At 59.0% G+C, this 57,505-nt stretch carries 53 protein-coding genes (2 of these 53 only partly in view); 18 read left to right on the forward strand and 35 right to left on the reverse strand.

Annotated features, from left to right (window positions below):
• On the reverse strand, nt 1-54 hold the 5' portion of the coding sequence (gene rpsI, locus I5P96_RS12710) for a 30S ribosomal protein S9 (RefSeq protein ID WP_097791584.1). It extends 345 nt beyond the left edge of the window; the window shows 54 of its 399 coding nt (coding positions 1-54); its start codon is at nt 52-54; its stop codon lies off the left edge, out of view.
• Between the two features lie 17 nt (nt 55-71).
• A complete protein-coding gene (gene rplM, locus I5P96_RS12715; protein WP_097791583.1) occupies nt 72-500 on the reverse strand; it encodes a 50S ribosomal protein L13 in 429 nt (142 codons plus the stop codon).
• Between the two features lie 287 nt (nt 501-787).
• On the opposite strand from rplM, the gene I5P96_RS12720 reads away from it, so the two are divergent.
• Genes I5P96_RS12720 through lepA form a run of 3 tightly spaced genes read left to right on the forward strand, consistent with a single transcriptional unit; the run spans nt 788 to nt 4,434 of the window.
• Nucleotides 788-1,357 carry a hypothetical protein gene (locus tag I5P96_RS12720; protein ID WP_207685813.1) on the forward strand — a complete coding sequence of 190 codons (570 nt, stop codon included), beginning with the start codon at nt 788-790 and terminating at the stop codon, nt 1,355-1,357.
• Nucleotides 1,358-1,388: 31 nt separating this feature from the next.
• Complete coding sequence (gene alr, locus I5P96_RS12725; RefSeq protein WP_223382459.1) at nt 1,389-2,585, forward strand: alanine racemase; 1,197 nt, start codon at nt 1,389-1,391, stop codon at nt 2,583-2,585.
• Nucleotides 2,586-2,622: 37 nt separating this feature from the next.
• Entirely contained in the window at nt 2,623-4,434 is a 1,812-nt protein-coding gene (lepA, locus tag I5P96_RS12730; RefSeq protein WP_207685815.1) for a translation elongation factor 4, read from the forward strand.
• An 81-nt stretch (nt 4,435-4,515) separates the two neighbouring features.
• Here the strand turns inward: lepA and I5P96_RS12735 are convergent, their stop codons facing one another.
• Genes I5P96_RS12735 through glmM form a run of 3 tightly spaced genes read right to left on the reverse strand, consistent with a single transcriptional unit; the run spans nt 4,516 to nt 6,670 of the window.
• Nucleotides 4,516-4,791, reverse strand: coding sequence for a hypothetical protein (locus I5P96_RS12735; RefSeq protein ID WP_118552354.1), 276 nt, complete (start codon nt 4,789-4,791; stop codon nt 4,516-4,518).
• Between the two features lie 11 nt (nt 4,792-4,802).
• Complete coding sequence (locus tag I5P96_RS12740) at nt 4,803-5,258, reverse strand: InlB B-repeat-containing protein (protein WP_118552352.1); 456 nt, start codon at nt 5,256-5,258, stop codon at nt 4,803-4,805.
• 26 nt (nt 5,259-5,284) lie between these two features.
• Nucleotides 5,285-6,670, reverse strand: coding sequence for a phosphoglucosamine mutase (gene glmM, locus I5P96_RS12745; RefSeq protein ID WP_223382461.1), 1,386 nt, complete (start codon nt 6,668-6,670; stop codon nt 5,285-5,287).
• 301 nt (nt 6,671-6,971) lie between these two features.
• On the opposite strand from glmM, the gene I5P96_RS12750 reads away from it, so the two are divergent.
• On the forward strand, nt 6,972-8,093 hold the full coding sequence (locus I5P96_RS12750; RefSeq protein WP_223382463.1) for a glycosyltransferase family 4 protein: 1,122 nt from the start codon (nt 6,972-6,974) through the stop codon (nt 8,091-8,093).
• Nucleotides 8,094-8,138: 45 nt separating this feature from the next.
• Here the strand turns inward: I5P96_RS12750 and I5P96_RS12755 are convergent, their stop codons facing one another.
• The gene (locus I5P96_RS12755) at nt 8,139-9,722 is read right to left on the reverse strand and encodes a RecQ family ATP-dependent DNA helicase (RefSeq protein ID WP_223382465.1); all 1,584 of its coding nucleotides are present in this window, start codon (nt 9,720-9,722) and stop codon (nt 8,139-8,141) included.
• Between the two features lie 231 nt (nt 9,723-9,953).
• Here I5P96_RS12755 and I5P96_RS12760 point away from each other — a divergent pair, with 231 nt between their 5' ends.
• Both I5P96_RS12760 and I5P96_RS12765 read left to right on the forward strand, forming a co-directional pair.
• Nucleotides 9,954-10,979: a glycosyltransferase family 2 protein gene (locus I5P96_RS12760; protein WP_223382467.1), complete on the forward strand. Its 1,026-nt coding sequence runs from the start codon at nt 9,954-9,956 to the stop codon at nt 10,977-10,979.
• Nucleotides 10,980-11,223: 244 nt separating this feature from the next.
• Nucleotides 11,224-12,546 (forward strand): cation:proton antiporter, encoded by a 1,323-nt coding sequence (locus I5P96_RS12765; RefSeq protein ID WP_223382469.1) that lies wholly within the window; start codon nt 11,224-11,226, stop codon nt 12,544-12,546.
• 52 nt (nt 12,547-12,598) lie between these two features.
• Here I5P96_RS12765 and I5P96_RS12770 read toward each other — a convergent pair whose 3' ends face one another.
• From I5P96_RS12770 to I5P96_RS12840, 15 genes are all read right to left on the reverse strand, one after another.
• Complete coding sequence (locus I5P96_RS12770; RefSeq protein ID WP_097791573.1) at nt 12,599-13,135, reverse strand: DUF5662 family protein; 537 nt, start codon at nt 13,133-13,135, stop codon at nt 12,599-12,601.
• Nucleotides 13,132-15,018, reverse strand: a complete 1,887-nt coding sequence (locus I5P96_RS12775; protein ID WP_223382471.1) for a glycosyltransferase family 2 protein — start codon at nt 15,016-15,018, stop codon at nt 13,132-13,134. The genes I5P96_RS12770 and I5P96_RS12775 overlap by 4 nt, the downstream gene beginning before the upstream one ends.
• Before the next feature lie 3 nt (nt 15,019-15,021).
• Entirely contained in the window at nt 15,022-15,765 is a 744-nt protein-coding gene (locus tag I5P96_RS12780) for an ABC transporter ATP-binding protein (protein ID WP_097791571.1), read from the reverse strand.
• Nucleotides 15,766-15,777: 12 nt separating this feature from the next.
• Nucleotides 15,778-16,587 (reverse strand): ABC transporter permease, encoded by an 810-nt coding sequence (locus tag I5P96_RS12785; protein ID WP_223382473.1) that lies wholly within the window; start codon nt 16,585-16,587, stop codon nt 15,778-15,780.
• Nucleotides 16,588-16,593: 6 nt separating this feature from the next.
• Nucleotides 16,594-17,160 (reverse strand): dTDP-4-dehydrorhamnose 3,5-epimerase, encoded by a 567-nt coding sequence (gene rfbC, locus I5P96_RS12790; protein ID WP_097791569.1) that lies wholly within the window; start codon nt 17,158-17,160, stop codon nt 16,594-16,596.
• Nucleotides 17,161-17,240: 80 nt separating this feature from the next.
• Nucleotides 17,241-18,554, reverse strand: coding sequence for a D-alanyl-D-alanine carboxypeptidase family protein (locus I5P96_RS12795; protein WP_223382475.1), 1,314 nt, complete (start codon nt 18,552-18,554; stop codon nt 17,241-17,243).
• A gap of 76 nt (nt 18,555-18,630) precedes the next feature.
• Nucleotides 18,631-19,218: a dipicolinate synthase subunit B gene (locus I5P96_RS12800; protein WP_223382478.1), complete on the reverse strand. Its 588-nt coding sequence runs from the start codon at nt 19,216-19,218 to the stop codon at nt 18,631-18,633.
• Nucleotides 19,215-20,009: a dipicolinate synthase subunit DpsA gene (locus I5P96_RS12805; RefSeq protein ID WP_223382480.1), complete on the reverse strand. Its 795-nt coding sequence runs from the start codon at nt 20,007-20,009 to the stop codon at nt 19,215-19,217. The genes I5P96_RS12800 and I5P96_RS12805 overlap by 4 nt, the downstream gene beginning before the upstream one ends.
• A 195-nt stretch (nt 20,010-20,204) precedes the next feature.
• Entirely contained in the window at nt 20,205-20,762 is a 558-nt protein-coding gene (locus I5P96_RS12810; RefSeq protein ID WP_223382481.1) for a hypothetical protein, read from the reverse strand.
• A gap of 277 nt (nt 20,763-21,039) precedes the next feature.
• Nucleotides 21,040-22,380: a TRAP transporter large permease gene (locus tag I5P96_RS12815; protein ID WP_118552330.1), complete on the reverse strand. Its 1,341-nt coding sequence runs from the start codon at nt 22,378-22,380 to the stop codon at nt 21,040-21,042.
• A gap of 1 nt (nt 22,381) precedes the next feature.
• Entirely contained in the window at nt 22,382-22,903 is a 522-nt protein-coding gene (locus I5P96_RS12820; protein WP_223382483.1) for a TRAP transporter small permease, read from the reverse strand.
• 102 nt (nt 22,904-23,005) lie between these two features.
• Nucleotides 23,006-24,088: a TRAP transporter substrate-binding protein gene (locus I5P96_RS12825; RefSeq protein WP_097791562.1), complete on the reverse strand. Its 1,083-nt coding sequence runs from the start codon at nt 24,086-24,088 to the stop codon at nt 23,006-23,008.
• Between the two features lie 241 nt (nt 24,089-24,329).
• Nucleotides 24,330-25,340, reverse strand: coding sequence for a TRAP transporter substrate-binding protein (locus I5P96_RS12830; protein ID WP_223382484.1), 1,011 nt, complete (start codon nt 25,338-25,340; stop codon nt 24,330-24,332).
• Complete coding sequence (locus tag I5P96_RS12835) at nt 25,337-26,170, reverse strand: response regulator (protein WP_223382485.1); 834 nt, start codon at nt 26,168-26,170, stop codon at nt 25,337-25,339. The genes I5P96_RS12830 and I5P96_RS12835 overlap by 4 nt, the downstream gene beginning before the upstream one ends.
• Nucleotides 26,142-27,674: a sensor histidine kinase gene (locus I5P96_RS12840; protein ID WP_223382486.1), complete on the reverse strand. Its 1,533-nt coding sequence runs from the start codon at nt 27,672-27,674 to the stop codon at nt 26,142-26,144. Before I5P96_RS12840 ends, I5P96_RS12835 begins: the two co-directional genes overlap by 29 nt.
• 135 nt (nt 27,675-27,809) lie before the next feature.
• On the opposite strand from I5P96_RS12840, the gene I5P96_RS12845 reads away from it, so the two are divergent.
• Complete coding sequence (locus I5P96_RS12845; protein ID WP_223382487.1) at nt 27,810-28,340, forward strand: YcxB family protein; 531 nt, start codon at nt 27,810-27,812, stop codon at nt 28,338-28,340.
• 273 nt (nt 28,341-28,613) lie between these two features.
• Here I5P96_RS12845 and I5P96_RS12850 read toward each other — a convergent pair whose 3' ends face one another.
• The 9 genes from I5P96_RS12850 to I5P96_RS12890 all read right to left on the reverse strand — a co-directional run bounded on the left by I5P96_RS12850 (nt 28,614) and on the right by I5P96_RS12890 (nt 37,720).
• Nucleotides 28,614-28,838: a hypothetical protein gene (locus I5P96_RS12850; protein WP_143405634.1), complete on the reverse strand. Its 225-nt coding sequence runs from the start codon at nt 28,836-28,838 to the stop codon at nt 28,614-28,616.
• 10 nt (nt 28,839-28,848) lie between these two features.
• On the reverse strand, nt 28,849-29,367 hold the full coding sequence (locus I5P96_RS12855) for a hypothetical protein (protein WP_223382488.1): 519 nt from the start codon (nt 29,365-29,367) through the stop codon (nt 28,849-28,851).
• A gap of 449 nt (nt 29,368-29,816) precedes the next feature.
• Nucleotides 29,817-31,400 carry a C69 family dipeptidase gene (locus I5P96_RS12860; protein ID WP_223382489.1) on the reverse strand — a complete coding sequence of 528 codons (1,584 nt, stop codon included), beginning with the start codon at nt 31,398-31,400 and terminating at the stop codon, nt 29,817-29,819.
• 307 nt (nt 31,401-31,707) lie between these two features.
• Nucleotides 31,708-32,133 (reverse strand): plasmid pRiA4b ORF-3 family protein, encoded by a 426-nt coding sequence (locus tag I5P96_RS12865; RefSeq protein WP_223382490.1) that lies wholly within the window; start codon nt 32,131-32,133, stop codon nt 31,708-31,710.
• A gap of 23 nt (nt 32,134-32,156) precedes the next feature.
• On the reverse strand, nt 32,157-33,119 hold the full coding sequence (locus I5P96_RS12870) for a translation initiation factor 2 (RefSeq protein ID WP_223382491.1): 963 nt from the start codon (nt 33,117-33,119) through the stop codon (nt 32,157-32,159).
• 14 nt (nt 33,120-33,133) lie between these two features.
• Nucleotides 33,134-33,571, reverse strand: coding sequence for a DUF4869 domain-containing protein (locus I5P96_RS12875; protein WP_223382492.1), 438 nt, complete (start codon nt 33,569-33,571; stop codon nt 33,134-33,136).
• 284 nt (nt 33,572-33,855) lie between these two features.
• A complete protein-coding gene (locus I5P96_RS12880) occupies nt 33,856-35,262 on the reverse strand; it encodes an MATE family efflux transporter (protein WP_223382493.1) in 1,407 nt (468 codons plus the stop codon).
• 111 nt (nt 35,263-35,373) lie between these two features.
• Nucleotides 35,374-36,348, reverse strand: coding sequence for a mannonate dehydratase (locus tag I5P96_RS12885; RefSeq protein WP_223382494.1), 975 nt, complete (start codon nt 36,346-36,348; stop codon nt 35,374-35,376).
• A gap of 76 nt (nt 36,349-36,424) precedes the next feature.
• Nucleotides 36,425-37,720 (reverse strand): SLC13 family permease, encoded by a 1,296-nt coding sequence (locus I5P96_RS12890; RefSeq protein ID WP_223382495.1) that lies wholly within the window; start codon nt 37,718-37,720, stop codon nt 36,425-36,427.
• A gap of 663 nt (nt 37,721-38,383) precedes the next feature.
• On the opposite strand from I5P96_RS12890, the gene I5P96_RS12895 reads away from it, so the two are divergent.
• The 5 genes from I5P96_RS12895 (at nt 38,384) to I5P96_RS12915 (ending at nt 44,982) form a co-directional block, all read left to right on the forward strand.
• Nucleotides 38,384-39,670 (forward strand): SLC13 family permease, encoded by a 1,287-nt coding sequence (locus tag I5P96_RS12895; RefSeq protein ID WP_223382496.1) that lies wholly within the window; start codon nt 38,384-38,386, stop codon nt 39,668-39,670.
• A 32-nt stretch (nt 39,671-39,702) separates the two neighbouring features.
• Entirely contained in the window at nt 39,703-40,584 is an 882-nt protein-coding gene (locus I5P96_RS12900; RefSeq protein WP_223382497.1) for an MBL fold metallo-hydrolase, read from the forward strand.
• Nucleotides 40,585-40,674: 90 nt separating this feature from the next.
• Nucleotides 40,675-42,195 carry a galactarate dehydratase gene (gene garD / locus I5P96_RS12905; protein ID WP_223382498.1) on the forward strand — a complete coding sequence of 507 codons (1,521 nt, stop codon included), beginning with the start codon at nt 40,675-40,677 and terminating at the stop codon, nt 42,193-42,195.
• Between the two features lie 35 nt (nt 42,196-42,230).
• The gene (locus tag I5P96_RS12910; protein WP_223382499.1) at nt 42,231-43,559 is read left to right on the forward strand and encodes an enolase C-terminal domain-like protein; all 1,329 of its coding nucleotides are present in this window, start codon (nt 42,231-42,233) and stop codon (nt 43,557-43,559) included.
• A 76-nt stretch (nt 43,560-43,635) separates the two neighbouring features.
• A complete protein-coding gene (locus I5P96_RS12915; RefSeq protein WP_223382500.1) occupies nt 43,636-44,982 on the forward strand; it encodes an enolase C-terminal domain-like protein in 1,347 nt (448 codons plus the stop codon).
• A 275-nt stretch (nt 44,983-45,257) separates the two neighbouring features.
• Here I5P96_RS12915 and I5P96_RS12920 read toward each other — a convergent pair whose 3' ends face one another.
• On the reverse strand, nt 45,258-46,136 hold the full coding sequence (locus I5P96_RS12920; protein ID WP_223382501.1) for a LysR family transcriptional regulator: 879 nt from the start codon (nt 46,134-46,136) through the stop codon (nt 45,258-45,260).
• Nucleotides 46,137-46,151: 15 nt separating this feature from the next.
• A complete protein-coding gene (locus tag I5P96_RS12925) occupies nt 46,152-47,048 on the reverse strand; it encodes a LysR family transcriptional regulator (RefSeq protein WP_223382502.1) in 897 nt (298 codons plus the stop codon).
• A gap of 184 nt (nt 47,049-47,232) precedes the next feature.
• On the opposite strand from I5P96_RS12925, the gene I5P96_RS12930 reads away from it, so the two are divergent.
• Both I5P96_RS12930 and I5P96_RS12935 read left to right on the forward strand, forming a co-directional pair.
• Complete coding sequence (locus I5P96_RS12930) at nt 47,233-48,513, forward strand: SLC13 family permease (RefSeq protein WP_158577511.1); 1,281 nt, start codon at nt 47,233-47,235, stop codon at nt 48,511-48,513.
• A 33-nt stretch (nt 48,514-48,546) separates the two neighbouring features.
• Complete coding sequence (locus I5P96_RS12935; protein ID WP_118552288.1) at nt 48,547-49,698, forward strand: mandelate racemase/muconate lactonizing enzyme family protein; 1,152 nt, start codon at nt 48,547-48,549, stop codon at nt 49,696-49,698.
• A gap of 109 nt (nt 49,699-49,807) precedes the next feature.
• On the opposite strand, the gene I5P96_RS12940 is transcribed toward I5P96_RS12935, so the two are convergent.
• Nucleotides 49,808-51,712, reverse strand: coding sequence for a sigma 54-interacting transcriptional regulator (locus I5P96_RS12940; RefSeq protein WP_118552286.1), 1,905 nt, complete (start codon nt 51,710-51,712; stop codon nt 49,808-49,810).
• Between the two features lie 147 nt (nt 51,713-51,859).
• Nucleotides 51,860-52,747: a 2-hydroxy-3-oxopropionate reductase gene (garR, locus tag I5P96_RS12945; RefSeq protein ID WP_223382503.1), complete on the reverse strand. Its 888-nt coding sequence runs from the start codon at nt 52,745-52,747 to the stop codon at nt 51,860-51,862.
• A 296-nt stretch (nt 52,748-53,043) separates the two neighbouring features.
• Here garR and I5P96_RS12950 point away from each other — a divergent pair, with 296 nt between their 5' ends.
• From I5P96_RS12950 to I5P96_RS12965, 4 genes are all read left to right on the forward strand, one after another.
• Nucleotides 53,044-53,892, forward strand: coding sequence for an aldo/keto reductase (locus tag I5P96_RS12950; protein WP_223382504.1), 849 nt, complete (start codon nt 53,044-53,046; stop codon nt 53,890-53,892).
• Between the two features lie 16 nt (nt 53,893-53,908).
• Nucleotides 53,909-54,337, forward strand: a complete 429-nt coding sequence (locus I5P96_RS12955) for a PPC domain-containing DNA-binding protein (protein WP_118552280.1) — start codon at nt 53,909-53,911, stop codon at nt 54,335-54,337.
• A gap of 216 nt (nt 54,338-54,553) precedes the next feature.
• A complete protein-coding gene (locus I5P96_RS12960) occupies nt 54,554-55,471 on the forward strand; it encodes a dihydrodipicolinate synthase family protein (RefSeq protein WP_118552278.1) in 918 nt (305 codons plus the stop codon).
• Nucleotides 55,472-55,569: 98 nt separating this feature from the next.
• On the forward strand, nt 55,570-56,814 hold the full coding sequence (locus I5P96_RS12965) for a glycerate kinase (protein WP_223382505.1): 1,245 nt from the start codon (nt 55,570-55,572) through the stop codon (nt 56,812-56,814).
• 533 nt (nt 56,815-57,347) lie between these two features.
• On the opposite strand, the gene I5P96_RS12970 is transcribed toward I5P96_RS12965, so the two are convergent.
• Nucleotides 57,348-57,505 carry the end of a PTS sugar transporter subunit IIA gene (locus tag I5P96_RS12970; protein WP_005936609.1) on the reverse strand. It continues 250 nt past the right edge of the window, so only the last 158 of its 408 coding nucleotides appear in the window; its start codon lies beyond the right edge, outside the window; it ends in the stop codon at nt 57,348-57,350.

Consider the following 57,505-nt stretch of genomic DNA (forward strand, 5'->3'; position numbering starts at 1 on the left):
AACGGAATTCTTACGACGACCAGTGCCGTAGAAATAAGGTTTGGTTTCGTACATATTCGATTGCCTCCTTCTTAGAACTCGATCTTTTCGGGCTTCTGAGCTGCCTGAGCATGCTCAGCACCCTTGTAGCAGTGCAGGCGGGTCAGAGCCTTGGCACCGATGGTGTTGGAAGGGATCATGCCCTTGACAGCGTAGGTCATAGCCAGATCGCTGTTTTCAGCCATCAGCTTGCTGTACTGGACCTTCTTCAGGCCGCCGATGAACTTGCTGTGGGTGATGTGGAACTTCTGCTCGGCCTTCTTGCCGGTCAGGACAGCCTCGTCACAGTTGATGACGACGACGTAATCGCCGCAATCGACGTTGGGGGTGTAGTTGACTTTCTGCTTGCCGCGCAGCAGAACAGCAGCCTCAGCAGCGACGTGACCCAGGCTCTTGCCGGATGCGTCGAGCAGATACCACTTGCGCTCGACTTCAGCGGGCTTTACGAGAGTAGTGCTCATATCTATTTCCTCCTGATAAGTGTTTTAACGGTTCAGGCACCCTTTTGGGGCGCGAGTGTCAGTATACATCACAAAAACGCGCCTGTCAACAGATTTTTTTGATTTTTTCGGTGCAAACTTTTCATTCTCTCGTTTTCGCTTGAAATCTCTTGAAATCTCGCGATTTCAGATTTCGGATTTTTCAACTGATTTTTTACCGCTGCGGGCGGATTTCTGGGGCGGGGCGCTACAATTTTGCCCGGAGATGTGCTATACTATATTCGATATTGTAAAAAGGAGACTATTCCATGCCGAAGAACATTCACACGCAGGACTCTTCCCAGCAGCGGGCATCCCGGCTATTGCTCGCCATGGGCGTGATCGTGCTGGTCGGTGCGCTGGCTTACTTTGTGCTGACGCTGGTCGTCAACCGCCGCACCCCGGCAGCCCCCGACACCCACTACACCGCCGACAACGGCATCGTGCTGGACTACGAAAGCGCCGTCTGGCCCGTGTGCGAGATGACCGAGGACGACACCCTCGGCCACGCCCTCAAGCTGGCCTCCGGCACCGACAGCGACAACGCGAACTATCAGATCGTGCTGTTTCAGCGGGGAGACGCCTCGACCTACGAGGATTACATCGGCCAGTCGGAATCCGACCTGAAGAGCGCCTACGGCGTCATCAGCCCGCGCAAGGTCAAGATCCAGATCGAGGGGGCCACCGTCACCGCCGTGCGCTGTGACATCCAGGCCTATTATGCGGTCCTTGCCACCGTGGAATACGACAGCGGCGATGTGGTCTATGTTTCGGGCCTGACCAAGCTGGCCTCCATCAGTGATATCGTGAATCTTGTAGAGAGCGTTTCCCTGACCTGAGGGCCGCTCACAGAAAAGGAAGGGATCTTCCATGCCGACAACCACCTTTGAAAAACACGTCTGGGCCGAGATCGACCTCGACGCCCTGCGGTCCAACTTCCGGGCCGTGAAGGAGCGGGCGGGCAGCCTGCCGCTCTGTGCCGTCGTCAAGGCCGACAGCTACGGCCATGGGGCCGTCCAGTGCTCCCGCGTCTTCGCCGAGGAGGGCGCGGCCTGGCTGGCCGTCAGCTGCCTGGCCGAGGCCTTGCAGCTGCGCAATGCCGGGCGGACGCTGCCCATCCTCATTCTGGGCCATGTGGAGCCGGAGTACGCCTCCGCCCTCATCGAGAAGCACATCACCGCCGCCTGCTACTCGCTGCCGCAGGCCAGGGCCCTGAGCGCGGCCGCCGAACGGGCGGGCGGGACCGTGGACATCCACCTCAAGGCCGACACCGGCATGGGCCGCATCGGCTTTGCCCTGCGCACCGATTTTGACCGGGCCGTCGCCGAGATGCTGGAGGTCTGCACCCTGCCCGGCCTGCGGATGACCGGCCTGTTCCAGCACTTCGCTGTGGCCGACGACACCGATGCCGGGAATGTCGCCTACACCGAGGAGCAGTACCAGCTCTTTCTCCGCGCCTACCGCGCCTTAAAGGCTGCCGGGCAGGAGCCGCCGCTCGTCCACTGCGACAACTCCGCCGGGGTCATGCTCCATCCCGACTGGCCCAGCAGCGCGGTCTCCGTGCCCTGCATGGCCCGCCCCGGCATCATTTTGTACGGCTTCGACCCCAGCGACGAAGTCCGCTTCGGGAAGTTCCGCCCGGTCATGAAACTCAAGACCGTGGTCAGCATGGTCAAGGAGCTGCAGCCGGGCCAATCCACCAGCTATGGCCGGCGCTTCACCGCCGAAACCCCCACCAGAGTGGCCACCCTCTGCACCGGCTATGCCGACGGCTACCCCCGCCTGCTGAGCTGCGGCAAGGGCATTGTGGAAGTCCACGGCGTCCCCTGCCCGGTGCTGGGCCGGGTCTGCATGGACCAGCTCATGGTGGATGTCACCGCCGTGCCCGATGTGCAGGAGGGCGACGAGGCCATCCTCTGGGGCGGCACCGTCAGCGACAGCGCCGAGGACATCGCCCGCAAGACCGATACGATCTCCTACGAGGTGCTCTGCGGGGTCTCCCGCCGGGTGCCCCGCGTCTACCTCGAACACGGCCGGATCATCGCCGTGGAGGACTGGATCTTATAATCAATCGAACACCCACTATTTTCCGTTGGAGGAACAGATGGCAAGAGACAACATCCGCAATTTCTGCATCATCGCACACATCGACCACGGCAAATCCACCCTGTCGGACCGCATTCTGGAGCTGACCAAGAGCGTGGACGAGCGCACCATGGAGGACCAGATCCTTGACAACATGGACATCGAGCGCGAGCGCGGCATCACCATCAAGGCCCGCGCCGTGACCATGAACTACACCGCCAAAGACGGCAAGGTCTACGAGTTCAACCTCATCGACACGCCGGGCCACGTAGACTTTGCCTATGAAGTCAGCCGCAGCCTGGCCGCCTGCGAGGGCGCGATCCTGGTGGTGGACGCTACCCAGGGCGTCGAGGCCCAGACGCTGGCCAACACCTACATGGCGCTGGAACACGATCTGGAGCTGGTGCCCATCCTGAACAAAATCGACCTGCCCAGCGCCCACCCGGACGAGGTGGCGCAGGAAGTGGAAGACGTCATCGGTCTGCCCTGCTTGGATGCACCCCGCGTCTCGGCCAAGACCGGCCTGAACATCGACCAGGTGCTGGAACGGGTGGTCAGCGACATCCCCGCCCCCACCGGCGACCCGGACGCTCCCCTCAAGGCCCTGATCTTTGACAGCATCTACGACAGCTACAAGGGCGTCATCGTCTACATCCGCGTCTTCGAGGGCACCGTCAAGCCCGGCGACACCATCCGCCTGATGGCCACCGGTGCCCAGTTCACGCTGGTGGAGGTCGGCCACATGGGCGCGACCAGCCTGACCCCCTGCGACCAGCTGCAGGCCGGTGAGGTCGGCTACCTGACCGCCAGCATCAAGACCGTGCAGGACACCCGCGTGGGCGACACCGTCACGCTGGCCAACCGCCCCACCGCCGAAGCCCTGCCCGGCTACCGTCAGGTCAAGCCCATGGTCTTCTGCGGCATCTACCCCGCCGACGGTGCCAAGTACCCCGACTTAAAGGATGCGCTGGAAAAGCTGCAGCTGAACGACGCCTCCCTGACCTTTGAGATGGAGACCAGTGCAGCCCTGGGCTTCGGCTTCCGCTGCGGCTTCCTCGGCCTGCTCCACATGGAGATCATCACTGAGCGTCTGGAGCGCGAGTTCGACCTCGACATCATCACCACCACCCCCAGCGTCCGCTACCGCCTGACCCTGAACGACGGCACGGTCGAGATGATCGACAATCCGTCCAGCTATCCGGACCCGTCCACCATCGTCAAGCAGGAGGAGCCGTTCGTGGACGTCCACCTCTACACCCCCAACGAATACGTGGGCAGCCTAATGGACCTCTGCCAGCAGAAGCGTGGCGTTCTGGCCGACATGAAGTATCTCGACGACGTCCGGGTGGACCTGCACTATGCACTTCCGCTGGGCGAGATCGTCTATGACTTCTTCGACGCCATCAAGAGCCGCAGCCGCGGCTATGCCAGCTATGACTATGAGTTCAAGGAGTACCGCGAGAGCGACCTCGTGAAGCTGGACTTCCTGCTGAACGGCGACCCCGTGGACGCTTTGTCCATGATCGTCTTCCGCGACAACGCCTACGGCAAGGGCCGCCGCATCTGCGAAAAGCTGCGGGACAACATCCCCCGCACCCTGTTCGAGATCCCGGTCCAGGCTGCCATTGGCGGCAAGATCATCGCCCGCGAGACCGTCAAGGCCATGCGCAAGGACGTTCTGGCCAAGTGCTACGGCGGCGACATCACCCGCAAGAAGAAGCTGCTCGAAAAGCAGAAGGAAGGCAAAAAGAAGATGCGCCAGCTCGGCAGCGTCTCCCTCCCCAGCGAGGCCTTCACAGCCGTGCTGAAGCTCGACAGCGATGACGATTAAACATTCCCATCGCATCCTATAAACAGCAAAGACCCCCTGTGCAGCATCCCATCCTGCACAGGGGGTCTTATCGTTTGTCCGTTACTGTCCAAACTCCTTCAGGCACTTCTTGATGCCTTTCAGAGAAGAGATGACGATCATGCCATAGCCGTATGCCTGATACAGCTCATTGATGCAGGCCATCGTGACCATGAGCACCTCCCAGGCGGCCTTGAGGTAGGGCTTGGCCGGGCGGAGGGTATTTTTGACTGCGGTGACGGTGTTTTCGAACCAGGCGGGGGCACCGCCGCAGATGGATTCCAGCTCCTCCTGCGGAATCGCTGCGCACTGGGCGGGCAGTTTCAGTTTTTGTTCCATTCCAGTCCCTTTCACATTGCAAGGCCTACCGCGACCAGCACCAGCATGCCGCCCACGATCAAAATCGTGCCCTTATGGCGCTCCAGAATGCCCGCAACGGTGTCAGCCGGAGCCGTCGGCTCGGTGGGCACCTGGTCGATGGGGCTCCACTGCGCGTAGACGGTGGCCTCTTCGCCGGAGAACACGGTCTCACCCGCGACGATGGCGCTGCCGCCCACGATGTCGGTGAACCAGCCGTTGAAGGTGTAGCCCTCCATGGTGGGGGTGGGCAGGCTGGACAGCTTGCCGTCGGCATTGGTACGCTCCACCACCGAGATGCCGGTGCCGCCGCAGGCGTCAAAATAGATGATGACCTTTCCGTCGTTCTCGCTCTCGTCCAGCGGCTGGGCAGCCAGCGCCGCCGGGGCCAGCACACACAGTGCTGCGATGCACAGCAGCACGGCGAACATCTGTTTTGCTCGTTTCATTGCACTTCCTCTTTTTGAGGCGTCGTTCAGACGCCATACCCTTGCGCCTCGATGACCTCCACGACCTGCGACACGTACTTCTGGCAGGTGTCGTGGTCGGGGGCTTCCACCATAACGCGGACAAGCGGCTCCGTGCCGGACTCACGAACCAGAATGCGGCCGGTGTCGCCCAGTGCCTCAGCCACCGCCTTGACGGCGGCCTGCACCGCAGCATCGTCCTGCGCCGCCTTCTTGTCGGTCACGCGGACATTTTCCAGCACCTGCGGATAGATGGTCAGCGGCTCGGCCAGCTTGCTCATGGGCAGCTTTTTGGCCAGCATGACTTCCATCATCTTCAGGCTGGTCAGGATGCCGTCGCCGGTGCTGGCATACTGGCTGAAGATGATGTGGCCGCTCTGCTCACCACCGATGCGGCAGCCGTTCTTGGCCATGTACTCGTAAACATACTTGTCGCCCACAGCGGTCTTGGCGTAGCCGATGCCCTTTTCATCAAAGGCCTTGTACAGACCGAAGTTGGACATCACGGTCGTGACGACGGTATTGTTCATCAGCTCGCCATGTTCCTGCAGGTAGCAGCCATAGATGTACAGGATGTGGTCGCCGGTGATGACATTGCCCTTCTCGTCCACGCACAGGCAGCGGTCGGCGTCGCCATCGTAGGCAAAGCCGACGTCGAGATGATTCTCGACCACGAACTTCTGCAGGCCCTCGATGTGGGTGGAACCGGCATTGTTGTTGATGTTCAGACCGTTCGGCTTGTTGTTGATGACGTAGGTGTCGGCACCCAGTGCATCGAACACAGACTTCGCGATGTTCCAGCTGGAACCGTTGGCACAGTCCAGGCCGACCTTGATTCCCTTGAAGGAGTAGATGCCCAGGCTGATGAGGTAGCCCATGTAGCGGTTGCGGCCTGCCACATAGTCCACGGTGCAGCCGATGTGCTCGCGGTGGGCAAAGGGCAGCTCCGGCCAGTCCTGATCGAAGACGTGGAGCTTGCCGTCGATGTAGTCCTCGACCAGCAGCAGGGTCTCTTCGGGCATCTTCTCGCCGTAGCAGTCGATGAGCTTGATGCCGTTGTCGTAGAACGGGTTGTGGCTGGCCGAGATCATGATGCCACAGTCGAAGTCGTCCACGCGGGCGATGTAGGCCACAGAGGGCGTCGTGGTGACGTGCAGCAGATAGGCGTCTGCGCCGGAGGCCGTCAGACCGGCACAAAGGCTGTACTCAAACATGTAGGAGCTGCGGCGGGTGTCCTTGCCGATGACGATGCGGGCAGGCTCATTGTTGCCGTTGCGCTCGCGGAGCTTGTTGTAATACCAGCCGAGGAAGCGACCCACCTTGTAGGCATGGTCGGCGGTCAGCGTGATCCCGGCTTCGCCGCGGAAGCCATCGGTCCCAAAATACTTTCCCATAAAGATCCTTCCCTTTTCGTTCTATATAAAATAAGGATTCGTTCAGCAAGATCGTTCTGCACCTTATATCATAGCATATTGACGCAGAAGTTTCCATCCTGAATTTGGATTTTCCCAAAAGCAGTGGAAACCTTCCAGAATATTCCATAAATTTCATCTTTTCGACATGATTTTTGCAAATTTTCGCAAGTTTCCTATTTTTTCTTGACCTGAACCGCAAAACTGTGTAGAATGAAAGATATATCAGAGCATCGCAGGGCTTGCCGATGCTCCTCTACAACAGACAAAGGAATGGTCAATCATGCGGATCGCAATGCTCGGCCACAAGCGCATCCCCTCCCACGAGGGCGGCATCGAGGTCGTTGTTGAAGAGCTGGCCGCGCGGATGGTCGAAAAGGGGCATCAGGTCACCTGTTTCAACCGTACCGGCCAGCACGTCAGCGGAAAAGAATATGAAGTGCAAAAGCTGGACGAATACCGCGGCATTCGCATCCGCCATGTGCCCACACTGGACAAAAAAGGGCTTGCAGCCGTTACATCCAGCTTTTTTGCCAGCCTCGCGGCGGCGCTTGGCCCTTACGATGTCGTGCATGTCCACGCCGAAGGCCCGGCCGCTTTCTGCTGGCTGCCCCGGCTGTTCGGCAAGCGGGTCGTCCTGACGGTCCATGGGCTGGACTGGGCGCGGGACAAGTGGAAGGGCAGCTTCGGCTCCTGGTACATCCACTTCGGCGAGAAGGTCGGTGCCCGGTTCGCACACGAGATCATCGTGCTCAACCACAGCACCCAGACCTATTTCCGCGACATCTATCACCGCGAGACTCACTACATCCCCAACGGCGTCAACCGCCCGGCGTATGCCCCGCCGGAGCTCATCCGGAAACGGTTTGGGCTGGAATACGGTTCCTACCTGCTGTTTCTGGGCCGTCTGGTGCCGGAAAAAGGCTGTCACCATCTGTGCGAAGCCTTCAAGCGGCTCAAGACCAACAAAAAGCTGGTCATTGCGGGCGGCGTGTCCGACTCCGGCGATTACATAAACACCCTGAAGGCTCTGGCCGCCGGCGATGACCGCATCCTCTTCACCGACTTCGTGGACGGCGCGCTGCGGGATGAGCTGTACAGCAACGCCTATCTGTTCGTTCTGCCCAGCGACCTGGAGGGAATGCCCCTCTCCCTGCTGGAGGCCATGAGCTACGGCAACTGTGTGCTGGTATCGGACATTGAGGAATGCACCAATGTCATCCATGACCGGGGGATCACCTTCCGCAAGGGAGACGTGAACGATCTGGAAGCCAAGCTGCGCTATGCCATCGAGCACCCCAACGCAGTCCGGATGTTCAAATGGCTCTCCTCGGATTACATCTGCGACCGCTTCCAGTGGGACAAGGTCGTGGATGCGACCCTGAAGCTCTATCAGACCCCCTGAACCATCTCAGGCCCACCGGCAACGCCGGTGGGCCTGTTCGTTTTTTCAGCCCCGGCTCTCCACCATCTCCTCGATGACACGGAGGAAGTCGCGGCCATAGTGGGCGGCTTTCTTTTCGCCCACGCCGGTGATGTTCAGCAGCTCGTCCAGGCTGAGCGGCTTTTTCCGGGCCATCTCGCGCAGGGTGGCATCGTTGAAGATCATGTAGGCGGGCACCTTCTGCTTTGCCGCCAGCCGCTTGCGCAGAGCGTACAGCGCGCCCAGCAGCGCTTCGTCCGCTTCGCTCAGAGGCACATCGTCTGCATTGCGGCGGCGGCCGCCCGCCAGACGTCTGGTGCTGGCAGCGGCCCGCTCTCTGGCCTGCGCCGCCTGCTGCTCCACCTGTTCTGCCGCCTGTTCGGCCAGCAGGCAGTTGGAGCAATTGCCGCACTTCTGCGGTGCGGCCTCGCCGAAGTAGCTCAGCAGAAAGCCCCGCAGGCAGCGCGGTGTGGTGGAATAAAAGGTCATATACTTGAGCCGCTCTTCGGCCTTGCGGGCGGCCTCGGCCTTGACATCGGCGGGCAGGCCGTTGTCGGCCTCCATCTCCTTTTCGATGAAGAACCGGATCGTCCGCACATCGGTACCGGAGTAGAGCAGGGTGCACCGGGCCGGTTCGCCGTCGCGGCCGGCCCGCCCGGCCTCCTGATAGTAGCTCTCCAGATCCTTGGGCATGTTGTAGTGGATGACGAACCGGACATTGGGCTTGTCGATGCCCATGCCGAACGCATTGGTCGCCACCATGATCTGGATGCGGTCGTACAGAAAATCGTCCTGATTCTGCCGCCGGGCATCGGGGTCGAGCTTGGCGTGGTACGCCGCCGCCCGGATGCCCCGGCTCTGCAGCAGGCGGGTGGTCTCGTCCACCTGCCGGGTGGTGCTGCAATAAATGATGCCCGCATGGTCCCGCTCCCTGAGCACCAGTTCCAGCAGAACGCGGGGCTTCTCGCTGGGCAGGGCGCGGCGGGTCTCGAAGTAAAGGTTCGGGCGGTCGAAGCTGGCCGTGACCTCGTAGGGGTCTTTCAGTTCGAGGCAGCTCCGGATATCGTCCCGGACGTGGGCCGTGGCCGTCGCTGTGAACGCCCCGATGACCGGGCGCCTGGGCAGGCCGTCCACGAACGCCTTGATGCGGAGGTAGCTGGGGCGGAAGTCCTGCCCCCACTGGCTGATGCAGTGGGCCTCGTCCACCGTCACCATGCTGATCTCCCGCTCCTGCGCGAACCGCTGGAAACCCGGCATCTCCAGCCGCTCCGGGGCCACGTAGATGATCTTATACCAGCCCTCCCGCGCACGGCGGAGCATCAGGGCTTTCTGGTTGTCGGTCAGGCTGTTGTTCAGGAACGCCGCCGCCACACCGGCCTGCACCAGCGCCCCCACCTGATCTTTCATCAGGCTGACCAGCGGCGAGACCACGATGGTGATGCCCGGCAGCAGCAGCGCGGGCACCTGGTAGCAGATGGACTTGCCCGCACCGGTGGGCATCACGGCCAGAACGTCCTGCCCGGCCAGCAGCCGGGAGACGATCTCCTCCTGACCGGGGCGGAAGCCATCATAGCCGAACACTTTTTTTAGAATCGAATGCGGGTTTTCCATGCGTTCCTCCGTTATACTCTATGAGAGCTGCCTTCGCAGCCCTCTCAGTATACCACAAAACTGCCGGTTTCGCAGGGGGATGGCCTCGTTTTTTGCCGGAATGCGCGAAATAACAAACGGATTTTTTCCAATGGATAGCTTTTCAGGCGCGAAAATGATATAATAAGAACACATATCTCCATCCCGGCCAATGCTGTGCCGGATCTGATGAAAAAAGGAGTATTTCAACCTATGCAGAAATTGATCACCTTTGCCGTCCCGTGCTACAACTCGGCGGCCTATATGCGCCACTGCATCGAGACCCTGCTCTCCGCCGGGGAGCAGGCCGAGATCATCCTGGTGGACGATGGTTCCGTCAAGGACGAGACCCCGGCCATCTGCGATGAATACGCCGCCCAATACCCCACCATCGTCAAGGCCATCCATCAGGAGAACGGCGGCCACGGCGAGGGCGTGAATCAGGGCATCCGGAACGCCACCGGCCTGTATTACAAGGTCGTGGACAGCGACGACTGGCTGGACACCGCCGCCCTGAAGACCGTGCTGGCCAAGCTGCAGACTCTTGTGGCCCGCGGCACCGCCCCCGACCTGATGATCTGCAACTACGTCTACGAGCATGTGGAGGACAACACCACCCACACCGTGCGCTACACCAACGTCTTCCCGGAGAACCGCCTGTTCAGCTGGATGCACGTGGGCCACTTCCGCCCGGACCAGAACCTGCTCATGCACTCGGTCATCTACCGCACCCAGGTCCTGCGGGACTGCGGCATGGTGCTGCCCAAGCACACCTTCTATGTGGACAACATCTTCGTCTACCAGCCGCTGCCCTACGTCAAGAGCATGTACTACATGGATCTTGACCTCTACCGCTACTTCATCGGCCGCTCGGACCAGAGCGTGAACGAGAGCGTCATGGTCAAGCGGGTGGACCAGCAGCTGCGCGTGACCCGACACATGATCGACTGCCAGGACCTCGACGCCCTCAGGAACGAAAAGCGCCTGCGCGCCTATATGCTGCACTACCTTTCCACGATGATGGCCGTCAGCGACATCTTCCTGCTGCTGGACGGCAGCGCCGAGGCGCAGGCCAAGAAGGCAGACCTGTGGAAGTATCTCAAGGAGAATACCAAACCCGATGTCTACCGTGCCATCCGCTACGGTTTCGGCGGCATCACCAACCTGAACTTCCCCAAGGGCGACGCCATCGTGGTGGGCGGTTACCGCATCGCACAGAAGATCTTCAAATTCAATTGAGACCATTCTTGTTGCTTTTTTTGCACAAATGTTTCCAAAACCGGGCTGCTGTCGTTTTCAGCAGCCCGGTTTTTGCTTGTATCCCAGCATGTTAAGAAAACTTCAGATTTGAAGCAGATGAACTGTTGTTGCTTTTTTGCTTACAATAGGGTATAATTTTTAGGCATCATTTCAACGCGCAGCGCCCGGCGGCCCGGCATCCGCCCCGCTTGCAGCACATTCAAAGGGAGGATCGGGGAGCCGAATGGTAAAACGCGCTCCTGCAATGAACATGGAACAATTACTCATCTGTCTGTCCCTCGCACTGATCGCAGGGCTTCTGATGTCCCGGCTGGCCAAGGCCGCCCACCTGCCCGCCGTGACGTCGTATCTGGTGGCGGGCCTGCTGCTGGGGCCCTTCTTTCTGGGGCGACTCGGCCTGAGCAGCTGGGGCATCGGCTTCGGGAGCCTGGCCCAGGTGGAGAGCTACGGCCTCATCACCCAGGTGGCGCTGGGTTTCATTGCCTTCGTCATCGGCAACGAATTTCGTCTGACCACGCTGGAAAGCATGGGCCGGCAGGCCATCACAGTCGGCATCCTGCAGGCCGTCGTCACCACCGCACTGGTGGATCTCGCGCTGGTCGTCCTGCATCTGCTCCGCCCGGATGTCATCTCCATGGCCTCGGCCATCACGCTGGGTGCGATCGCAGCGGCCACGGCCCCGGCCGCGACCCTGATGGTCGTCAAGCAGTACAAGGCCAACGGCCCGCTGACCCACCTGCTGCTGATGGTGGTCGCCATCGACGACGCCGTCGGCCTCGTCCTCTTCTCTGCCTCTTTCGGCGTGGCGAACGCGCTGGAGCAGGGCCGCATCGACCCTCTCGGCGTCATCGTGGAGCCGCTGGTGGAGATTGTCCTCTCGCTGGGTCTGGGTGCGCTGGCCGGTTTTGTGCTCAACCAGCTGGAGATCTACTTCCACTCCCGCTCCAAGCGCATGAGCCTTTCGGTGGCTTTCGTCCTGCTGACGGTCGGCCTCTCCATGGTCACCTTCCAGATCGGGCCGGTGCACTGCGGCTTTTCGCTGCTGCTGGTCTGCATGATGACCGGCACCGTCTTCTGCAACATCTGCCCCACGTCCGATGAACTGATGGACCGTCTGGACCGCTGGGTCTCGCCGGTCAACATCCTGTTCTTCGTGCTCAGCGGTGCCGAGCTGGATCTGAACATCCTCTCGAACCCGCTGGTGCTCCTCATCGGCGTGGTGTACATCGCATCCCGTTCGCTGGGCAAGATCTCCGGCTCTTACTTCAGCTGCCGCGCTACCCACTGCAGCGACAACATCCAGAAGTATCTCGGCATCACCCTGCTGCCCCAGGCCGGCGTTGCACTGGGCATGGCGGCCGAAGCCGCCGAGCTCTCCGACGGCCACATGGTGCGGAACGTCGTGCTCTTCTCGGTGCTCGTATATGAGCTGGTCGGCCCGACCCTGACCAAGATCAGCCTGACCGCGGCGGGTGAGATCGAACCGGAAGGCCGCACCAGCGCCCGCACGGCCAACAAACCCGAAGCTCCGGTCACACTGGACTGACAAACTGGACAAACAAAAAGACCTCTCCGAACACAGCCGGAGAGGTCTTTTTTCAGTAATCCGTTTGACAGCCGAGCAGGAACTTCATGTACGCGAAGGTCCGCTCCTGGCCGAGGTCGCGCACCATTTTCAGCAGCTTTTCGAGCAGGGCGCGGGTCTCCGGGTGGAGCATATAGTGGCCCTTGCTGCGGTCGTAATATTCCCACGGCGAGGCGTCGGTGTACCGGTCGCCCAGATAGATCCGGCTGGCCGCGACCCGGTCGCAGACCATCTCGCAGACATAGCGCAGGGGCATCTTCATACCCGCCATGCCGGATTTGTTGGTGCTGTAGTCGATCCAGTATTCCAGATGGTGCTTGTTGCGGCCCTTGTGGTGGAGCCACGCCGAGGAGTAGCCTCTGGCCTCCCGCTCGGCCTCGTTGGGGCTGTGGTCGCCCTGATAGTAGATGCAGCCGGGGATGAACTCCGTGGGGCTGTATTTGCTCAGGTCATGGGCCAGGCCCTGTTCGTACAGACCGCATTCAAAGCAGTATTTCATCACCAGCAGCTTGTGCCGGGTGATGGTCTCAAAATGGCCTTTGATGTTCATGCTTCGCCTCCGCGAAAACGTACGGTCACCGTTCCCTCTTTCAGCCGCCGCAGATCGTCGCTCTCCGAGAAATCCTCCCGGTCGCGGGTCAGATTGGGGTTGTAGTAGGGGTCGTCCAGGATATCCTCTTTGCCGTGGATGGCATAGAGCCGCTGCTGTTCCGCCGCGAACCGCGCCGCCTTGGCCGGGTCTTTCTCGTCACCGCCGCGGCTCTTGCTCTCGTAGTGGACCAGCTGTGCATAGGGCGTCCAGGCGATGCGGTAGCCCGCATCCCGCACCCGCAGGCAGAAGTCCACATCGTTGAACGCCACCGCGAACTGCTCATCCAGCCCGCCCACTTCGTCGTAGACGCTGGCCCGGACCAGCAGGCAGGCCCCCGTCACGGCGGAGAAGTCCTGCACGGTGGCGGTGCGGAACAGGTAGCCGCTGCCGCCCTTCTGCTTATACTTGTGGCTGTGGCCCGCATAGCCGCCCAGGCCCGTGATGACGCCCGCATGCTGCAGCGTATCGTCCGGATAATAGAGCATGGCACCGCAGATGGCGGCACCACCCTTGTGGGCGCACTGCCGCAGCAGTTCGGTGAGCCAGTCTCCGTTCAGGACTTCCACGTCGTTGTTGAGCAGCAGCAGGTACTCGCCCGCAGCCGCTTTCCGGCCGAAGTTGTTGATGCCGGAGAAGTTGAAGCCCTGTTCCGGGTAGGTAACGACCCGCAGGCCGTCGTACCGCTGCTTTGCCGCTTCGTAGTAGGCAAAGGTCGCCGGGTCGGTGGAGTTGTTCTCGATGACGATGACCTCGTAATTGTCCCACGTCGTCTTCTTCCAGATGCTTTGCAGGCACTTTTCCAGATCGGTGGTGTGGTCTTTGTTGGGGATGAGGATGCTGACCTTCGGGTCGCCCTCGATGTCCCACTTCACGCGGTAGGTGCTGGGGAAAAGACCGTCCTCCACGGTGCCGGTCCGGCCGGTGCGGGCCAGATGGTCGGCCAGCGCCTTTTTCGCGGCTTCGGCCACGTAGGGTTTGGCCTCGGTGCCGCCGGACGTAGACCCGGCGTGGACCCGCCAGTAATAGAGCACCTGGGGCACATGGGCCGCGCCGCCCACCAGCTCGATGAGCCGGAGGAAGAGGTCGTGGTCCTGGCTGCCGTCGCAGGCCGGGCGCTCACCGCCCACGGCCTCCCACAGCGTTTTCCGGAAGACGGCCAGATGGCAGATGTAGTTGCAGCAGAGCAGGTAGTCCGGGGCATAATCCGGCTTGAAATGCGCCACGATGGGCCGCTGGATGGTTTTGGAGAAGAGCGCTTCGTCGCTGTAAAGGAAGCCGTCCGGCTTTCCCTGCGCCCGCAGCTGCAAAATGGCCTTGCCCATGGTGTACAGCGCATGGGGGGCCAGAATGTCGTCGTGGTCGGCCAGCGCAAGATATTCGCCCGAAGCAAGGGCTGCTGCCGCGTTCGTGTTGGCCGCAATGCCCCTGTTTTCGATCTTTTTGTATACGATGCGTTGATTCTTTGCCTGATATTCCTTCACGACCTGCTGCACCCCGGCGTGTTCCGCATCGGACGCATCGGCCAGGCAAAGCTCCCCATTGGGGGCCGTCTGCCCAAGGAAGGAATCCAGAAATTCCCGCAGGTATCGTTCCGGCGTATTGTACAGCGGCGTCAGGATGGAGATGGTCGGCAGGCCGCAGGTGTCTGCCGTCTTCCCGGTCCGTTCGGCGCGCTGGGCTTCCAGCACCTTTTTGGCGGGCAGATAGCGGGCCTTTTTGCCAAAGCAGCGGCGCCGGACGAAGCCCGCGCCCCGCACCAGCATGGTGCCCAGGCCCTCGTCCTTCGTCAGCTGGACGGCATAGCCCGCCAGCTCTCTGGCGCGTTTCAGTCGTACATTCATCGCTTATGCCTCGCCGCGCTGCGTTGCCTTGTAGGCGTTGCAGACCGTCTCGGTGTCGCCGTTCATCTTCAGGCGGCCATGGCTCAGCCAGGCGACCTTCGAGCACATCCGCTCGATCTGCTCGATGGAGTGGGACACCAGAATGACCGTGGTGCCGCCCGCCATCAGCTCCTGCATCCGCTTCTCGCATTTCTGCTGGAAGAGGAAGTCGCCCACCGACAGCACCTCATCGGCGATGAGGATGTCGGGCTTGGTGATGGTGGCGATGGCAAAGCCGATGCGGGCCACCATGCCGGAGGAGTAGTTCTTGAGCGGGACGTCCAGAAAGTTCTGCAACTCACTGAACTCCACGATCTCGTCGAATTTCTCGTCGAGGTACTTGGGCGAGAAGCCCAGCACCGTGCCGTTGAGGTAGATGTTTTCGCGGGCGGTCAGGTCCATGTCAAAGCCCGCGCCCAGCTCGATGAGGGGCGCAATGGTGCCGTTGACGGTCACTTTGCCTTTGGTGGGCTTGTACACGCCCGCAATGGTCTTGAGCAGGGTGGACTTGCCCGAACCGTTCAGGCCCACCAGACCATAAAAATCGCCGGGCATGATGTCGAGGCTCACGTCCCGCAGGGCGTAAAACTCATCGTATTGCAGCCGCCCCTGCACCATGGCCAGCAGATATTCCTTCAGACTCTCGTGCTTTTCGGTGGAGAGGTTGAAGCACATGGAAACATTGTCCACTTTGATGATCGGTTCCATTTTCTCCCCTCCTTAAATGTGCAGCACAAAGCGGTCCTGCGTTTTGCGGAACATCCAGACGCCCACCACCATGGACAGCACAGCACACAGGCCGCAGACGGCGAACATGTTGAAGTCCAGCGAGATGCCCCACATCAACGTGCGGCGGAAGCCCGTGATATACCAGTACATCGGGTTCAGCTTGATGATCTGCTGCATGTTGAAGCCGCCGATGGAGAAGGTCATCTGGGTGGGGTCGTAGAAGATGGCGGAGAAATAGAGCAGCGCCGTGATGAAGACGCTCCAGATGTGCATGATGTCGCGGAAGAACACCGTGGCCGCTGCCAGAAAAAGCCCCACGCCCAGGCTGAAGAAGAAGAGGGTCACCAGCGGATAGACGGCCTCGATGAGGGTCAGGTGGAACGGTGCCCCGGTGAAGATCATCACCAGCAGCAGCGCCACGAAACTGAACACGCAGTTCACCATGGCAAAGCAGCACTTTTCCAGCGGGAAGATATACTTTGGGATATACACCTTTTTGAGCAGCGGGGCCGCACTGAGCACACTGGACATGCTGGCCGAGGTGGCCTCGTTGAAGAAGTTGAAGAGCAGCTGGCCGCACATCAGGAAGACCGGGAAGTTGTCGATGCCGCTGCCCCGCATATCCATCAGGCTGCTGAACACGGCCCAGTACACCAGACACATCAGCAGCGGGTTCAGCACGCTCCACAGCACGCCCAGCACACTGCGGCGGTATTTGAGCTTGAAGTCACGGCTGACGAGGTTCCACAGCAGATAGCGGTACCGCCAGAAGCCGTTGAGCATTCCTTTCCATTTTGCCACAGGCGATCACCACTTTTCAAAGAACTCGAACTTCTGGGAAGCAAAGGATTCATGCAGCTTGTCCTTGGCGCTGGTCTTGTGCTCGCAGCCGCAGTCCGGCCACTGCACATTGACGGTGGGGTCGTCGTAGGGGATGCCGCCCTCGCTGGTGGGGTCGTAGACGTCGGTGCACTTGTAGCAGAACTCTGCCACGTCGCTCAGCACCAGGAAGCCGTGTGCGAAGCCCTCCGGGATATAGAACATCTTCTTGTTCTCCTCGCTCAGGGTCACACCCACCCACTTGCCGAAGGTGGCGCTGTGGGGGCGGCAGTCCACGGCGACGTCATACACTTCGCCCTTCGTCACGCGCACCAGCTTGCCCTGGGTGTGGTTTTTCTGGAAATGCAGGCCGCGCAGCACACCGCGGGTGGAGCGGCTCTGGTTGTCCTGCACGAACTCCTTGTCGATGCCGGCTGCCGCGAACTGGTCCTTCTGATAGGTCTCCATGAAATAGCCGCGGTCATCGCCGAACACCTGCGGCTCAATGACGACGACACCGGGGATCTCGGTCTGCGTAAATGTGAACTTGCCCATAATTGTTTCCTCTCTGTTTTCTTTTTTGAAAAATATCGTTTTTGTTTTATTTGGAAAAGCCTTGGCGGCTTTTGCGCATATTAATGCTTACTTCCTGGCTTTCGCTTTTTCTTTTTTGCCTGCATGCGGATGACTGCAAACACCACCACGGCGGCCAGCACAGTGCTGCCCAGCGAGATGGCGATGAGCCCGCCTGCGGTCTTTTTCAGGCTGCGGGAAGCCGGGAGCGAAACGTCTGCGTTGGCCGCCACGACCTCTTCCAGCCCTTCGATCTTCGCCTTGACACGGACACTGGCCGACTCCTGCGATCCGCTGCCCTGAATGGTATACACCGCATACGCCTCCGGGTCAACCCCCAAAATATAGCGTTCGGGCAATTCCAGACTCACCGAGACGTTTTCGGCGGTCAGGCCATTGGCCAGCAGCAGCCGGATGCCGGGGTCACTGACGGTCACGGTGCCCATGGTATCGCCGCCGCCCACGACCTCCAGCTGGGCCGTCACGCCCTGCGCCGGGATCTCGGTGTAGCCGGTAAAGGTGGAAAACGCATGGTCCAGCAGGGTGCGGACATCGTTGTATTTATCGGTCTTCATGTTGCTCTGCATGGTCACGCAGATGAGCCGGACGCCGTTCTGCTCGGCCAGGCAGACGTAGCTGTACCGGGCGATGTTGGTGTAGCCGATCTTTGAACCCAGGATGGCCGGGATATAGAACCGGCTGGACGCCACCCGCATTTTATCCTGCTGGTGGAAGTACCGGGTCACCGGCTGGACGTTGGTGGGGGCCATGGTGTACATCTCGTTTCGGGTGAAGAGGGTCTCGAACCCCGGCTGGGTCAGCGCCCAGCGCAGGATCTGCGCCATGTCGTAACAGCTGGTGTAGTGGTCTTCATCGCTGATGCCGTGCGGGTTGGCGAAATGGGTGTGCTGCAAACCCAGCTCCTTCACCTGTGCGTTCATCGCGGCCACGCCGTCGGCGATGGTGCCGCCGCCAAAGTATTCGGCCAGCAGGTTCGCACCGTCGTTGGCGCTGGCCATCATCGTGGCATAGAGGGCGTCCGTCAGCGGAACTTCTTCCTCCTCCTGCAGGGCAATGTGGCTGGAATCCGTGCCCGCCAGCGAGTAGACATCCTCGTGGCTGACGGTCAGCTTGACGTCCTCCCATTGGCCCTGCGCCTTTTCACAGGCAAGGCCCAGCGTCATCACCTTGGTGATGGACGCCGGGTGCAGTTCTTCGTCCATATTCTGCTGTTCCAGCACCAGACCGGTGTCCGCATCAATGATGCAGTAGGCTTCGGTGGTGGTCAGTGCCGGGGCAGCGGCCGCCGCGCCGGGCACAAAGGCCGTCAGCAGGCAGAGCAGCACCGCACACAGCACGGCGATCTGTTTTTTCATCTGGTATACTCCATCGTCACTTTAATCTTTTTTAGTATACCACACTTTTTCCCCGCTGAAAAGAGAAATGCAACGCTCAGAACATCCGCAGCATCGGCTGGAGCTGCCGCCCCTGCAGCGCCGCTTCCAGCGCGGCGGGCAGCAGCGAAAGATCAGCTTTCAGGCTCTGCGGCTTTTCCAACGGGTCATCCTGCCCGTAGGGCACGAAGTAATAGTGCTTGCGCTGGCGCAGTCGGGCGATGTTCTCCCCCGATGCGCCCAGGCCGTCGTTGGTGGAGACGGCCACCACCACCGGGCACCCCACCCGCAGCAGGCTTTTTGCCGCCAGCGTGACCGGCGTGTCGGACAGGCCCGCCGCTAGCCGGGCCAGCGTGGTGCCGGTGCAGGGCGCGATGACCAGCGCCTCAGCCAGATGCTTCGGCCCCAGAGGTTCCACCGCCTGCAGGCTGTCCAGCACCGGATGCCCGGTCAGCTGCTCCAGCCGCTCTTTCCATTCCGACGCCCGCCCAAAGCGGGTGTCCAGCCGGGATGCTGCAAAGCTCATGACCGGCAGCAGCTCCCAGCCCTGCCGCACCAGCTGCTCTGCCTGCGCGGCTGCCGCGCCCAGCGTACAGAAGCTCCCGCAGACCGCAAATGCGGCTCTGCCCCGATGTTGCGTGTTCATGCACTCCCCTCCCGTTCCCGCAGGATCTCACAGACCGTCTGCGCCACAAATTCGCCCGCCGTCTCCGGTGCGCAGGCCGCTGGCAGGCTCAGCGCATGGAGCGCCGTCAGTCCCAGCCGCCGGGCGGCCGCAAAATCGGTGCCGCCGGGGCGGGATGCCAGATCCACGATGAGGCTTCCCGGCCGCAGCGCCGCCAGCACCGGCTCGGTGAGCACCACCGCCGGGATGGTGTTCACCACCGTATCAAACGCCGGGGACACCCCGGCCAGTGCCGCCAGCGGGACGCTGCGCAGCCCCAGACTTTCGGCCAGCGCCCGCTGTGCCGGGCGGCGGGCCGCAATGGTCACGTCGGCCCCCAGCGCCGCCAGACGCGGCCCCAGCGCCTGCCCCACCGGTCCGAAGCCGGTCACCAGCACCCCGCTGCCCCAGAGCGTCCGCTTCCGCTGACGGAGCAGGATGGCGAGACAGCCCTCTGCCGTCGGGATGGCGTTCCGGATGGTCAGCTCCTCCCGCGCAAAGTAATCCACCAGCTCGACCCCGGCCTCCTGCGCGATCTGCTTTGCCTGCGCCGAGAGCCTGCCGCCCAGCGCCAGTGCCCCCGGCTTTGCCGCCCGCAGCAGCTCCGCCAGCGGTGTGCGGGTCTCATCCAGCGGCAGCGGCAGCAAAATATAATCCGCAAGGGCTACCTGTTCTGCCCCGCAGACGGCGTATCCCGCCCGCGCCAGCGCCCGGCCCGCTGCCGCCTGCCGCGCGTCGCCGCCGATCACCGCAACCTGCTTTCGTCCTTCCATGCCCGGCTCCCCCTCTCCAAGATCTGTGTCAGCCTATGCCGGGCCGGGCAGTGATGTGACTGCAAACGCAAAAGGCCCCGGAGCGAGGCCGCATGGCTCGCTCCGGGGCAGGAGTGTGATTCAATGATTCGTTTGGTGCAGTTCAGGGTGTTTCAATCTTATTGCAATGCCCAAGTTAAAAGGTATCGTTCGAAGTTATGCCTTCACAGCCTGAGTAGGAGTCTTGATGACTGCGATGGTGTAAGTAACACCGTTGATGGTGACATCAGCAAAGCCGATCAGAGAAACAGCATCCTTAGCGTACTCATACTTACCAACCGGCTTAAAGGTTACGGAGTTCATCAAAATAGAGATAGCATCGATGCCACTGTCAAAGGTGTTGTACAGTTTGCTGTCATACTTAATCTTCTGGGTATAGCCAATGACATACTCATTCTGCTTATCATCAAGAGCCTTATAGATATCGGATACCTTGGCGGTCATCTGAGTCTTGATAGTAGAGTCTTCCTTCACGTCAGAAGCCAGAATATCAGCCACCTTCTTGGCCATCGCCTTCATATCGCCGTCGGCCTTGACTTCCTTAATTGCAATATTCTTGCTCTGCATAATGGAGATAGCCTGAGCAGTCTTCAGGCTATCATTGAAAATCTTAATGATTTCCTTCTCATTCACAGAAGTACCGCAGCCGGTCAGGACTGCCAGTGCCATAACGCCAGCGAGCGCAATCGCCATGAGCTTTTTGAACATTTTCATAATCGTATCCTCCAAAATAGTTTCGCACTGCACCCATCCGAGTGATGGTCTTTCCATACACCCGATTTGTTGGCCTTATATTACCATTTTGTCACAATTTATTCAATAGGTTATTTTATTTTTGTATCATATCACAATTTCAAGGCCGCAAAATTGGAGATTCCAGCAAAAAAAACGCCAAACAAAGAGCCATCCCCACGGCGCAGGAATCGCACCGTGAGAATGGCTCTTGCAGATAGGTTATCGTTTCAGGAGAAGAAACTTGCTCACACGCACATCAGTGGATGAACACCGGGCCAAGGGGATTGGGGATGGGGCTGACGTAGCCGCCCAGCAGCTTGGGGATGGCCAGGCTGATGTCGGGGATAAAGGTCAGCAGCACCAGGGCGATGAACATGCACAGGTAGAACGGCAGGGTCGCCTTGACGACCTTTTCCATGGGGCGCTTTGCAACGGCAGAGCCGATGAACAGGACCGCGCCGACAGGAGGAGTCAGCAGGCCGATGCCGCAGTTCAGCACCACGATGATACCGAACTGGATGGGGTCGATGCCAATGGAGGTTGCAATGGGCAGCAGGATGGGGGTAGCGATCAGGATGATGGGGGCCATATCCATGATGCAGCCCAGAACCAGAATGATGACATCAATGAGCAGGGCGATGATGTAGGGGTTATCGGTCACGCTGGTGATGGCGTTTGCGGCCAGATCGGGCACATGCAGCATGGTCAGGCAGTTGCCGAACACCGCAGAGGTGGCGATCAGGATCAGGACGATGGACAGGGTGTTCACACACTCGTCCAGAGCGTACCAGACGCCCTTCCAATCCAGGCCCTTGTAAATGAACACGGACACGAACAGGGAGTAGATAACGGCGATGGCTGCGGACTCTGTGGCGGTGAACACGCCGCCCACAACACCAAAGACAACGATGACAACGGCAGCCAGCGCCCAGATGGAAGTACCAAGCTGCTTGATGAAGCCCTTGATGCTGAAGGGCGAGCCCTTGGGGTAGTTTTCCTTGACGGAGATGATGTAGGAGCCGATCATCAGGACGATGGCCAGCAGAGCGCCGGGCAGGTAGCCAGCCAGGAACAGGCTGCCCACGGAGATGCCGCCGGCGGTGGTGGCGTAGATGACCATGTTATGGCTCGGAGGAACCAGCAGGCCCTCGCAGGAGGAGGTGATGGTAACAGCAGTGGAGAAGTCAGCATCGTAGCCCTGATCCACCATCATGGGGATCATAATGGAGCCGATGGAAGCAGTATCGGCGGAGGCGGAACCGGAAATGCCGCCGAAGAAGTAGGAAGCCACGATGTTGACCATGGCCATGCCGCCGCGCATCCAGCCGACGCAGGCATCCGCCAGAGCGATCAGTTTTTCAGAGATGCCGCCGGAGCCCATAAGCACACCCATGGTGATGAAGAAGGGCACGGCCATCAGGCTGAAGGACGAAATGCCCTTGACCATCAGACGGCAAACATCCGTAAGGGCCTGGCCCTGCACCATCAGGCAGAACACACTGGAAAGGCCAACGGCGTATGCAATGGGGAACCGCAGAAAGATCATCACAAAGAAGCTGACCAGAAGGACAAGGATCGCCAGTGTCTGAACTGTCATATCAATTCTCCTCCTTTACAAACAGGCTCTTGATGTGGTTGTAGATGGACTCAAATTCGAACACGATCATGGCAACACCGGCCAGCGGCACGGGGAAGTACATCCAGAAGCGGCTCAGCCAGGGCATGGAAACGTAGAAACCGCGACCGCCCAGGGTGGTAGCGTAGTTCCAGCCCACCACCATCATAATGATGCCCAGCACCATCACGGCAGCATCGGCCAGGATGTCCAACACTTTGACGACTGCCTTGGGCAGGTAGACATCAAAGGCGGTCATGCGGATGTGGGCACCGCGGCGGATGGCCAGCGCTGCACTCAGCACGGCCATGTAGCTCATGCAGGTCAGCACGACTTCTTCCGACCAGGCAGGGTCCGGGATGAAGGGGACGTAACGGCCAATGACCGACATGGTGGTGATGAGGATGTCCAGGATCAGCAAAATCTTGCAGATGAACAGCACCACCTTATAGGTAATGTCGTACGCCGGCTTGATCTTATCCAATGTGGTAAAGATTTTCGGCATAAGGTTTCCTCCTTTACTATAAAAGCCCGGCGGGGGCAGCGGGCCGATTTCCCGTTGTCCCCGCCGGGCCATTTTATTTTTGCATGGAAAAGGCGTTTTTGCTTATGCCTTCATGTCCAGCAGCTTCTGGTACAGCTCAGCCTGATCGGAGGTGTTGTCGCTGATGACCTTGGCACATGCTTCCTGCCAGGGTGCCTTATCGGGAACATCCACCACATTGCAGCCGGAGGACTTCAGCTCATCCAGAACCTTGTTCTCAGCGCTCTCAGACAGGTCTGCATTGAACTTCTGGGTGTCAGCACCGGCCTCCATGATGGCAGCCTGCTGGTTCTCGGTCAGCTTTGCCCATGCGTTATCGGTGATAACAGCCTGGATCGCGCCCAGGGTATGGCCGTCCAGGATCAGGTTGTTGGCAACCTCAGGGAAAGCGTTGGACTTGTAGTTTGCGATGGGCTGCTCAGCGCCATCGACAACGCCGGTCTGCAGTGCGCTGTACAGCTCACCGAAGGAAACAACGGTGGGGTTTGCGCCCAGACTCTCGACCATGCCGTTCATGACGGGGTCGTTGGACACGCGGAGCTTCAGGCCCTTGAAATCAGCGATGCCGGAAACAGGCTTGACGGTGAAGAAGTGGCGGAAGCCCTCCTCGCCGTAGAAGATGCCGCGAACGGGCAGGCCCAGCTCCTGGGGCTCGTTCAGGAACTCCGGTGCGAGGTCGCTGTTGGCGAAGTTCCAGAAGTGTGCGCGGTTCTCAAAGGTGAAGGGGATGCTCAGCAGCTTGGACTTGTTGCAGCCGTAGCTGGTCAGTGCGAAAGCGGAGATACGGCTCATATCAATGGAAGTGGAGCCGCCCAGGATGGCGTCCAGAACGTCGTTCTCAGAACCCAGAACACCGGAAGCCTGCACATCAATGACAACAGAGCCGCCGGTCAGCTCTTCGACCTTCTCCTTGAAGTGGGTAGCGGTCTGGCCGACGATGGTATCCAGCGGGTTGACCTCGGCGTAGACCAGAGTGACCTTGGGATCGTTGGCAGCAGCGGTGGCATCGCCCGCAGCAGAAGCGGCGGTGGAACCGGCGGCAGAGGATGCAGTGGAGCTGGAAGAGCCGCCACATGCGGTCAGGGCAGCAGCTGCGGTAGCTGCACCGGCAACGGCGAGAAAGCTGCGACGAGAGATCTTTTTCATGGTAAAAACCCTCCTGAAATATATTCTTCTGTTTCCTTCCGGCAGCATCCTCCTGCACAGGTGCGGTGCTGTCGTTCATTCACTGTTCACACTTTAGCAAAATTTCTTGGTCAGAGCAAGGGCTTCCAAAAAATGTCCTGTTTTTCGAAAAAATGTGAAAACAACTTCTGTGCATCCTGCACAAATAAGAATCCCAGCCTTTGGGCATACCTGCCAACGGCTGGGATTCTTCCTGATATTTCTAACTGTTCTGAATGCGGGCGATCAGCTCCGACTGGTCCGCAAACTGATCGTACAGGGGCTGGACTGCAGCGCGGAATTTCTGTTTTTCCTCACTGGAAAGCTCGGTGACTACAATGCCGCGGGCCAGCATCTCCTGTTCCGCACCCTCCTCCTGCTCGGCCCAGAGGGTGCGCTCGATCAGCGCCGACTCCCGCGCGCAGCTGCGCAGGATGTCCGGAAACGTCGGGTCCAGCGCGGCCATCTTTTCCATTGCCGGGATGCTGGCCAGCTGGATCTCCGGCACGCGGGTATGCTCATCCCGCAGGAAGTAGGGTGCCACTTCGTAATGGCTCATGGCCTCATAGCTGGGCCAGTTGTTTTCCGCCCCGTCGATCTGGCCGTTGTGCAGGGCCGCGTACACCTGACTGTACACCACCTGCACCGGGTCGGCCCCCAGCGCCGAGACCATCATGCTCATGGTGTCGGATTCCTGCACACGGAGCCTCAGCCCCTGCAGCTCTGCCAGACATGTGACCTTCTGGCGGGTGTAGAAGCTGCGCACACCGGCATCGAACCAGGAAAGCCCGGTCAGGTCGATCGCATCCAGCCGGGTCAGAAACTCGTCCCCGATGCTTCCGTCCAGCACACGCCACATCTGGCCGGCATCCTGATAGAGGAACGGCAGCTGCAGCACGTTCAGGGCAGGCATGTATTCTGCCAGCTGGCTCAGCGAGACACGGGCAAAGTCGATGCCGCCGAACTGGATCTGCTGGATGACGCTCATCTCCGCCCCCAGCTCTCCCTTGCTGTACACGGCCACCTTCACCCGGCCTTCGGTCTGCTCTTCCAGCATGTTTCCAAAGGCCAGAGCCGCCTGCGTGGTAGGGTAATCCTCCGGCTGGTTCTCGGCGTAGCGCAGCACCAGCTCCGGCTTGTCCGAAGCCGTTTCCTGCTTCTGGCAGGCCCCAAAGCCCAGCATGGCTCCGGCGGCCGCCGCCAGCACCTGCCGCCGGGTAAACGCCCGGCTCACAGTGCCGCCTCCTGCTGGTCTTTGGCGGCCTTGGCGGCCTGTTTCCGGTATTGAGTGGGGGTGACGCCTGTGCGCTTTTTGAAGGCACGGGCAAAGTAGCTGGCGTCCTCATAGCCTACCATAGAGGCCACCTCCGCCGAGGAGCGGAAGGGGTCGTTCAGCAGCTCCTTGGCGGCGTTGATGCGCAGCTCCGTCAGGCAGTCCAGGAAGTTCATCTTCTGGTATTTCTTGAACTGGGCCGACAGGTAGGCGGGGCTGATGTGCAGGATCTCCCCCACGCTGTCCAGCGAGATGTCAAACATATAGTTGTCTTCCAGATACCGCCGCACGTGGGCCATTACAAGGGCGGTCTGCTGGTTCTCACTTTCCGGGTGGGCGGGTGCCGGAGCCTCCGGGGCGGTGGGAGCTTCCGGCTCCGGCTGCACCGGGGCCAGCGCTTCCAGCTTCCGCTCCGTTTCGATCTGCCGGATGGCCCGGCGGATGGAGGCTTCCAGCTCGTCCGGGTCCACCGGTTTCAGCAGATAATCGCAGGCCCCCAGATGCACCGCCTCGTGGGCGTACTGGAACAGGCTGTAGGCCGTGACGAAGACGACCCGGCAGCCGGGCCGCTGGGCCAGCACAGCGCGGGCAGCATCCAGACCGCTCATACCCGGCATCTCGATGTCCATCAAAATGAGGTCCGCTTCCCACAGGATGGCGGTATCAGCAGCCTTGCGGCCATTCTCGGCGGTCTCCAGCACCACCTCATGCTCAAAGCGCCGGGACACCATTTCCACAAGCGCTTCCCGCTCCAGCCGCTCGTCATCCGCAATCAATAGGCGAATCATCATCCAAGTCCTCCTCTTCTGTCAATTCCACAAGGGGCAGATACAGGCTCACCGCCGTGCCCCGCCCTGGGTGTGAGCGCACCTCGAACCGGCAGCGCTTGTCCAGCAGCCGCAGACGTGCCGCCACGTTATACACACCAATGTGTTCCCACCGGTCGCCGGGGGCCGCCAGCCCCGCCTGCAGCCGGGCCAGCTGTTCCGGTTCAATGCCCAGACCATTGTCACACACGCTGATCCGCAGCAGCCCCTGCTCCCGCAGCGGCGTAATGCGGATGCGCACTGCACCGCCCTCTTCCTTGGGGGCAATCCCATGCTTAAACGCATTTTCTACAATGGGCTGCAAAATAAACGAGGGCACCATCGTCTCGGTCAGGTCAATGGAATCCGAGATGCACCACCGCATCTTTACACGGTCACCAAAGCGGACGTGATAGATGGAGTAGTATTCATCCACGATCCGCACCTCGCGGGCCAGCGGCACCTGCTCATCGTTGCTCATCAGGCTGTACCGCAGCAGGTGGCTCAGGGCCGTAATCAGCGCCTGGGTGCGGTAGGCCTTTTCCTGCCCTGCCGTCTGCAATATGACGTTCAGGGTGTTGAACAGGAAATGCGGGTCGATCTGACTGCGCAATTGCTGCATCCGGCTGCGCTCCATGCGGTTCTGCAGCTCCAGAGCCTGGGTCTCCTGCTGGTGCAGGGCCTGTTCCATCTCGTTTTTCTCCCGCAGGGTGTTCACCTGCTGGGCCATGGAGTGCTTCATGTGGTTGAAGGCGTCCGTCAGCTGGCCCACCTCATCCTGCCGGGGCACCGGGATGTCCGGGGTCTCCAGCTCCCCCCGGATGATGGCCTGCGATGCCCCGATCATCTCCTGCACCGGGGTCAGCAGCCGCATGAGGGACCATGCCATCACCAGACCCAGCACAAGGCACAGCCCCACCACCACCGTCTGGGCCCACTTGACCCGGCTGCTGAGGGCCGACACCGTGGTGTAGGTGCTCTGTGCGTCGGAGATGGCGGTGTTCAGCAGCTGCTGGGCGTACTGCCGCAGATAGCTGCCGCAGGGCGAGACTTTTTCGTAGTAGAGCTGGGCCGCCGCAGCGTCCTGCCCGGCGGCGATCTCAGCCCGCAGCTCCTCCACAAGGGCGGTGTAGCTGTCATAGGTGGTGCAGACGGCACTGTACAGCAGGTACTGCTCCTCACTCACCGTGTCCAGGCTGCCGTTGATGCGCCACAGCCACGCATTGGTAACGGAAAAGGCACTGTCCAGCTCTGCCAGCAGCGCATCGGTGTCGCCGTACTCCCAGCGGTAGTCGTCCAACGCCGTAAGGCTGCGCTCCACCCCGTTCTGAAAGCGACTGATGGCATTGAAGTTGCCCATCTGGTCGTCCAGCTCCCGCAGCACCGTGCCGGACTGGTAAAAGCTCAGAACGATCTGAACCGCCAGCGCGGCAAAAAATGCCGTCAGACACAGCACCATCCGCTGCTTCAGCGTACTTTGTCGATGCAAGGTTTTCCCCTCCCCGGCTTGTTTTTTGCCCCATAGATGTTTTTATTCTACCACGTTTTGGGCCATTTGTGCAAGATTTCCCTTGCCCGCCGAAAAAGAATATGGTACTATGACTAAAAAAGGAGATGCTTGTCTATGTCGCAGCCCATTACGACCTCTGTCACCATGGACGCCGAATCGTTCCAGAAATTCCGTTCCTTCGACCTGTTCCACCACCAAAAGCGCTGGCAGCGGCCCCTGTTGTTCGCCGCCATCCTGCTGGGGTCCTCCGGCATCTGCCTGTCGCAGGTGGGAGTGCGGGAGGGGGCTTCCCTGCTGGCGGTAGTGCTGGCTATAGTGGCGCTGGGGCTCCCGGCAGTGTACTTTTACACCTTCTTCCGGGATCTGCGCACCACGATCCAGAAGCTGGGCCTCCCCCGGCCCTTCTACCGCCTCCAGCTGGACGATGCAGGCCTTTCCGTCTGGATGGCCGGAGAACAGGACAAGCCCCAGCCCAGCCACCAGTACTCATGGCAGGACCTTCACGTAGCCTACCGCACCCCGGACGCCGTGTACCTTTACGTCCAGCAGACCCAAGCCTACCTTGTCAACGGTGAGGAGCGGGACGCAGTGTGGGACTGCCTGAAGACACATCTCCCCGCCTCCCGGCTGCGGGATCTGCGGTAACGCCGCTTCCCCCCTGCAAACAACAAGCCCCATGGAACCCGGACGGTGTACTGCCGTCCCCGGTCTCATGGGGCTTTTTCTGCGCCAAAACGACAAAAAACAGGCGGTGCTGTGATATGATAAGGCTCACCGCCAAAGCTGACGGTGAGCCTTATTTTATGCTTGATTTTTAACGGTAATTCGCAACAAAATCCTTATGCTCTCGGCTTTTTAATAGCAGCCTGGGCGGGTGCCAAAATTACAGAGCGTTCGCAACAGTGATATGCCGTTTCTTTAACACGCTGTATCTCCAAAGAACGGCTTCACTGTACTAAGAGAAACTCCGTTACGCTTTGCTTTTTCCCGTTCATAAGTCACACGGGTAACTTCCTCAATAAAAGCTCGGACTTCCGGCGTTGCTGTTGACCATGTGACATTAAAGCGTCTGCAAATTTGATAAAATGTGCGATAAAATGTCTCTCGCTCTGCATCACGCTGAAAATATTCTTTTGCACTCATCAAACACACCTCATTTCAAGTAAGTTACAAAGATGTTCATTGCCGCCTCACCAGAAAGTTCATAACGCAGTGCTCCACCAAAACTCGGCAATGGACAAGCTCCATAGTCCCGGACATAATGCTCTGCCAGCTCCGGAACCTTTGCCTCGAACGTGACCGTCCCGCCGCATTCATGGTCAATCGACAGCTTGATTCCGTACGCAATCAACACCCGGCCAATGCCCTGATACTTTTTAGAATGCCCGACAATTGTCGGATTGCTTTCCGGCTGGCTCTCAATGTAGGTAATATGAACCATCACGTCATTTTCCAATATTTCGTATGCAGCCAGCGCAACCAATTCGCCATTACTCGTCTTTAAGGCATACTTTTCAAAGGCATTATCCTGAATATAATCTGACAACCAGCTTGTTTGCCAGACGGGTTCTTTTTCAGTCTGTACCGCATCAGACTTTTTCATGCGCACGATTTTCACACTGATATTCTGACTGCCGTCTGTTTTTATGATAAATGGTACAAACTTTGCCATACAGACCTCTTTTCCCGCTAGAGCAAACTTTGAACTCGTAGTTTTATTATACTCAGTCATTCGTAATTTTTCAACCCACACAAAAACCACCCCAGTTTCCTACCACAGAAACCGAGGCGGTCATATACTTTATTGGTGCTTTCTCAAGCCCTCACGCCATTACTTGCGAGGGTTCTTGATAGCAGCCTGAGCGGGTGCCAAAATTACAGAGCGTCCGGAGTAACGATGATACGTTATTTGTAAATTTCCAGTGTGTTTTACCGCATCTCCGCAATGATCTTCTCCAAATTTTCTTCCTGTAAATAGAATTCCGGCAGTTTTGCCTTGTCATATAGAACGAATGGGCGGCGTTTGCAAGGAGCAGTCATACACAAAACGCCCCCGGCTTCCTGTCATGGAAACCGGGGGCGCTGCGGTTTTATGGGAAACGCCTCAGGCGCTGCAAAGCCTCAGAGCAGCAGAGAGCTGACCCATGCCCGGGCGGCCGTCTTGGCCTGGAGCTTATTGTACATCTTCAGGGTGGTGTTGTACACCTTCTGGCTCATGGCATTGCTGGCGTTGGTGGCGGCAGCCTGCTTGGCCTCAAGCGTGTCGGCGGCGGCAACGGCGGCCTTCATATCGGCGTAGTCGGCCATGATCTCCTGCTGGAGCGCGGCGTAGCTGGCCTTGGCTGCAGCCCGATCTTTTGCGGTGACCTGGTTGCCATTGCTGCCGTAGGTCAGCAGGTTGGAGAGGGCGTCACGCACGCCGTAGAAGGAGTCGGTCCAGTCGTCCGGGTAGGTATAGTAGCGGCCCTTGGCATCCTGATACCAGACGCCCTCGGTGGGCTGCTCGTCGGAACGGGTGACCTTATGGACCGAGACCTTGTAGACATCTGCGGTGTCGGTGGTCAGCATCGGATAGTAAGGGACGAAGGCGTTGTACACGTCGTCGTCAAAAGCGGTCCACTCGGTAATGGCGGTGTTCAGATCGCCGGTGGCGCTCACCTGGAACAAATGGGTCTCCACATTGCCCGTCTTGCCGATGGGCTCCGTCTGAAAGAAGTGGATGGAATCCTCCACCGAGAACTTCTTGGTCAGCTGGATGTTGGAGTAGACCGGGACGATGGCACCGTTCTCGCCAACGTTGCTGATAGCAAAGTCGGTCTCGCTGTAGTTGTCCTTCGTAAAGGTGTCGGTGCCGTACAGGTAGTTCAGGCCGGCTGCCATGCGATCCGATGCGATGTCGCCGTTGTAGGAGGCATCCAGATCGATGACATTGGCAGCGGCGTCGCCCACAAAGGTACCGGCCTTCTGGGCCACGGAGATCAGGTTGGCAGAGGCCACCACATGGTCGGTGTCATCCAGATCGATCTTGCCCATAGCGGCGATGTTGGGCTGCATGAAGACCACGCTGGAGGAGAGCTTCAGGGCAAGGTAGGTGTGGCCCGTCAGGTTCTCCACGAACCAGGTCTCGTTCTGGTCGGCAATGAACACGCCGGAGCCGCCGGCTGCACCGGCGTTGTCGTAGATGGAGGTCAGCAGGGCAACACCCTCGCGGGCCGTGGAAGCTTCGCTCAGCAGCACCGTGGTGATCTCGGCTTCCTCAATGCCGTTGTCCACATAGGGGTCTACGCTCAGCACGGCGTCGGTGCCGTAGAGAGACTCGGTGGCAGAGACCATGACGCCCTTCTCGTTGGTGCCAGCCTCCTCATAGGGGGTGTGCTCGTGGGTGCTGTCGCAGTCCGGGCAGACACCCAGACCGTTGTCGTCCCGGCGGGCGGTGTAGCGGTAGCTGTCGTGGGTGAAGGTGTAGGTAAAGCCGTAGCAGCCCTCGTACACCTCGCCCGCGGTGTGCTTCCCGGCGGGGCTGATGTTGAACAGCTTGTTGTAATCGTTGGTGCCCAGATCCTCGATCCGGCCAAACATGGTGGTGCCATCCTCGGTGAGGTCGCTGCCGACATAGAGTGCCGTGCAGGCGAAGGCGGAAGGAACCACGGCAAGCGTCATCGCACAGGCGATGAAAGCCGCAGCAATTTTCTTCTTCAAAGACATAATCGTATCGATCCCTCTCTTGTTGATTGTCGGCATTTCGTCGGCAGGTGTCATAATACACCCATTTTAATGAAAATGCAAGTATTTTCCCGAAATTTTAGCATATATTCATTTTTATATGGTATATATTCATACTTCGTTTTTCATCTGCCCCTCCGTGAGCGCAAAAAACCGCCCCGGCTTTCTCTTTCGGAAGCCGAGGCGGTTCATTATGCTTTATTCGTGCTTTCTCAAGCCCTCACGCGATTACTTGCGGGGGTTCTTGATCGCAGCCTGGGTGGGTGCCAAAATTACAGGGCATTGGACATCATTCTTCTCCCTCCGGGTACTGCTCAACGCTTCCTTTTGAACTGAGCAGCATCGGCTTGCGATGTCTTTTTATTTCTTCTATTTTCATCACACGGATGGCAAACATCCAATCATCTCCAAAGTCATAATGGAGCGAGAATTTCTGTCCTTCGACCAGCCCCAGTTCATCCAATGCAATATCGGTTCCCTCTGCATCATCCTCGTCAAACAGGTCATCTTCCATCGGATTGAATCGGTAGCAGTCTTCGCTGTACATCTTGTTGTCCATACAAAATTCATACAGATGCTCTGCCGTAAAATCAAATGCACTCAAAATCGCCATGCAGAGCTGATCCAGTGTATCCGTACCACAGATGGTTATCGTTCTGTATACGCTGCGCCCAAGCCCTGCCGGATAAACCTTTAATGTATACTGTATCCTCATTACGATTCCACTTTCTTTTGATTTTATTTCAATTCGACTTTCTGCATCTGTCCCAAAATCGCGTTTTTCACACCATCCCTCAGATAGGCCTCATTCAGCGCTTTCTTGGTATAATTCAGATATGTTCCCGCCGTTTTCTCCGTCAGAAGCGCCGTAAAGTAACGCTCCCAGCTAAAATATTCCTTGCTGTCGATGCAGTCAGACGGTGTCTGCAAAATCTGTGCAACCTCCGTATCTTTCAGGATCCCAGAAGAAAGTACTAACCATTCAAAAGATTCTGGCAAATAGAGTTCCAGATTCTCTCTTGTCAGCACCAACTGCAACACCCTATCCATTTCCGGGCCAAAGGCAGCGCCATCTGCAATCACCAGAATCTTTTCATCCTTATGCGCCTTCAAATAGGAAAACACATTTGACTTTCCATTTGCAGTATCACACTGCATTTGATGCTCTGCACAGACCGCGTCAAAAAACTGATAACCCGAATTGCTGTCCTCCGTCAGGATCTTCTCCGGCTTAATATTCTCAGTCGTACTATCCGGGTAGATTCGATAGAACGAATGATAACTCTGTTTCAGTGCCCCATACTTTCCAGAGGTCCGGATTCCGTACACCTCTTCCACACTGTATGGCAAGGCCGGCAAACCCTCTCTGGTCACGATGACGTAATAGTTGTCGGTCTGCTGAATCGCACGTGCAAAATCTTTGGTCTTGACAAACTCATTTCCTTCGTCGATAAAAACAATGCTGTCCTGAATATTGTCAAGTTGTCCCTTCCAAAGGCGTCCTTCTACCACATAGCAACCTTTATCACAATTCAGAGTGACCGGCCCACTCTCTCCATCGTTCATATGGGTGCGAATCATATCCACAAGGGTCGTTTTTCCCGTTGCACTATCCCCGCGAATAATGGTCAGGTTGCGTCGCAGTTCAAATTCATATTTCAGGTACTTTGTGCCAACGACCACTTTATGAATGCCTTTCATTTCTGTCAGCCCCTTTACACAAACTCACCTGCGGCCAAAATCAGCTCTTCCATACTGTGAACGATTTGATTCGTATTCAGCACTTTTATTGTAAACGGCTTTTTGCCAAAATCCATCAGGTGACGCAAATTCACCGTGCGATTCTCCTGCTCTGCAATTTTGAGCAGCCACTTTGCACAGTTGTCACCACAAGTCGATACATTGAACACTTTCTCTGGCTCAAACTTTACCAAAATCAGTGTCTTTACGCCACCAGACAAACCAATCGGTGGAATTTTACCCAAGACCGGGCTGTCAATTACACCACTGTCGATAACGGTAGACTTATCCACATCCTGAATCATTTCCTTGACCATCGGGTCAACGATCCAGTCTTCCTCGTAATCGTATTTGAAACAAGAAGCCGTATTGTACACCGCTTCCTTCATATCACCGTAAAAAATGTTCAGCATCTTATCACCTCGTCGATGTGCGTACTTCTGCTATCATTGTACCCTCTTTCCGCTTACAAAACAAGATGCAAAAAGCCCTCCGGCTTCCTATCACAGAAACCGGGGGGCTTTGCGCTTTATTGGTGCTCTCTCAAGCCCTCACGCAATTTGATATGCTACCCCTAGAGTAGACAGAGTAAAAACAAAACTCTGAATACTCTGGGGGTAGCATATCATTCCGGCGCAGGGGGCGGCTTTTGACATCCGACTCAGGCAAAGGAGAAAGCGGGCCGGGGCATTCCGGCTCAGCCGGTCACTTTTTCCGGCTCTTCTTCCGCGATGCCGTCGGCGGTGTGGATCCACTTTCCGCTCTTGAGGCGGCTGATGCACCACACCGACTTGATCACATAATCCACGCGCAGGGCGAGGATGGTCAGCCAAGCAGGCCAGCCCAGCAGCAGGCCGCCCACGCCGCCCAGCTGGATGGACACCAGCCACATGAACAGGATGTCGGCCTTCATCAGGAACTTGGTATCGCCGCCGCCGCGCAGGACGCCTTTGGTCATGACGGACTGGATGCACTGGAAGAAGACGATCACCGCGTAGGCACCCATCATCTCTTCGGTCATAAGGATGGTCTCGTCGTTCAGGGTGTACATGGCGATGGTCAGCGGGCCGCAGGCCAACACCATCACGGCGGCGATCAGGCCGAAGAAGATGCTCAGTACATAGAACGTATACCCCTGCTGCATGGCCTTCTCGCGGGAGCCTTCGCCCAGCGTATGGCCGGTAACGATGCTGGACGCGTTGGAGATGCCTTGGATCACCACGGTGAACAGGCGGTCGATGACCTGACAGATGGCGTTTGCGGCCACCACCGCGGCACCCATGTGGCCGAGGATGATGCTGACGATGTTGCCGCCCAGACCCAGCAGGCCGTCACTGACCAGCACCGGCAGGCCGAGGCGGAGATAGTTGGAGAAGAACTCCTCGCCGGGCATGTGCAGCAGGTGTTTGATCCGCAGACCCAGCTCCTTGTCCTTGAAGAGGATGTAACCGAAGGTGACGAGGAACTCCGACGTGCGGGCCAGCAGGGTGCCCAGTGCGGCACCGGCGATTTCCATCCGGGGAGCACCGAATTTGCCGAAGATGAAGGCATAGTTGGCGATCAGGTTGACCACGAAGGACACGCAACTGACGATCAGGCCAAGCTGCGCCTGCCCGACCGAACGCATCAACTGGGCAGCCACAAGGCTGGTGCCGTGGATGATAAAGACAAAGGTCGTGATCCGCAGGTACCGCACGCCCTGTTCCACGACATGAGCCTCTGAGGTATAGATGCCCATGATCTGGGCGGGGAAGCACCATGTCAGAACGGCAAAGACGGAGGCCAGCGTAAGCGCCATCCGCAGCGCCATATTGAAGGTCTGACGTACCTTCTCCACCTCACGGGCACCCCAGTACTGCGCGGCAAGCACGCTGCTGCCGCCGATGATGCCCATGCAGAAGATGGTAAAGAAATTGTAATACTGGTTTGCCAGACTGGATGCCGAGATCTGCACTTCGCCGAACTGCCCCAGCATGATGGTGTCCAGCATGTTGACGCCCATATTGATGGCTTGCTGCAGCGCCACCGGCAGCATGATGCTGAGCACCCGTTTATAGAATTTTTTGTCGGTCACCAGCTTGAACCTTTGTTTCTGCGCGGCCACCTGCGATTCCTCCTTCACGTTTCCCAAAACTGTTTTGTATCGAACTAAATGGATGAAAAAGGACAGCAGCTCCGGAAAGCTGCCGACCTTTTTTCACTGATTTTACGCAGCTCAGCGCTTGCCAAGCTCTTTTTCGGCGGCATAGATCAGACCCTTCATGAAACCGGTGGGGTAGCAGAAGGAACCGGGAATCCCGCCAAAGCCCTCAATGGGTTTGAAACCGTGGTCGATGGAGATAACGGCGTTGCAGTCACAGGCCACCAACTGCTTCATGATGGCGTACATATCGGCGTAGCCGTCCTCGGCCAGCACTTCCTCAAACACCGGCAGGGGGCTGTCCACATTGCGGAAGTGGACACAGAGGATCCGGTCGTCGTCGCACAGCTCCTTGATGTCCGACATCAGGTCGCCGAAGTCGCTGCCGCCTTCCAGCCAGCAGCCCACGCAGAGCTTGATGCCCAGCGCCTTGCTGCCGCCTGCTGCCTTGAAGGCCTTGCGGTAGCACTCCATATTATAGATCAGGCTGGGGATGCCTGCCATGCAGGCCAGCGGCGGGTCGTTGGGGTGCAGCGCCATCCGGACACCGGTCTCCTCGGCCACGGGGACGACCTTTTCCATGAAGTAGGCGAAGTTTTCCCAGATCTCCTCCTCCGTGTAGGCTCGGCTTTCGGCGTTGGGGCGGGCAAGGATCTCGGCTTGGTCGCAGAACGCGCTGTTGCCGCCGCGTGTGTGCTGGCCGACCCGGTGGTCGGTGCGCAGGATGCCGTTGGGCTGCCATGCAATGGAGGTGAAGGGGATCTTCTCCTCGCCCAGCACCCGGAGCATGTTGTTGAACCGCTCGATCTGGAAATCGCGGTCGGGCAGGTTGAGGTGGATGCTCTTATTTTTCTGCAGCTCATTGCAGGCCGCATCCGAAATGGTCATGCCGAAGCGGGCCAGCTTTTCCTTTTGCTGCTGCAGGACTTCCCGGTTGATCTCATCGGGCTTGAGCATCAGGCTGACGTTTTCCACGCCCATCTGACGGATGAAGGAGAGCGTGGCATCGCTCTCGCTGGTGCGGACGGGGATCTGGGGACGCAAAGACATAAAATCGACCTCTTTTCGTTCGGTTCTTTTTCAGAAAAGCCGCCCGACGGCTCCGGCCGCCGGGCGGTTCGTGTGATCAGCCGTAAATGGGGCAGAAGAAGTTTGCACTGAGCACGATACTGATGACGGCCAGCACGATGAAGGGCAGCGTAAACTTGAAGGTCTCGCTGAGCTTATAGCTGGTCGAGGCATAGGCGATGCCGCAGGCAGGCGAGCCAGAGGGGAATGCGATGGCGATGCCAGAGCAGAAGGAAACGATCAGCACCAGACCGCGGGGATCCCAACCGGCTGCAATGGCAACGGAAGCTGCCACGGGGATCAGGACATTGGAGGTCGCGGAGTTGGACATGAAGGTGGTCATCACGACCGTAACGACTGCGAACACGAACATGACGAACAGGCCGCTGGGGTTGCCGCCCAGAATCTTCAGGATGGCGTTGCCGATGACGTCACCGGCACCGGATTTGCCCAGAGCGTCGGCAATGACCAGAACACCGGCGATCATCCAGACGGCGTCGATGGTGATGGCGTTGATGGTCTCCTTCACGGACATGCAGCCGGAGAAGGTGATGATGAGCAGGCAGGTGACGGGGATCAGATACATATAATCACCCAGCTGCTTGCTGAAGAACAGGGAGATCATGACAACGAGGAACAGGCCGAGGATCAGGTTCTCCTGCCATTTGGGCAGCGGGGTCTTTTCCTTCTTCTTGCCGCCCTTGCCTTCCAGCTTGGAGGAGTCAAACTTCTTGTTGGGCAGCCACTTCCAAGCGAAGAGGCAGTAGACCGTCAGGATGATGCAGGGCAGGATCATGACCTTGAAGCGGGTCATCAGGTCCAGCAGCATGCCCTCAGAGCCTTCGGGCAGCATGCCTTCGTAACGGGCATTCAGGTTCAGGTGGCTGGCAGCGCCCATGCCGATGGGCAGCTTGGAACCCCAGATGGCGATCATGGCCAGCAGAGGGATGGTCATACGGGTGGGGGTGACTTCGCCGGAATCGCCCAGACCGACAAGGAACATCAGCATGACGACCATGTTGGCGGTGGTGGGCATGAAGCAGGCCAGACCGATGACCACGACGTACAGGCCGATGACCAGCGCCATGCCGCTCTTGCCCTTCAGGCGGAGCATCTGAGCCTGAATCTTATCCACGACGCTGGTCTTCTGGAATGCAGAGACCATGCCGAACATACCGACCAGCAGGATCAGGGTCTTGTTGCAGAAGCCTGCAAAGGCTTCCGGGATGGTGAATACCCCGGTCAGGGCCAGCAGGACGCAGCAGGTCATGGTGGTCAGACCGAATGGCCACTTGTTCAGGAGGAAGCCGACGATCATGAACGCCATGATCGCAAGCACAATATAAAGTTCCATACGAAACGGCTCCTTTTCTTTTACTTACCTCTTTTACCTTCATTTACCCTGTCCGTGTTCCGCACTGACCGGCCAGAGCTGTCTCCGAAAATGTTTTCTGTGTGCACACATGCCATTTCCATATCGCTATGCTACAACTTTTCCCCTTCTTCGACAATCGGGAAATCTGCTAAAAACTTAACAAAAATTTATCCGCATCCCACAAACGTTCGGTTTTCTGAACGATTCGGCGCAGAATGTGAACTTCTGCGTTTCAAAAAATTTCATATAGGCGGAGGAGCTGAAACCGGAAGCTCCCGGAGGTTTTACAAAAAGATTCCGAAACTTTTACAAAGGAGGCAGGTTTGAGAGGGTGGATCCCCCGGTGCAAGCCCGAATTTTCTCCCGTGCCACTTGTATTCCAGAAAATTGAAACGAAATGAATCGAAAAATGAACCACAAAATTCACATTTTGCAATTTTGTGGCGTCCGTCAAAAATCGAGAGTCAAAATCGGTCGAAAAGCGAATTGCTGTATGCAAAACTTTTGGCTAGAATGAGCAAAAAGGCTGCTGTGAGTGTAAGGTCCAGCTCTGTGCGAGTTGCCGGACGGTGGCGCCCCGTCCGGCAAGAGTGCTTACACTCCGGCCCTTGGTCGTAAAAAACAAAAGGAGGCAATTCACTTATGACATCCCAGTTGATTATCACGTTGGCGATCCTCGCCTTCATGATCGTAATGTTCGTGTGGCAGAAGTTCCCCATGGGCGTTACCACAATGACCTGCTGCGCACTGCTGGCAGCGTTCGGTATCCTCTCCCCCTCGGAAGCGTTCGGCGGCTTCACCAACAACAGTATCATTCTGGTCGCTCCCATGATGGCGCTGAGTTCTGCCATCACCAAGACCAGCATCGTTCCCTATATCCGTAATAAGGTCAACAGCCTGAGCGGCAAAAAGGGCATCGTCCTGATCCTGTTCTTCTATCTGATCGTCATCGCATTCGTCCAGTTCATCCCCGCAACCGCAACCTTCTCCATCATGATCGTCTTCCTCGCATCCCTGAGCAACGACGGCGAAGTCACCCCCACCCGTCTGCTCATGCCGATGCTGGGCATCAGCTGTGCATGGAAGGGCTTCTTGCCCATCGGCATGGGTGCCACCAGCTTTGCGACCATCAACGCCATCTACGGCACCATCATCACCGATGAAGGCTACTGGCTCGGCATGTTCGACAAGTTCAGGGTCTCCATCCTGCCCGTTGTCTGCCTGACCATTTACTGCTTGGTCGCATGGAAGCTCCTGCCCAAGCGCGGCACCGTCAACGCAGCAGAGGCAAAAGAGGTCAAGGAGACCAAGACCCTTCCCAAGGCACAGGAAACTCTGGTTTACGTCGTCTTCATCGCTGTCATGGCTGTCCTCGTCCTGAACAAGTGGACCGGCAAGCTGATGTATGTTGCTCCCGCTCTGGGCGTTCTGGTCCTGATCTATGGCAAAGCCCTGAGCGTTCCCGAAGTGACCAAGGCTCTGACTGCGGACATGATCTTCCTGATGGCCGGCGTTCTGGGCGTGGCAACTGCCATGACCAAGTCTGGCGCAGGCGACCTGATCGGCAACGCGATCCTCGGCGTTCTGGGCGGCCATCCTTCTTCTCTGGCTGTCATGTTCCTGTTCAGCACCGTCTGCATCATCATGACCACCCTGATGTCCAACTCCGCAACGTCCAACATCCTGTACACCGTCGGTGCTACGGTTTGTCTGGCAGGCGGCTGGGATCCCCGCGGCATCATGCTGATCGTTGCCATCGCAAACGTCATCTCTCTGGGCTTCCCCTCCGGTGCAGCCGAGACCGCTCTGATCTACGCAGCAGGCAACTACAAGCTGTCTCAGGTGGCAAAGTTCACCGTTCCGTACATTCTGATCGCGATCGTGACTATTTCACTTTCGGTCAACTTCTTCTTCCCGATCTACGGGTGATGTGATATAGTTGTTCTAGGGAGGTTCATTTTATGGAAAAGAAATTCTTCTATGCTTCGACGGCCGGACGCCTCGGCATGAGCAAAGAGGCAATGGCGACCCACTGGGAGCACGCCATCCCGGTTTACCGCAATGCACCCCACGTCTGGAACGTAGGCGGTCAGGACAACGTCGCATCCTTCCTGATCGACACCGGTGCCGGCCTGATCCTGATCGATACCGGTCTGTGCCCGGAGACGCTGTATCTGCTGATCGACCGCATCTGGCGTTCCGGCCATGACCCCAAGGACATCAAGAAGATCTTCCTGACCCACTGGCACGGCGATCATTCCAGCTGCGCACGCTACCTGCACGAGATGACCGGTGCCGAGATCTGGCTGTCCAAGGAGGACGAGGTCGAGCATCAGCGCTCCCTACACGATGAGGAGTTCCAGAAGCACATCCCGCCGATGGAGATCCCCGATTACACCGTCACCAATTTCTATGACGACGACAAGCCCATCGTCATGGGCAATATGATCATCCGCACCAAGCTGTGCCCCGGCCACACGCCGGGCGTGACCAGCTTCTTCTTCGAGGATACCGACGAGAAGACCGGCAAGACCTACCGCTGCGCGTTGCACGGCGGTCTGGGCGTCAACCCCATGATGCGCCCGCAGAACCTGCAGGAGCTGGGCTACCCCGTCGAGATGGCACACCGCTTCATCAAGGATTGCTATGAGCTGGCCAAGATGCCGGTGGATATCGCACTGGCAAGCCACCTGAACCAGAACAACATCCTGCCCAACATCCCCAAGGACCCGGACGATTACACCGTCTTCGTGGCCGATTACGCATGGGCCGATGTCCTGATCAACCGCGCTGAAGCCGTCAAGAAATTCTATCCCGAAATCTACGGTACTTCCGGACAATAACCGGCTCCGTATCACCAAGGCGCAAGTCGGTAAAGCGGCTTGCGCTTTTGGTGCTGAAAAGACCATGTATCAAAGGAGAAAAAACAGACCATGCCCGAACGGATCATTGTAAAGATTAACGAAAACGATAATGTGGCCGTGGCCATCCACGACCTGCCCGCCGGGGCGGAGTTCCTGCCCGGCCTGAAAACCCGGGAGCCGATCCCGCAGGCGCACAAGATCGCGCTGACCGATATCCCCAAAGGCGGCGAGATCATCCGCTACGGTGTCGTGCTGGGCTACGCCAAAAAGGAGATTCCGACCGGAAGCTGGATCAACGAGTTCATGCTCGATCTGCCCGAAAGCCCCAAGCTGGACAACCTGCCCTACGGCACCAACCTGAAACCCATGGAAGCGCTGCCGATGCCGGAGCGCACCACATGGATGGGCTACCGCAACAAGGTCGGCCCCGCCGGGACCCGCAACCTGCTGGGCATCGTGACCACCGTCCAGTGCGCTGCCGGTGTCCTGAAGGTGGCCGTGGAGCGGATCCGGAAGGAGCTGCTGCCCAAGTATCCCCATGTGGACGGTGTGGTCGCCGTCACCCACCCTTACGGCTGCGGTGTGGCCATCAACGCGCCGGAGGCCAAAGTGCCCATCCGGGCCGTCACCAACCTGATCCGCCACCCCAATTTCGGCGGCGAGATCATGGTCGTGGGTCTGGGCTGCGAAAAGCTGACCTATGACCGTGTCCTGCCTCCGGAGGACATCACCCCCGAAAACGTCCTGACTCTGCAGGATTACGCCGGACACGATGCCATGATGCAGGCCATCCTCGATATGGCCGACAAAAAGCTGCAGAAACTGGAACAGCGCCGCCGGGAAGAGCTGCCCGTCAGCGAATTGCTGATCGGGATGCAGTGCGGCGGCAGCGATGCCTTCAGCGGCATCACCGCCAATCCCAGCGCCGGTTACGCCGCCGATATGATCGTCCGCTGCGGCGGCACCGTGATGTTCAGCGAGGTCACCGAAGTCCGGGACGGCGTGCAGCTTCTGGCCGCCCGCTGTGTAGATGCCCACGTCCGCGACCGTCTGGCCGAGGAGATGAAGTGGTACGACGATTACCTCGCCGCAGGCGGTGTCGGCCGCGACGCCAACCCCACCCCCGGCAATAAGGCGGGCGGTCTGGCCAACATTGTGGAAAAGGCCATGGGTTCCATCGCCAAGAGCGGTACCAGCCCCATCGTCGAAGTGCTCAGCCCGGCCGAAAAGCCCACCAAGCACGGCCTGATCTATGCCGCCACCCCGGCTTCCGATATCGTCTGCGGCCCGTCTCAGGTCGCCTCCGGCATCGGTCTGCAGGTCTTCATGACCGGCCGCGGCACCCCCTACGGGCTGGACGTCTCCCCCGTCATCAAGGTGTGCAGCCGGAACGAGATGAAGGAGCACTGGTTCGACCTGATCGACATCTCCGCAGGCGAGGTCGCCACCGGGGAAAAGACCATCGCCGAGGTCGGCACCGAGATCTACAACTTCATCTTGGATGTGGCCAGCGGAACGAAACAGCCGTACAGCGATCAGTACGGCTTCCACAACGACATGTGCATCTTCAACCCCGCACCCATTACCTGATCTTATAAAATTCAAACTCACAGGAGGAAACCTTTATGTCCCCGATCGTAGAAAAAATGGAAATTTTCCCCGTAGCCGGTACCGACTGCATGGAGCTGAACCTGTCCGGTGCGCACGCACCGTACTTCACCCGCAACATTGTCATCCTGACCGATTCCAACGGCGTTGAGGGCGTGGGCGAAGTGCCCGGCGGCCAGAAGATTACGGCGGCACTGGAATCCGTGAAGGATCTGGTGGTCGGCACCCGCATCGTGGATTACAAGCAGACCCTGAACAAAGTCCGCGCATGGCTGAACGCCAACATCAAGGACGATGTCCGCGGCCTGCAGACCTTTGACCTGCGCACCGGCGTCCATGTGGTCACTGCCGTCGAGGCTCCGCTGCTGGACCTGATGGGCAAATTCTTGGACGTCCCCGCCGCCGCTCTGCTGGGCGACGGCATCCAGCGGGAGCGGGTGCGGTTCCTGTCTTACCTGTTCTATGTGGGCGATCAGAAAAAGACCGACCTGCCCTATACCGATGAGTCGAACTCCGACTGCGAGTGGTACCGCATCCGCCACAACGAGGCACTGACCCCGGAGGCCATCGTGGCGCAGGCAAAGGCGACCCACGAGAAGTACGGCTTCGAGGACTTCAAGCTCAAGGGCGGCGTTCTGGAGCCGGAAGAGGAGCTGAAGGCGGTGCAGGCCCTGAAGGCCGCCTTCCCCGATGCCCGGATCGATCTGGACCCGAACGGCTGCTGGAGCCTTGAAAAGTCGCTGGAGCTGGCACCGGAGCTGAAGAAAGTGCTGGCTTACTGCGAGGATCCCTGCGGCGCCGAGAACGGCTTCTCCGGCCGCGAGACCATGGCCGAGTTCAAGCGGGACAGCGGCATGCCCACTGCCACCAACATGATCGATACCGACTGGCGGCAGATGTGCCACTGCATCTCCCTGCGCAGCGTGGATATCCCTCTGGCAGACCCCCATTTCTGGACCATGAACGGCTCGGTCCGGGTCGGCCAGATGTGCAATGATTTCGGCCTGATGTGGGGCTGCCACTCCAACAACCACTTCGACATCTCTCTGGCCATGGTCGTGCAGTGCGCTGCCGCCGTGCCCGGCAAGATGAACGGCATCGATACCCACTGGATCTGGCAGGAGGGCCGCGAGCGCCTGACCAAACAGCCCATGCAGATCGTGGACGGCTGCATCGACCTGCCCAAGGCTCCCGGCCTCGGCATCGAGATCGACCGCGAGCAGATTCTCAAGGCCAACAAGCTGTACGTAGAAAACTGCCTTGGTGCCCGCAACGACGCCATCGGCATGCAGTATCTGATCCCCGGCTGGAAGTTTGACAACAAGCGTCCCTGTCTGGTGCGCTGAGCTGCAAAAAGAACCGTTTTGATGCAGGAGCCGGCACCGCAGGGTGCCGGCTCTGTTTTTTTAAGGAGGCCCTGAAATGGAACATCCCGTCATTACCAAGATGCAGGTCATCCCCGTGGCCGGTTACGACAGCATGCTGATGACCCTGTCGGGCGCGCACGCGCCCTGTTTTACCCGCAACCTCGTGATTCTGACCGACAGTCTGAACCACACCGGCATCGGCGAGATCCATGGCGGCGACTATACCTGCGACTGCCTGAACTTTGTCCGCCCGCTGGTGGAGGGGCAGCCCATTGCCGCCTACCGGCAGATCTTGCAGAAGATCCACAAACTGGCCCGGCACGAGCCGACCGACGACGGCGAGGGCATCCAGACGCTGGACATCTCCAAGCTGAAGTTCGTGGTCAAGAGCGAATGGGCCATCGAGTGCGCCATGCTGGACCTGATAGGCCAGTATCTGGGCGTTCCCATGTGCCAGCTTCTGGGTGAGGGGCAGCAGCGCAGGGAGGTGGAGATGCTGGGCTACCTCTTCTACGTCTCCGACAAGGCAAAGACCCCCGCCGGGGAGATGCAGTATCTGGACGAATCCGGCAACCCGGACCCGTGGTTCCGCCTGCGGCGGGAGGAGATCCTGACTCCGGAGCGGATCGTGGAGGAAGCACAGGCCGTGCAGGAAAAATACGGCTTCCGCAATTTCAAGCTCAAGGGCGGCGTCCTGACCGGGCAGGAGGAGATGGACGCGCTCCGGGCGCTGAAAAAGGCGTTCCCCGATGCACGGATCAACATCGACCCCAACGGGGCGTGGAGCCTTGCCGAGGCGGTGGAGCTGTGCAAAGGGATGCACGACGTCATCACCTATGTGGAGGATCCCTGCGGCCCGGAGGCCGGGTTCTCCGGCCGTGAGATCATGCGGGAATTCAAGAATGCCACCCAGTTCCAAGTTGCCACCAACATGATCGCGACCGACTGGCGGCAGTTCTACCACACCGTCAGCCTGAACGCCTGCGATATCATCCTTGCCGACCCGCATTTCTGGGGCTTTGACGGCACCATCCGGATGAGCCAGCTGTTGGATAGCTGGGGGCTGACGTGGGGCGTGCATTCCAACAACCACTTCGATATCACGCTGGCTGCCTTTGCGCAGGTGGGGGCCGCCGCCGTGGGCACCCCCGCCCCGCTGGACACCCACTGGATCTGGCAGGACGGCCAGAACCTTCTGGACGACACGCCGCAGATCCGGAACGGACGTCTTCAGGTGCCGGATGCTCCCGGTCTGGGCGTCCACCTGAACATGGACCGCGTTATGGCCGCCAACGCACTGTATCGGAAGCTGCCCTCCCATGACCGGGATGACGCAAAGGCCATGCAGTACCTGATCCCCGGCTGGAAATACGACCACAAGAAGCCCTGCCTCGTCCGCTGAAGCAGCACAAAAGAACCAGAACGCCCCCGGCAGCCGTGTCTGTCGGGGGCGTTCTGGTTTTAGAAGGATTGTCTGGTGAGAGAAAATAGCTAGGTTTGATGAAATATAAGGAGAAATGGGTCAATACGATGAAATTTTTGTGGCAGGACCGTTTTTCGTCGGCCTCTGACAATAAGATACCGCAGGTGCGCTTTTTTTACAATTGACGAATTGCTACAAAAACACAGGCCGGAATCGGCATTCTGGCACTGCTTTCAGAAAGTGAAATCATTGTTTCATCCATGGGTTGCAAAGTGCTTCCGGGCCAGCTCGATCAGGGCCATGCAGGCGGGGGAAGGCTCAGCATAGCGCGGAACCGCGCAGACAAAATCGAACGAAGGGGCATTTTCCAGCGGGAGGACTTCGCAATGTTCCAGCCGGGCGGCGCTCCGTTCGGGCAGGATCGCTGCGCCGTAGCCCTCGTCTGCCAGCCGGACAAGGTCCTTCCAACCGGCGGCGGTGTATAGGGAAATGGGGTACAGGTGCTCCCGCCGGAACAGGCGGTCCACCAGTTCCCGCCCGAACTGCTGCTCGTCCGGCAGGACAAAGGGCAGACAGCCGCAGGCCGCCAGACCTCCGGCACGGATCTCCGCGCTGATCATACTCTCCGGAACGGCAAGGCAGAGGGTGTCGTGGAGCAGGGGAACGTATTCCAACAGGCTGCTAGGCTTGACGGCACAGAGGAAGGAGAGGTCGGCCAGCCCGTTGGTCAGATACTGCTTGGCCGTGTGGGTCGTTGTGACCATCCGCTCCACCTTCAGCTGCGGGAACTGCAGATACAGCTTCGGCAGCAGTTTTTCCTCCAACAGGTAGCAGATATCCGCCGACCCGGTGACCCGGAGCTGTCCCTGCTGCCGCCGGAGCTGCTCGATGCTCTGATAGGTCTCCTCCTTGATCTGCACCATCTCGCGGGCACCCTTGAGGTAGATCTGCCCGGCCCGTGTGGGCACCAGCTTCCGGTTTACCCGGTTGAAGAGCGGCCACCCGGCTTCCCGTTCCAGCTTGGCCAGACACTGCGTCATGGCCGGCTGGCTCAGATGGGCCTTTTCGGCCGCTTCCGACAGGCTGCCCGTCTCGGCGATGAGCAGCAGATATTCCAATGCGTGAACGTCCATGATTTCTCCCTTTTCTCAGATCGAAAGCAATTCCAGAAGATAATTCCACGCGGCGGTCTTTTCCGCTCCGCTGCGGAAGACAAGGCAGGCGTAATTATAGAGCCTCGGCCGCAGCGAGAAGGGGGACACCGGATCCCGCGGCGAAAAGCATCTCCGCGGGACGATAGCGGCACCGTATCCGTTGCAGACCATCTGGTACAGGATGTTGGTGTTGGAGCTTTGGAAGATGACCTTCGGGTGGACGCCCGCGTGCTGGAACAGTTGTTGCAGCACCGGGTAATAGGACATCTCCTCGCTCGGCATCATAAAGGGCAGGTCGTCCAGCCGCCGCAGCGGCAGGCCGGGCAGCTCGGCTCCCGCCGTCAGGGCGGAGGCGTCGTACCCCAGCGGGTACTGGTCCGGCAGCACGACGATCAGCTCTGAGCTTCGCTTGACGATGTGCTCTGCCGGGCAGGCGTCCGGATCCGGCAGGCTGCAAAGGGCAAAATCCACGTTGCCTTCCTGCACGAGACGGAGCGCCTCCTGATTGTAGCTCTCCACGAACTGAAGCTGCACCGCCGGGAACCGGCCGGTGAAGGCCCCGAAGAGCCGGGCAAAGATCTGCGCGCCGCCGCCGGGCGTTCCCGCCACCCGTAGGCAGGGCACCTCGCCGCCGCCCAGATTCGCCAGCGCCGCTGCCGTGCGCTGCTGTACCGACAGCATCCGGCGGGAGCCGTTCAGATAGATCTGCCCTGCGGGGGTCAGGGTGATGCCTTTGCGGCTGCGGAGGACCAGCCGGGTGCCCAACTGCTCTTCCAGATTGTCCAGCCAGCCGCAAAGCCCCGGCTGCGACACCCCCAGCCGCCGGGCCGCCCCGGTAAAGGAACCCTCCTGCGCCAGCGCGATGATATACTGCTGTGATGTGAGGTTCAAGGCTGCATTCCTCCTGTTATAATTTCTGCTTATAGTATACATCGCTTTTTCCGGCTTGAAAAGAGTCGGAAGATAAAATACACTAATGTTACCAACAGTTGCATGCAAAAATGAGTCGAAAATCCCAAGCAAACTCCGGAGAAGAATAACCAAAACCGATGAATGTCAAAGGAGTGAATCTGTTATGAGTATCCATCTGATCCTGACCCTTGTCACATTGCTTGTGGTCGTGATCATGTTCCTGAGCGGCAAGTTCAATTTCGGCTGGATCGGCATGTTCTGTGCCACGTTCCTGTGCGCCACCGGTGTGCTGAGCTTCAAGGACGCATACGCCAACTTCGCCAGCACCAACGTTGTCATGGTCGGTGCCATGTTCATTCTGGCCGGTGCGCTGGGCAAGACCACCTTGGTCGATCATGTCCGCAACTGGATCATGAGCAAGGGCACCAGCGGCCGTTCCATCGTCTTCCTGTACCTGCTGGGTTCCATCCTGCTGACCCAGCTCGTCAGCCCCTTGGGCGTCATCGCCATGCTGCTGCCCCTGACCGCAGCCTTGGACGAGAACTCCCCCGTGCAGCCTTCCCAGCTTCTGTACCCCGGCGCTGTCTGCTCCCACGCTTCTCAGGCGATGCTGCCGGTCGGCGCCGGCCTGACCTACTTCGTCACGGCCAACGCCCTGATGGAGGCCAACGGTGCCGAGCAGCGCTTTACCATGTTCGATAAGTCCGCCGTGGTCTTCGTTCCCGCTCTGGTGGCGTTCCTGTACATGGCTTTTATCGGCTGGAAGCACTTCCCCGTCATCAAGATCGACGCGGCCAAGATCGACGAGAGCCGCGCCGGTAAGGCGAAGAAGATCGACCCCAAGACGGAAAAGGTCATCTACATCGTCTTCATCCTGACCATGATCGCCATCTGCTTCAACAGCTATCTGCCCTTCCCCATGTACATCATCCCCATCATCGCGGACCTGATCCTCGGTGCGCTTGGCTGCATCAACATGAAGGAAGCCAAACAGTATGTCAACTTTGAAACCATCCTGATGCTGGCGGGCCTGCTCTGCTTGGCGACTGCGATGCAGCAGACCGGTGCAGCCGATCTGGTGGCAGAGTTCATCGTCAAGGCACTGGGCGGCAACCCCTCGCCGCTGGCCATCATGATCGCCTTCTATGTCGTCGGCGCGACCCTGACCCAGATCATGAGCAACACGGCGACCTACAACGTCCTGATCCCGCTGGCCATCATCACCTGTGTGAGCCGTGGTGTGGATCCCCGCGGTGTCGTCCTTGCCATCTCCTGCGGTACCACCGGCGCAATGCTGACCCCCATGTCTTCTCCCTCGATCGCCATCGCCTTCGGCGCGGGCGGTTACAAGATCAAGGACGTCTTCCTTGCCTGCCTGCCGCTGTGGTTCCTGTATGGCATCACCGTCATCATTATGGCAAATTTCCGCTTCCCCATGGTATAATCCCTGTATGACACTGTAGAAGAGGTACATCACATGAAGATCACTGAAGTCACGACGTATTCCGTTCATACCACCCAGTTCCGTAATTTCAACTTTGTCCGGATCGACACCGACGAGGGCGTCCACGGCGTGGGCGAGCTGTTCTGCATCGGTGCCGACAAGGCCACGGCCGAGATGGTCAAGTATGTCTCCGAGTGGGTCGTCGGCATGGACCCGCTGGACCGGGAGCGGATCCAGAAGCGGATCCTGAACTACTCTCGCTTTCCCGGCGGCAGCATCCTTTATACGGCGGCCAGCGCCATCGATCTGGCGCTGTGGGACATTGCCGGAAAGATCGCCAACCTGCCGGTGTACAAGATGGTGGGCGCTGTGCGGGACCGCGTGCCCGTTTACTGCCACACCATGGGCAAGGACAGCAAGGCCGCGCTGGAAATGTTGCAGCCCAAGATCGAGAAGTATGGCTACAAGGCCTGCAAGGTCGGCGTGAAGGGCCTCGGCTACTTCCCCAACGGTTCCGCCGAAGCACGCCTCGTGGAGATGTTTGAGGGGATGCGGAACGCCCTTGGTCCCGATTTTGAGATCGGCATCGACATGCAGAGCAAGATCTATGAGCCGCGGGAGGGCCGCCGAGTGGCGAACCTGATCGAACCCTACCGTCCCTTCTTTGTGGAGGAGCCGATCCGCCCGGACAATCTGGAAGCATGGACCGAAATGGCGCAGGGCCTGAACGTTCCGCTGGCCACCGGCGAGCAGATCTTCGACCCCTATACGTGGGAGCGCCTGCTGGCGCTGCACGCCGTGGATCTGCTGCAGCCGGACATCCTGCTCTGCGGCGGCTTCACCGGGATGCGGAAGATCGCCGCCATGGCAGAACCCAGTTTCCGCAAGCTCAGCCCCCACAACCCGCTCAGCACGCTGGCAAACTGCATCAACGTCCACTTCTGCATGTGCACCTACAACACCACCTTCCTTGAGAACGAGCCGCGGGAAGAGGGGCTGGACGCCGAGCTGGTCACCGATGTGCTGAAGGTGAAGGACGGTTTCATCACCCCCAACGACAAGCCGGGCTGGGGCATGGATCTGGACTACGACTTCATCGAAAAGCACGAGCCGATCGTCTGGAGCCGCGTCAAGCTGGATTCTCCCACGGCCTACACGCTGGGCGGCGCACCCCACATCATGTAACCATTTCCCCGCGATCGCTTTTCTGAAACGAACGGCAGATTGTCTCCAAACAACAAAATCCGGGAGGTCCTCTCGCACAGGATCCTCCCGGATTTTGTTGTTTTCAGGTTCAGCAGTTGTATTCCGGCTTGATGTCGAACTTCTTCAGATACCGCCAGAGGGTGGTCTTGCTGACCCCCAGCTCGTCGGCGATCTTCTGCCGGTTGCCGTGGTATTTTTTGAGCAGGGCGGCGATCTCCACCGCCTTCTGATCCTTGTAGAGGACGATCTGCTCGGTGCCCGGCAGCATCCGGGGCGTCACCTGCTCCAACTGCTGCCGGAGGAAGACCTCGTCGATGTTCCGCTTCCGGGTCAGGAGGACCAGACGCTCACAGACGCTGCACAACTGGTCCAAGTTGCCCGGCCACTCGTAGTCCAGCAGGTAGTCTCTGGCTCCCTGCGTCAGGTGGACGTAGCGCTTGTATTTTTCCTGCCAGTCGTCCAGATAAAGCTCGGTCCAGCCGAGGATATCGGCCCGGCGGCGGCGCAGCGGCAGCACCTCCAGACTCAGGACGCTGAGCGCATAGTAGAGGTCGCTGCGGAACTCCCCCTTCTCCACACGGGAGATCAGGTTCACGGCGCTGGATGCAATGACCCGGACGTTGGCCGCCACCGGTCGGGACGGGCCGTTGTGGAGGAAGCGGCCCCGGATCAGGCAGAGCAGCTTGTACTGGGTCTCCGGCGGCAGCATTTCCACATGGCTGAGATAAAGGGTGCCGTCCTGCGCCATTTCGGCGTAGCTGTCCACTGTGGAGTCCTTCCGGACGGTGTAGTTGCCGAACAGCATATTGTCCAGCGTTTCCGGCAGCCATGCGCTGCAGTCGATGGTCACGAAGGCGTTGTTGTGCACAAGGCTTTCGTTGTGGATGCACTGGGCAAGGATGTTCTTGCCGCTGCCGGTCTCGCCGGTCAGGAGGACGGGCGCGGAGAATTTGCTGATCCGCTTGGCCAGATCCAGCATGCTGCGGGTCTCCGGGGACTCACAGATCATATTCTCGAAGCTGTACCGGGCCACGAAGCCCCGCTGATACAGCTCCCGGCGCATCTCGCTGTCCATTTCGATCAAGCGCTGGCCTTCCTGAAACGTCAGGACAGCGCCCTCGATCTGGCTGTCCACCAGAATGGGGGCGATGTTGACCACCACCGCCTTGTGGTTGATGTCCAGCACGAAGGCGTAAGCCTCCTGCCCCCCGATCAGAGCGTTGTCCAGCACGTTCTGGTTCAGGTTGGGCAGGATCTCGGAGATCGGCCGGCCCAGCAGCGTGTCAGCGGGGTGTTCCAGCAGGTTGTAGCTGATCCGGTTCACCCGGCGGATGATTCCTTCCCGGTCCACCTGCACGATGCCGCTGAAGGTGTAGTTCAGCAGGGCGTTGATCTCGGCGCTGTTCCGCTTTTCCAAATCGATGGCGTAGGCCACGCGGGCCGCCACGGTCAGGGCGTTGCGCAGGCTTTCCACGCCGGAAGGAATGAACTTATAGGGCAGTTTTTCCCGCCGAGCATTCTCGCAGACGATATCGCCGCCGATGACGGCATTGCATCCGTCGGAAAAGGCACGCACGGCGGCAGCGGCCAGCTCATCGTTCTGCTCCACCATATACAGGTCCAGATCGATGCCGAACAGCCGGTCGAACTGGGAAGTGTCGCTGAACATATTGGAAAGCCCGATCAGCCCGATGCGGGGGCAGGGAAGCCCCAGCTCCTCCTTGAGTTCCAGTACCACACTGGCCAGCTCCTGCTGGGACACGCTGATCTCCACCAGCGGCAGCTTGACGCTCCGCTTGATGGCGCGGGCCTGCACGCCGCGCGCCACGATCAGATCGCACCCCTGCTGTTCCAGCTCGCCGGCCCGCCGGACGGCCTGATCGGTCTGGATGGATTCGATCGCCATCAGGGAGATGGAGGGAAATTCACCGGTCAGGGATTTTGCAATGGTGCTCATCTCCTGATTCGGAACCAAAACTGCAACCTTTGCCATGAAAGCATCTCCTTCTTATCATGATGCTGTGAAAACAAAGATCGGCGGCCCGTAAGACCGGGCCGCCGACCGCGACTCTGCCGTTTTCCGGGATCGGTCCGATCCCAGAAATATCATAGCAGAAATTCATTCAAAAGAAAAGAGGGATCAACGGCCGATCTGGATGCCGGTCAGAGCCTCGTAATACTGTGCGATGGCGCTGTGGTCGGCCTGACCCTTGCCGTGGTTGTGCAGCCACTGCAGGATCTCCTGAACCTCAGCCGTCATGGGGACGGGTGCGCCCACGGAGTGTGCGCAGTCCAGAGCGTTGTTCAGATCCTTGATGTGCAGGTCGATCTTGAAGCCGGGCTTGTCGTTGCCTTCGATCATCATGGGAGCCTTTGCATTCATGACGGTGGAGCCTGCCAGACCGCCCTTGATGGCTTGGAACACCAGCTCAGGGTCCACACCGGCCTTGTGAGCCAGAGTCAGAGCCTCGGCCAGAGCCTGAATGTTGCAGGCCACGATGATCTGGTTGGCCAGCTTGGTGGTGTTGCCTGCGCCCACATCGCCGCAGCGGACGACCGATGCGCCCATGGTCTCCAGCAGAGGCTTGTATGCGTCAAAGACTTCCTGCTTGCCGCCGACCATGAAGCTCAGGGTGCCGTCGATGGCCTTGGGCTCGCCGCCGGAAACGGGAGCGTCCAGCATCTCAACGCCCTTCTCGGCCAGAGCGGAGGAGATCTCCTTGGAAGCAACGGGGTTGATGGAGCTCATATCGATAAAGACCTGACCCTTGTGCATGAAGTTTGCAACACCGGTCTCAGGAGTCAGCATGACGCTCTTGACATGGGGGGAGTTGGGCAGCATGGTCAGCACGACATCGCACTGCTCGCCGATCTCCTGATTGGTGGCAGCCTTTGCGCCGCAGGCCACAACCTCGTCCACAGCAACCTTGTTGAGGTCGCTGACCAGCAGATCGGGGTAACCCTTCTTCAGAATGTTCTTTGCCATGGGCTTGCCCATGATACCCAGACCGATCAGACCGATTTTCATAAAACAGTACCTCCGTATTTGATAGTTGATCAATATTTTCAGAATCCGGCCTGTTGCGGATTCTATTCGACTGGGTACAGTATACCGGGAAATCCGTCCCGGAACAAGGAACAAAACGCCGAATCCGAGTGCTGCGCTTTGTGCGTTTTGCAAAAAGGTTCGTTTCTTGAAAAAGAATACGGAATTTTTTGAAATCCAAGTTTCAGATTCTTTCACCTGAGGCTTCGCGGCAATTTGCCCGCGCGGGTGCTTCGTGCTACAATAAGACCAACAGCCGGAACAGGAGGTTCGATGCAATGATTTTTACGACGCAAAGCGGCCAGTCGGTCGGCCCCATCGGTCAGGGAACATGGTATCTGGGGGAGGACCCTAGTCTGTTCCCGGAAGAATACAAGGCGCTGCGCACCGGTGTGGAGGCGGGGATGAACCTGATCGATACCGCCGAAATGTACGGTGACGGCGCAGCCGAGGAGCTGGTCGGCTTCTCCATTCAGGGAATGGACCGCAGCAAGCTCTTCCTTGTCAGCAAGGTGTACCCGTTCAATGCGGGGCAGCGGCATATCTTCACCAGTTGTGAGGACTCGCTGCGCCGGATGAAGACGGATTATCTGGATCTATATCTGCTGCACTGGCGCGGCAGCATCCCCCTGCGGGAGACCGTCGAATGCATGGAAGAGCTGAAAGCGAAAGGCCGCATCCGGGAATGGGGCGTTTCCAATCTGGACACGGCCGATATGCAGGAGCTGTTCGCTAAGCCGGACGGCACGCACTGTGCCGCCGAGCAGGTCCTTTATAATGTGAGCAGCCGGGGCATCGAGTACGATCTGCTGCCCCTGATGCAGCAGCATCAGATCCCTGTCATGGCCTACTGCCCGCTGGCGCAGGCCGGGCAGCTGCGCCGGGGCCTGATGCGTCACCCTACCCTGCAGGCCCTTGCCGGGCAGCACCATGCCACCGTGCCGCAGATCATGCTGGCCTTCCTGCTGGCCCGTCCGGGGGTGATCCCCATCCCCCGCACCGGCCGTGCCGAGCACACGCTGCAGAACGCCCGCGCCGCAGAGATCCGTCTGTCCGCCGAAGAGCTTGCCCTGCTGGACAAGGCCTTTGCTCCGCCGCAGCGGAAGGTCCGTCTCGAAATCGTCTGATACAGGAGGTTTTATTATGGAGTATCGCAAATTCGGTTCCACTTACATTCTGCGCATCGACCGCGGCGAGGAGATCCTTGCCTCCATCACCACCCTGTGCAACGCCGAAAAGATCCGGCTGGGCAGCGTCAGCGGCATCGGTGCCGTCGGCGAGGTGACCCTCGGCGTCTTCAACCGGGAAAAGTTTGCTTACGAGTCCACCACCTATACCGGCGACTACGAGATCGCATCCTGCTCCGGCACCATCACCACCAAGGAGGGGGAGACGTACCTCCACATCCATATGGCGGTCGGAAATGCCGTGAAGGACGAGTGCCACGGCGGACACCTGAACCGCGCCGTTGTCAGCCTGACCGGTGAGTTCGTCATCCAGCAGCTGGACGGCACCGTCGAGCGGGAGTATTCCCCGGAAGTCGGGCTGAATCTGTTCAAGTTTTCGGAATGACCCGGCGAACGAATCGTTTCAGACATTTCAAACCAAAGATTTCATTTTTTGAAATTTTTATCTTTCTTCCAGATTCGCCCCGGTTGTTTTGGCTGAATGTCCATTGCAACTCGTTCCGATGCCCGGTAGAATAAAACTGATAAGACCCTCTTTTTTCTGAAACCCGTCAGCCGCGGGGTCGGCTGATAAAAATATGACCAAACAGGAGTGAATATTATGTACAAGCCTTACGGTATCATCCCTCCCATCATCACCCCCTTCGACGAGGAAGGAAAGGTGAACTATGATTCCCTTGCCAAAATGTCGGTCTATCTGGTCGAGAACGGCGTGCACGGCCTGTTCCCGTTCGGCACCACCGGCGAGTTCTATGCCGTCAGCGACGAAGAATACGTCAAGGCGCTGGAGACGGTCCGCGACGCAGTGAAGGGAATGACCAACTGCTACGGCAAGCCGATCCAGTTGATGGCCGGCTGCAGCCACATCACCACCCGCGGCGTCATCCGGCTGATCCATCTGGTGGAGCAGGTGGGCGGCTATGATGCCGTCAGCGTGCTGACCCCCATGTTCGTCAGCCAGACGCAGGATGAGCTGTACCAGTACTACAAGACCATCGCCGAAAGCACGAAGATGCCCGTGCTCATGTACAACAATAAGCCCAAGACCAACGTGACCATTGCCCCCGCAACCGTGGCACGTCTGGCAAAGGACTGCCCCAACATCATCGGTGTCAAGGATTCCACCGGCGATATGACCAACTGCGAGGAGTATCTTCGCCTGACCGCAGATCAGCGCGACCACTTCAACGTCATGATGGGCCGCGATACCATGATCCACGCCGCCCTTGCCTATGGCTGCTCCGGCGCTGTGGCAAGCTGCGCCAACGTGGCCCCCCGCGTGGTGGCCGATATCTACGACAAGTATGTGGCCGGTGATCTGGCCGGTTCTCTGGAAGCACAGTACCGGCTGGCTCCCCTGCGCATTGCCACCAATATGGGCACCTTCCCCGAAGTCATCAAGGAGAGCCTGAACCTTCTGGGCATCCCGGTGGGCAAGTGTCTGGACCCCATCCAAGAGCTGAAGCCTGAGGAAAAGGAAAAGCTGCGTCAGGTCCTTGTGGACATGAAGCTGATCTGATATCCTGAGACTGTATCCGGGCGGCGTACGGCGAAAAAGGTCGTCCGCCGCCTTTTGTTGTTTGTCTGGCCCGGAGCCGGGCCTGTAAAGGAGCCGCTATGAATACAACCCTGCGAAAAGATGCCGACCAGATCATCGCTGCAAGCCTGAAGGCCGTTCTGCCGGACGAGGCCGTTTTCCGCGCCCTGAAGAGCTTCCGCCCCGGAACGGGCCGGACCCTTCTGGTGGCTGCCGGAAAAGCTGCATGGCAGATGGCAAATGCCGCCGTAAAGGCACTGGGCCGGGTGGATGACGGTGTCGTCGTTACAAAATACGGTCACGTCAAAGGGGAGATCCCCGGCGTGACGTGCTATGAAGCCGGACATCCCGTCCCGGATGAAAACAGCTTTTCCGCCACCCGGAAGGCAGTGGAACTGGTACAGGGACTGACGGCAGAGGACCGGGTCCTGTTCCTGCTGTCGGGCGGAGGCAGCGCGCTGTTTGAGCTGCCGCTGGTGCCCGGCCCGGAGCTGCAGGACATCACCGGCCAACTGCTGGCCTGCGGCGCAGACATCGTGGAAATGAATACCCTGCGCAAGCGGCTGTCCGGCGTCAAGGGCGGCCGGTTCGCGCAGCTCTGTGCCCCGGCTCAGGTGTTCAGCATCGTCCTAAGCGATATTCTGGGCGACCCGCTGGATATGATCGCCAGCGGCCCGGCCGTTCCGGATACTTCCACCTGTGCCGAGGCGCTGGCCATCGCCGAAAAATATCAGCTGAAACTTTCGGCGGAAGCCCGGCATCTGCTGACGCAGGAGACCCCCAAAACGCTGGATAACGTGACCACACAGATCACCGGCAGCGTCCGGGAACTGTGCGCCGCCGCAGAGACCGAATGCCGCGCGTTGGGCTACGAGCCGATGATCCTGTCCGACCAGCTCTGCTGCGAGGCACGGGAAGCCGGAAGCTTTCTGGCCAGTATCCTGCGGACCTACGCAGGCAGCAAGAAGCCGCTGGCCTTCCTTGCCGGAGGAGAGACGGTGGTCCACCTGACCGGCAAGGGTCTGGGCGGACGGAATCAGGAACTTGCGCTGGCTGCCGCCCCCGGCATTGCCGGGCTGGACGCCTGTGTCTTTTCCGTGGGCAGTGACGGCACCGACGGCCCCACGGATGCGGCCGGCGGTTATGTGGACGGTGCTTCCGCTGCTGCCCTGAAGGAGAAAGGGCTGGACGTGTTCGAGGTCCTGCAGAACAACGATGCCTACCATGCGCTTCAGGCGATCGATGCCCTTATCGTCACCGGCCCCACCGGCACCAACGTCAATGACGTCGCCGTGGCGCTGCTTATCCCGTCGGAGGTGCGCTGAGTCCCGGCAGGGGGCTTGTCATGCCGGGGCGTCTTCTGAGCGGTACGGGGGCCTGCGCCCTGTATCCGTTCCGTGAATAAATAACCAAGGCTCACCGCCAGATGGACGGTGAGCCTTTTTTGGGTGCGCTTCTTTGCTTGGCCTAGGATATTCAGCCGAAACGGAAGGTTTATTCCGTTTTGCGGCATCAAAACAAGACGCAAAAACTCCCGCCAGCTTCCGGTTGCGGAAGCTGGCGGGAGTTGATCGTTTATTGGTGCTTTCTCAAGCCCTCACGCAATTACTTGCGGGGGTTCTTGATCGCAGCCTGAGTGGGTGCCAAAATCGCAGAGCGTTGGGAATCATTCTTCTCCCTCCGGGTGCTGCTCAACGCTTCCTTTTGAACTGAGCATCATCGGCTTGCGATGTCTTTTTACTTCTTCTATGGGAGCAGGAGGCCGCGAGCTTGAGTCTCGCCACTCTGACCGCAAGAAAAGCCACGATGAAACGTCACAATATGAACATTTGTCGTGGCTTTTCCTACTGCTTTTTCCTTAGAAGAAGGATTCATCCTCTGTCTCATTGGTTTCCAGATTTACCCTGCGCAGATAGCTGCGGCTTTCCTCCAGAATCTCCTCCAGTCGCTCATCGGACAATTCTTCCTCACACAAGACGTTCATCATGAATGTCATGTTGACGCCGCTGACCAGAC

The sequence above is a fragment of the Faecalibacterium prausnitzii genome, assembly GCF_019967995.1.
In the GTDB taxonomy this organism is placed as follows: Bacteria; Bacillota; Clostridia; order Oscillospirales; family Ruminococcaceae; genus Faecalibacterium; species Faecalibacterium prausnitzii_E.

Coding starts and splice junctions, on each gene's coding strand:
- I5P96_RS12965 (WP_223382505.1), top strand. CDS start 55,570: ATGAATACAACCCTGCGAAAAGATGCCGACCAGATCATCGCTGCAAGC.
- I5P96_RS12895 (WP_223382496.1), top strand. CDS start 38,384: ATGACATCCCAGTTGATTATCACGTTGGCGATCCTCGCCTTCATGATC.
- I5P96_RS12780 (WP_097791571.1), bottom strand. CDS start 15,765: ATGGAACCGATCATCAAAGTGGACAATGTTTCCATGTGCTTCAACCTC.
- I5P96_RS12935 (WP_118552288.1), top strand. CDS start 48,547: ATGAAGATCACTGAAGTCACGACGTATTCCGTTCATACCACCCAGTTC.
- I5P96_RS12720 (WP_207685813.1), top strand. CDS start 788: ATGCCGAAGAACATTCACACGCAGGACTCTTCCCAGCAGCGGGCATCC.
- I5P96_RS12930 (WP_158577511.1), top strand. CDS start 47,233: ATGAGTATCCATCTGATCCTGACCCTTGTCACATTGCTTGTGGTCGTG.
- I5P96_RS12960 (WP_118552278.1), top strand. CDS start 54,554: ATGTACAAGCCTTACGGTATCATCCCTCCCATCATCACCCCCTTCGAC.
- I5P96_RS12750 (WP_223382463.1), top strand. CDS start 6,972: ATGCGGATCGCAATGCTCGGCCACAAGCGCATCCCCTCCCACGAGGGC.
- I5P96_RS12770 (WP_097791573.1), bottom strand. CDS start 13,135: ATGAACATCAAAGGCCATTTTGAGACCATCACCCGGCACAAGCTGCTG.
- I5P96_RS12940 (WP_118552286.1), bottom strand. CDS start 51,712: ATGGCAAAGGTTGCAGTTTTGGTTCCGAATCAGGAGATGAGCACCATT.
- I5P96_RS12850 (WP_143405634.1), bottom strand. CDS start 28,838: ATGAGTGCAAAAGAATATTTTCAGCGTGATGCAGAGCGAGAGACATTT.
- I5P96_RS12875 (WP_223382492.1), bottom strand. CDS start 33,571: ATGCTGAACATTTTTTACGGTGATATGAAGGAAGCGGTGTACAATACG.
- I5P96_RS12820 (WP_223382483.1), bottom strand. CDS start 22,903: ATGCCGAAAATCTTTACCACATTGGATAAGATCAAGCCGGCGTACGAC.
- alr (WP_223382459.1), top strand. CDS start 1,389: ATGCCGACAACCACCTTTGAAAAACACGTCTGGGCCGAGATCGACCTC.
- I5P96_RS12845 (WP_223382487.1), top strand. CDS start 27,810: ATGTCGCAGCCCATTACGACCTCTGTCACCATGGACGCCGAATCGTTC.
- I5P96_RS12800 (WP_223382478.1), bottom strand. CDS start 19,218: ATGAACACGCAACATCGGGGCAGAGCCGCATTTGCGGTCTGCGGGAGC.
- I5P96_RS12910 (WP_223382499.1), top strand. CDS start 42,231: ATGTCCCCGATCGTAGAAAAAATGGAAATTTTCCCCGTAGCCGGTACC.
- I5P96_RS12835 (WP_223382485.1), bottom strand. CDS start 26,170: ATGATGATTCGCCTATTGATTGCGGATGACGAGCGGCTGGAGCGGGAA.
- I5P96_RS12855 (WP_223382488.1), bottom strand. CDS start 29,367: ATGGCAAAGTTTGTACCATTTATCATAAAAACAGACGGCAGTCAGAAT.
- lepA (WP_207685815.1), top strand. CDS start 2,623: ATGGCAAGAGACAACATCCGCAATTTCTGCATCATCGCACACATCGAC.
- garD (WP_223382498.1), top strand. CDS start 40,675: ATGCCCGAACGGATCATTGTAAAGATTAACGAAAACGATAATGTGGCC.
- I5P96_RS12900 (WP_223382497.1), top strand. CDS start 39,703: ATGGAAAAGAAATTCTTCTATGCTTCGACGGCCGGACGCCTCGGCATG.
- I5P96_RS12890 (WP_223382495.1), bottom strand. CDS start 37,720: ATGGAACTTTATATTGTGCTTGCGATCATGGCGTTCATGATCGTCGGC.
- I5P96_RS12870 (WP_223382491.1), bottom strand. CDS start 33,119: ATGAAAGGCATTCATAAAGTGGTCGTTGGCACAAAGTACCTGAAATAT.
- rplM (WP_097791583.1), bottom strand. CDS start 500: ATGAGCACTACTCTCGTAAAGCCCGCTGAAGTCGAGCGCAAGTGGTAT.
- I5P96_RS12755 (WP_223382465.1), bottom strand. CDS start 9,722: ATGGAAAACCCGCATTCGATTCTAAAAAAAGTGTTCGGCTATGATGGC.
- I5P96_RS12915 (WP_223382500.1), top strand. CDS start 43,636: ATGGAACATCCCGTCATTACCAAGATGCAGGTCATCCCCGTGGCCGGT.
- I5P96_RS12760 (WP_223382467.1), top strand. CDS start 9,954: ATGCAGAAATTGATCACCTTTGCCGTCCCGTGCTACAACTCGGCGGCC.
- I5P96_RS12775 (WP_223382471.1), bottom strand. CDS start 15,018: ATGAATGTACGACTGAAACGCGCCAGAGAGCTGGCGGGCTATGCCGTC.
- I5P96_RS12815 (WP_118552330.1), bottom strand. CDS start 22,380: ATGACAGTTCAGACACTGGCGATCCTTGTCCTTCTGGTCAGCTTCTTT.
- I5P96_RS12825 (WP_097791562.1), bottom strand. CDS start 24,088: ATGAAAAAGATCTCTCGTCGCAGCTTTCTCGCCGTTGCCGGTGCAGCT.
- I5P96_RS12860 (WP_223382489.1), bottom strand. CDS start 31,400: ATGTCTTTGAAGAAGAAAATTGCTGCGGCTTTCATCGCCTGTGCGATG.
- I5P96_RS12920 (WP_223382501.1), bottom strand. CDS start 46,136: ATGGACGTTCACGCATTGGAATATCTGCTGCTCATCGCCGAGACGGGC.
- I5P96_RS12795 (WP_223382475.1), bottom strand. CDS start 18,554: ATGAAAAAACAGATCGCCGTGCTGTGTGCGGTGCTGCTCTGCCTGCTG.
- I5P96_RS12865 (WP_223382490.1), bottom strand. CDS start 32,133: ATGAGGATACAGTATACATTAAAGGTTTATCCGGCAGGGCTTGGGCGC.
- I5P96_RS12740 (WP_118552352.1), bottom strand. CDS start 5,258: ATGAAACGAGCAAAACAGATGTTCGCCGTGCTGCTGTGCATCGCAGCA.
- I5P96_RS12805 (WP_223382480.1), bottom strand. CDS start 20,009: ATGGAAGGACGAAAGCAGGTTGCGGTGATCGGCGGCGACGCGCGGCAG.
- I5P96_RS12810 (WP_223382481.1), bottom strand. CDS start 20,762: ATGAAAATGTTCAAAAAGCTCATGGCGATTGCGCTCGCTGGCGTTATG.
- I5P96_RS12885 (WP_223382494.1), bottom strand. CDS start 36,348: ATGTCTTTGCGTCCCCAGATCCCCGTCCGCACCAGCGAGAGCGATGCC.
- I5P96_RS12950 (WP_223382504.1), top strand. CDS start 53,044: ATGATTTTTACGACGCAAAGCGGCCAGTCGGTCGGCCCCATCGGTCAG.
- garR (WP_223382503.1), bottom strand. CDS start 52,747: ATGAAAATCGGTCTGATCGGTCTGGGTATCATGGGCAAGCCCATGGCA.
- I5P96_RS12765 (WP_223382469.1), top strand. CDS start 11,224: ATGGTAAAACGCGCTCCTGCAATGAACATGGAACAATTACTCATCTGT.
- glmM (WP_223382461.1), bottom strand. CDS start 6,670: ATGGGAAAGTATTTTGGGACCGATGGCTTCCGCGGCGAAGCCGGGATC.
- I5P96_RS12735 (WP_118552354.1), bottom strand. CDS start 4,791: ATGGAACAAAAACTGAAACTGCCCGCCCAGTGCGCAGCGATTCCGCAG.
- rfbC (WP_097791569.1), bottom strand. CDS start 17,160: ATGGGCAAGTTCACATTTACGCAGACCGAGATCCCCGGTGTCGTCGTC.
- I5P96_RS12955 (WP_118552280.1), top strand. CDS start 53,909: ATGGAGTATCGCAAATTCGGTTCCACTTACATTCTGCGCATCGACCGC.